The sequence below is a fragment of the Paenibacillus sp. TC-CSREp1 genome, assembly GCF_050171015.1.
GTDB classification, from domain to species: Bacteria; Bacillota; Bacilli; order Paenibacillales; family Paenibacillaceae; genus Paenibacillus; species Paenibacillus silvae.
This window is the reverse complement of the sequence record NZ_JBNOKM010000010.1, coordinates 230,686-288,356: the sequence shown is the minus strand read 5'-3', so window position 1 is coordinate 288,356 and position 57,671 is coordinate 230,686. Positions and strand designations below refer to the sequence as shown.

General features: G+C 46.9%; 57 protein-coding genes and 1 other annotated feature (2 of these 58 only partly in view). Of the genes, 10 read left to right on the top strand and 47 right to left on the bottom strand.

The window, feature by feature from the left end; genetic code table 11:
- On the top strand, window positions 1-102 hold the final stretch of the coding sequence (locus ACQSGY_RS17480; protein ID WP_427179411.1) for a hypothetical protein. 276 nt of this gene lie to the left of the window's left edge; the window shows 102 of its 378 coding nt (coding positions 277-378); its start codon lies beyond the left edge, outside the window; it ends in the stop codon at window positions 100-102.
- A 45-nt stretch (window positions 103-147) separates the two neighbouring features.
- Here the strand turns inward: ACQSGY_RS17480 and ACQSGY_RS17475 are convergent, their stop codons facing one another.
- From ACQSGY_RS17475 to ACQSGY_RS17455, 5 genes are all read right to left on the bottom strand, one after another.
- Window positions 148-687 (bottom strand): GNAT family N-acetyltransferase, encoded by a 540-nt coding sequence (locus tag ACQSGY_RS17475; protein WP_427179409.1) that lies wholly within the window; start codon window positions 685-687, stop codon window positions 148-150.
- Window positions 688-909: 222 nt separating this feature from the next.
- The gene (locus ACQSGY_RS17470; protein ID WP_427179407.1) at window positions 910-1,191 is read right to left on the bottom strand and encodes a hypothetical protein; all 282 of its coding nucleotides are present in this window, start codon (window positions 1,189-1,191) and stop codon (window positions 910-912) included.
- 258 nt (window positions 1,192-1,449) lie between these two features.
- Window positions 1,450-1,938, bottom strand: coding sequence for a DinB family protein (locus ACQSGY_RS17465; RefSeq protein ID WP_427179478.1), 489 nt, complete (start codon window positions 1,936-1,938; stop codon window positions 1,450-1,452).
- A gap of 30 nt (window positions 1,939-1,968) precedes the next feature.
- Window positions 1,969-2,919 (bottom strand): DUF6597 domain-containing transcriptional factor, encoded by a 951-nt coding sequence (locus tag ACQSGY_RS17460; RefSeq protein WP_427179405.1) that lies wholly within the window; start codon window positions 2,917-2,919, stop codon window positions 1,969-1,971.
- Between the two features lie 291 nt (window positions 2,920-3,210).
- The gene (locus ACQSGY_RS17455) at window positions 3,211-4,047 is read right to left on the bottom strand and encodes an AraC family ligand binding domain-containing protein (RefSeq protein ID WP_427179403.1); all 837 of its coding nucleotides are present in this window, start codon (window positions 4,045-4,047) and stop codon (window positions 3,211-3,213) included.
- Window positions 4,048-4,175: 128 nt separating this feature from the next.
- On the opposite strand from ACQSGY_RS17455, the gene ACQSGY_RS17450 reads away from it, so the two are divergent.
- Window positions 4,176-7,469, top strand: coding sequence for a glycoside hydrolase family 2 TIM barrel-domain containing protein (locus ACQSGY_RS17450; protein WP_427179401.1), 3,294 nt, complete (start codon window positions 4,176-4,178; stop codon window positions 7,467-7,469).
- Between the two features lie 371 nt (window positions 7,470-7,840).
- Here ACQSGY_RS17450 and ACQSGY_RS17445 read toward each other — a convergent pair whose 3' ends face one another.
- From ACQSGY_RS17445 to ACQSGY_RS17405, 9 genes are all read right to left on the bottom strand, one after another.
- Complete coding sequence (locus ACQSGY_RS17445) at window positions 7,841-8,077, bottom strand: hypothetical protein (RefSeq protein ID WP_145403424.1); 237 nt, start codon at window positions 8,075-8,077, stop codon at window positions 7,841-7,843.
- A 149-nt stretch (window positions 8,078-8,226) separates the two neighbouring features.
- Window positions 8,227-9,858, bottom strand: a complete 1,632-nt coding sequence (gene groL / locus ACQSGY_RS17440; protein ID WP_427179398.1) for a chaperonin GroEL — start codon at window positions 9,856-9,858, stop codon at window positions 8,227-8,229.
- A gap of 74 nt (window positions 9,859-9,932) precedes the next feature.
- Window positions 9,933-10,214: a co-chaperone GroES gene (groES, locus tag ACQSGY_RS17435; protein WP_145403430.1), complete on the bottom strand. Its 282-nt coding sequence runs from the start codon at window positions 10,212-10,214 to the stop codon at window positions 9,933-9,935.
- A gap of 242 nt (window positions 10,215-10,456) precedes the next feature.
- Window positions 10,457-10,660 carry a hypothetical protein gene (locus tag ACQSGY_RS17430; RefSeq protein WP_427179396.1) on the bottom strand — a complete coding sequence of 68 codons (204 nt, stop codon included), beginning with the start codon at window positions 10,658-10,660 and terminating at the stop codon, window positions 10,457-10,459.
- Window positions 10,650-11,432: a twin-arginine translocase subunit TatC gene (gene tatC, locus ACQSGY_RS17425; protein WP_145403432.1), complete on the bottom strand. Its 783-nt coding sequence runs from the start codon at window positions 11,430-11,432 to the stop codon at window positions 10,650-10,652. Before tatC ends, ACQSGY_RS17430 begins: the two co-directional genes overlap by 11 nt.
- Window positions 11,433-11,511: 79 nt before the next feature.
- Complete coding sequence (gene tatA, locus ACQSGY_RS17420; RefSeq protein WP_111270441.1) at window positions 11,512-11,760, bottom strand: twin-arginine translocase TatA/TatE family subunit; 249 nt, start codon at window positions 11,758-11,760, stop codon at window positions 11,512-11,514.
- A 178-nt stretch (window positions 11,761-11,938) separates the two neighbouring features.
- Window positions 11,939-12,424, bottom strand: coding sequence for a MogA/MoaB family molybdenum cofactor biosynthesis protein (locus ACQSGY_RS17415; RefSeq protein ID WP_111270440.1), 486 nt, complete (start codon window positions 12,422-12,424; stop codon window positions 11,939-11,941).
- A 37-nt stretch (window positions 12,425-12,461) separates the two neighbouring features.
- Window positions 12,462-12,953, bottom strand: a complete 492-nt coding sequence (moaC, locus tag ACQSGY_RS17410) for a cyclic pyranopterin monophosphate synthase MoaC (RefSeq protein WP_427179394.1) — start codon at window positions 12,951-12,953, stop codon at window positions 12,462-12,464.
- A gap of 27 nt (window positions 12,954-12,980) precedes the next feature.
- Window positions 12,981-13,619 carry a 5-formyltetrahydrofolate cyclo-ligase gene (locus tag ACQSGY_RS17405; protein WP_427179392.1) on the bottom strand — a complete coding sequence of 213 codons (639 nt, stop codon included), beginning with the start codon at window positions 13,617-13,619 and terminating at the stop codon, window positions 12,981-12,983.
- Between the two features lie 303 nt (window positions 13,620-13,922).
- Here ACQSGY_RS17405 and ACQSGY_RS17400 point away from each other — a divergent pair, with 303 nt between their 5' ends.
- Entirely contained in the window at window positions 13,923-15,884 is a 1,962-nt protein-coding gene (locus ACQSGY_RS17400) for an ABC-F family ATP-binding cassette domain-containing protein (RefSeq protein ID WP_427179390.1), read from the top strand.
- A gap of 746 nt (window positions 15,885-16,630) precedes the next feature.
- Here the strand turns inward: ACQSGY_RS17400 and ACQSGY_RS17395 are convergent.
- From ACQSGY_RS17395 to ACQSGY_RS17365, 7 genes are all read right to left on the bottom strand, one after another.
- Entirely contained in the window at window positions 16,631-18,187 is a 1,557-nt protein-coding gene (locus ACQSGY_RS17395; protein ID WP_216516236.1) for a 2-isopropylmalate synthase, read from the bottom strand.
- 295 nt (window positions 18,188-18,482) lie between these two features.
- Window positions 18,483-18,848, bottom strand: a binding site (T-box leader).
- Window positions 18,849-19,398: 550 nt separating this feature from the next.
- Window positions 19,399-20,451, bottom strand: coding sequence for a tRNA (adenosine(37)-N6)-threonylcarbamoyltransferase complex transferase subunit TsaD (tsaD, locus tag ACQSGY_RS17390; RefSeq protein ID WP_427179388.1), 1,053 nt, complete (start codon window positions 20,449-20,451; stop codon window positions 19,399-19,401).
- Window positions 20,448-20,969: a ribosomal protein S18-alanine N-acetyltransferase gene (rimI, locus tag ACQSGY_RS17385; RefSeq protein WP_229729840.1), complete on the bottom strand. Its 522-nt coding sequence runs from the start codon at window positions 20,967-20,969 to the stop codon at window positions 20,448-20,450. The genes tsaD and rimI overlap by 4 nt, the downstream gene beginning before the upstream one ends.
- Before the next feature lie 17 nt (window positions 20,970-20,986).
- Window positions 20,987-21,841 carry a tRNA (adenosine(37)-N6)-threonylcarbamoyltransferase complex dimerization subunit type 1 TsaB gene (tsaB, locus tag ACQSGY_RS17380; protein ID WP_427179475.1) on the bottom strand — a complete coding sequence of 285 codons (855 nt, stop codon included), beginning with the start codon at window positions 21,839-21,841 and terminating at the stop codon, window positions 20,987-20,989.
- A gap of 131 nt (window positions 21,842-21,972) precedes the next feature.
- Window positions 21,973-22,458 (bottom strand): tRNA (adenosine(37)-N6)-threonylcarbamoyltransferase complex ATPase subunit type 1 TsaE, encoded by a 486-nt coding sequence (gene tsaE, locus ACQSGY_RS17375; RefSeq protein ID WP_427179386.1) that lies wholly within the window; start codon window positions 22,456-22,458, stop codon window positions 21,973-21,975.
- Between the two features lie 300 nt (window positions 22,459-22,758).
- Entirely contained in the window at window positions 22,759-22,935 is a 177-nt protein-coding gene (locus tag ACQSGY_RS17370; RefSeq protein WP_111270532.1) for an H-type small acid-soluble spore protein, read from the bottom strand.
- A gap of 4 nt (window positions 22,936-22,939) precedes the next feature.
- Window positions 22,940-23,242 (bottom strand): hypothetical protein, encoded by a 303-nt coding sequence (locus ACQSGY_RS17365; protein ID WP_427179384.1) that lies wholly within the window; start codon window positions 23,240-23,242, stop codon window positions 22,940-22,942.
- Between the two features lie 210 nt (window positions 23,243-23,452).
- Between ACQSGY_RS17365 and ACQSGY_RS17360 the strand changes: the two genes are divergently transcribed.
- From ACQSGY_RS17360 to ligD, 5 genes are all read left to right on the top strand, one after another.
- Window positions 23,453-24,364, top strand: a complete 912-nt coding sequence (locus ACQSGY_RS17360) for a Ku protein (RefSeq protein WP_289374995.1) — start codon at window positions 23,453-23,455, stop codon at window positions 24,362-24,364.
- Window positions 24,365-25,938: 1,574 nt separating this feature from the next.
- Window positions 25,939-26,808 (top strand): VOC family protein, encoded by an 870-nt coding sequence (locus tag ACQSGY_RS17355; RefSeq protein WP_289374996.1) that lies wholly within the window; start codon window positions 25,939-25,941, stop codon window positions 26,806-26,808.
- Window positions 26,809-27,110: 302 nt separating this feature from the next.
- Window positions 27,111-28,208 (top strand): GerAB/ArcD/ProY family transporter, encoded by a 1,098-nt coding sequence (locus ACQSGY_RS17350; protein ID WP_427179382.1) that lies wholly within the window; start codon window positions 27,111-27,113, stop codon window positions 28,206-28,208.
- Window positions 28,209-28,276: 68 nt separating this feature from the next.
- Window positions 28,277-29,227, top strand: coding sequence for a DNA ligase (locus ACQSGY_RS17345; RefSeq protein WP_427179380.1), 951 nt, complete (start codon window positions 28,277-28,279; stop codon window positions 29,225-29,227).
- A 90-nt stretch (window positions 29,228-29,317) separates the two neighbouring features.
- A complete protein-coding gene (ligD, locus tag ACQSGY_RS17340; protein WP_427179378.1) occupies window positions 29,318-30,208 on the top strand; it encodes a non-homologous end-joining DNA ligase in 891 nt (296 codons plus the stop codon).
- Window positions 30,209-30,246: 38 nt separating this feature from the next.
- On the opposite strand, the gene ACQSGY_RS17335 is transcribed toward ligD, so the two are convergent.
- Window positions 30,247-31,158, bottom strand: coding sequence for a YitT family protein (locus tag ACQSGY_RS17335; RefSeq protein WP_111270429.1), 912 nt, complete (start codon window positions 31,156-31,158; stop codon window positions 30,247-30,249).
- A 358-nt stretch (window positions 31,159-31,516) separates the two neighbouring features.
- Window positions 31,517-32,956 carry a cardiolipin synthase gene (cls, locus tag ACQSGY_RS17330; protein WP_427179376.1) on the bottom strand — a complete coding sequence of 480 codons (1,440 nt, stop codon included), beginning with the start codon at window positions 32,954-32,956 and terminating at the stop codon, window positions 31,517-31,519.
- A 372-nt stretch (window positions 32,957-33,328) separates the two neighbouring features.
- Here cls and ACQSGY_RS17325 point away from each other — a divergent pair, with 372 nt between their 5' ends.
- The gene (locus ACQSGY_RS17325; protein ID WP_216516218.1) at window positions 33,329-34,681 is read left to right on the top strand and encodes a hemolysin family protein; all 1,353 of its coding nucleotides are present in this window, start codon (window positions 33,329-33,331) and stop codon (window positions 34,679-34,681) included.
- A gap of 116 nt (window positions 34,682-34,797) precedes the next feature.
- On the opposite strand, the gene ACQSGY_RS17320 is transcribed toward ACQSGY_RS17325, so the two are convergent.
- The 23 genes from ACQSGY_RS17320 to ACQSGY_RS17210 all read right to left on the bottom strand — a co-directional run bounded on the left by ACQSGY_RS17320 (window position 34,798) and on the right by ACQSGY_RS17210 (window position 56,854).
- Window positions 34,798-35,874 (bottom strand): AI-2E family transporter, encoded by a 1,077-nt coding sequence (locus ACQSGY_RS17320; RefSeq protein ID WP_427179374.1) that lies wholly within the window; start codon window positions 35,872-35,874, stop codon window positions 34,798-34,800.
- Between the two features lie 136 nt (window positions 35,875-36,010).
- Entirely contained in the window at window positions 36,011-36,766 is a 756-nt protein-coding gene (locus ACQSGY_RS17315; RefSeq protein WP_373288474.1) for an ABC transporter permease, read from the bottom strand.
- Window positions 36,767-36,797: 31 nt separating this feature from the next.
- Entirely contained in the window at window positions 36,798-37,709 is a 912-nt protein-coding gene (locus ACQSGY_RS17310) for an ABC transporter ATP-binding protein (protein WP_427179372.1), read from the bottom strand.
- Window positions 37,710-37,739: 30 nt separating this feature from the next.
- Entirely contained in the window at window positions 37,740-37,949 is a 210-nt protein-coding gene (locus ACQSGY_RS17305) for a hypothetical protein (RefSeq protein WP_427179370.1), read from the bottom strand.
- Between the two features lie 331 nt (window positions 37,950-38,280).
- Complete coding sequence (locus ACQSGY_RS17300) at window positions 38,281-38,796, bottom strand: hypothetical protein (protein ID WP_216516210.1); 516 nt, start codon at window positions 38,794-38,796, stop codon at window positions 38,281-38,283.
- 106 nt (window positions 38,797-38,902) lie between these two features.
- Window positions 38,903-39,451: a VanZ family protein gene (locus ACQSGY_RS17295; protein WP_427179368.1), complete on the bottom strand. Its 549-nt coding sequence runs from the start codon at window positions 39,449-39,451 to the stop codon at window positions 38,903-38,905.
- Window positions 39,452-39,485: 34 nt separating this feature from the next.
- Window positions 39,486-40,403, bottom strand: coding sequence for an LCP family protein (locus ACQSGY_RS17290; RefSeq protein ID WP_427179367.1), 918 nt, complete (start codon window positions 40,401-40,403; stop codon window positions 39,486-39,488).
- Between the two features lie 40 nt (window positions 40,404-40,443).
- Entirely contained in the window at window positions 40,444-41,775 is a 1,332-nt protein-coding gene (locus ACQSGY_RS17285) for a UDP-glucose dehydrogenase family protein (RefSeq protein ID WP_427179365.1), read from the bottom strand.
- Window positions 41,772-43,160, bottom strand: coding sequence for a sugar phosphate nucleotidyltransferase (locus ACQSGY_RS17280; RefSeq protein ID WP_111272483.1), 1,389 nt, complete (start codon window positions 43,158-43,160; stop codon window positions 41,772-41,774). Before ACQSGY_RS17280 ends, ACQSGY_RS17285 begins: the two co-directional genes overlap by 4 nt.
- 29 nt (window positions 43,161-43,189) lie before the next feature.
- Window positions 43,190-44,191 carry a polysaccharide pyruvyl transferase family protein gene (locus ACQSGY_RS17275; RefSeq protein WP_427179363.1) on the bottom strand — a complete coding sequence of 334 codons (1,002 nt, stop codon included), beginning with the start codon at window positions 44,189-44,191 and terminating at the stop codon, window positions 43,190-43,192.
- Window positions 44,157-45,542: an oligosaccharide flippase family protein gene (locus ACQSGY_RS17270; RefSeq protein WP_427179361.1), complete on the bottom strand. Its 1,386-nt coding sequence runs from the start codon at window positions 45,540-45,542 to the stop codon at window positions 44,157-44,159. Before ACQSGY_RS17270 ends, ACQSGY_RS17275 begins: the two co-directional genes overlap by 35 nt.
- Window positions 45,542-46,438, bottom strand: a complete 897-nt coding sequence (locus ACQSGY_RS17265; RefSeq protein ID WP_427179360.1) for a glycosyltransferase — start codon at window positions 46,436-46,438, stop codon at window positions 45,542-45,544. Before ACQSGY_RS17265 ends, ACQSGY_RS17270 begins: the two co-directional genes overlap by 1 nt.
- A 44-nt stretch (window positions 46,439-46,482) precedes the next feature.
- Window positions 46,483-47,565, bottom strand: a complete 1,083-nt coding sequence (locus tag ACQSGY_RS17260; protein WP_427179359.1) for a glycosyltransferase family 4 protein — start codon at window positions 47,563-47,565, stop codon at window positions 46,483-46,485.
- 20 nt (window positions 47,566-47,585) lie between these two features.
- Window positions 47,586-48,737, bottom strand: coding sequence for a glycosyltransferase (locus tag ACQSGY_RS17255; protein WP_427179357.1), 1,152 nt, complete (start codon window positions 48,735-48,737; stop codon window positions 47,586-47,588).
- A gap of 8 nt (window positions 48,738-48,745) precedes the next feature.
- Window positions 48,746-49,915, bottom strand: a complete 1,170-nt coding sequence (locus tag ACQSGY_RS17250) for a hypothetical protein (protein ID WP_427179356.1) — start codon at window positions 49,913-49,915, stop codon at window positions 48,746-48,748.
- Window positions 49,916-50,051: 136 nt separating this feature from the next.
- Window positions 50,052-51,245, bottom strand: a complete 1,194-nt coding sequence (locus ACQSGY_RS17245; RefSeq protein WP_427179354.1) for a glycosyltransferase family 4 protein — start codon at window positions 51,243-51,245, stop codon at window positions 50,052-50,054.
- A gap of 4 nt (window positions 51,246-51,249) precedes the next feature.
- Window positions 51,250-52,212 (bottom strand): NAD-dependent epimerase/dehydratase family protein, encoded by a 963-nt coding sequence (locus ACQSGY_RS17240; RefSeq protein WP_427179352.1) that lies wholly within the window; start codon window positions 52,210-52,212, stop codon window positions 51,250-51,252.
- 25 nt (window positions 52,213-52,237) lie between these two features.
- Complete coding sequence (locus ACQSGY_RS17235; protein WP_427179351.1) at window positions 52,238-52,906, bottom strand: sugar transferase; 669 nt, start codon at window positions 52,904-52,906, stop codon at window positions 52,238-52,240.
- The gene (gene galU, locus ACQSGY_RS17230; protein ID WP_427179349.1) at window positions 52,903-53,814 is read right to left on the bottom strand and encodes a UTP--glucose-1-phosphate uridylyltransferase GalU; all 912 of its coding nucleotides are present in this window, start codon (window positions 53,812-53,814) and stop codon (window positions 52,903-52,905) included. Before galU ends, ACQSGY_RS17235 begins: the two co-directional genes overlap by 4 nt.
- Window positions 53,815-54,047: 233 nt before the next feature.
- Window positions 54,048-54,722, bottom strand: a complete 675-nt coding sequence (locus ACQSGY_RS17225; RefSeq protein ID WP_427179348.1) for a CpsD/CapB family tyrosine-protein kinase — start codon at window positions 54,720-54,722, stop codon at window positions 54,048-54,050.
- Window positions 54,703-55,542 carry a YveK family protein gene (locus ACQSGY_RS17220; RefSeq protein WP_427052769.1) on the bottom strand — a complete coding sequence of 280 codons (840 nt, stop codon included), beginning with the start codon at window positions 55,540-55,542 and terminating at the stop codon, window positions 54,703-54,705. Before ACQSGY_RS17220 ends, ACQSGY_RS17225 begins: the two co-directional genes overlap by 20 nt.
- Window positions 55,503-56,264 carry a tyrosine-protein phosphatase gene (locus ACQSGY_RS17215; RefSeq protein WP_427052768.1) on the bottom strand — a complete coding sequence of 254 codons (762 nt, stop codon included), beginning with the start codon at window positions 56,262-56,264 and terminating at the stop codon, window positions 55,503-55,505. Before ACQSGY_RS17215 ends, ACQSGY_RS17220 begins: the two co-directional genes overlap by 40 nt.
- 152 nt (window positions 56,265-56,416) lie before the next feature.
- Window positions 56,417-56,854: a hypothetical protein gene (locus ACQSGY_RS17210; RefSeq protein WP_216516164.1), complete on the bottom strand. Its 438-nt coding sequence runs from the start codon at window positions 56,852-56,854 to the stop codon at window positions 56,417-56,419.
- A 337-nt stretch (window positions 56,855-57,191) separates the two neighbouring features.
- On the opposite strand from ACQSGY_RS17210, the gene ACQSGY_RS17205 reads away from it, so the two are divergent.
- Window positions 57,192-57,560 carry a helix-turn-helix domain-containing protein gene (locus tag ACQSGY_RS17205; protein WP_110897135.1) on the top strand — a complete coding sequence of 123 codons (369 nt, stop codon included), beginning with the start codon at window positions 57,192-57,194 and terminating at the stop codon, window positions 57,558-57,560.
- Between the two features lie 108 nt (window positions 57,561-57,668).
- On the opposite strand, the gene ACQSGY_RS17200 is transcribed toward ACQSGY_RS17205, so the two are convergent.
- A protein-coding gene (locus ACQSGY_RS17200; RefSeq protein ID WP_248170913.1) for a hypothetical protein crosses the window boundary here: on the bottom strand, window positions 57,669-57,671 show its end. Its footprint extends 144 nt past the window's final position; 3 of the gene's 147 nt are visible here — the last part of the coding sequence; its start codon lies off the right edge, out of view; its stop codon occupies window positions 57,669-57,671.

Below are 57,671 nucleotides of genomic sequence, written 5' to 3'. Positions count from 1 at the left end.
TCTGTATGGGGCAAAAGCAGCACAGGACAACTGGTCACTGCTCATCGCATCGTTCTACACGAACTCACAACAACGGAACATGAAGAAACATCTAATGACTAAACTGTGTGCAAATGATGTCTCGCCCAGTCTAACCAAGCCTGTTCCTCAGCGGACAGGCTTGGTTTTGTTCAGGATATAGAAAGGTCGCTTCTTGCCCGTGGCTTCATCCCGACGATTTTCTGCATGCTCAAAACCGAGTTTATTCAAAATATGACGCGCAGCTTCATCGTCAGGGTGGCGTCCAGCCACCAGCTGAACCGCCCCTAACTTGTCAAAGGCATAACGAACCACCGCCTGTGCCGCTTCCTGCGCATATCCTTGACCCCAATGGTCACGGGTCAGCAGAAAACCGAGCTCATAGATATGTTCCTTCGGGGCATAAGGACCAAGACCGCAGCAGCCAACAAAGATGTCTGAATCTTTCTGGAAAAGGGGCCAATACTGTACACCCTCCTGTTTCTCACGCTGAATCTCACGGGTTAGCCTGGCTTCCACCTCTTCTTCACTCAACACGTCACTGCTGCTAGTCCACCTGGTCACCTCATGATCGCCCCACAAGGCAAAAGCAAGAGCGCAGTCTGCCTCATCCCATGTGGTAAATACAAGTCGTTCCGTCTCAAACAATGCTGTTCGTTTCAGGTTCACCTTCGATCACCCTCCATGGTCTCATAAGTATCTCAATATCTCTTCCATACTATTGAATTAATCGCAGCCTGAGCAGAATAAACATAACATACATATTTCCGTACCTGCTTCTTCCGAACAATCCAGATCACATCAGGGTGTAATTAAAATAAAAAATAACCTCTGCCGGCACTGCCGGACAGAGGTTCATAGCTTACAACCTATCATCACAATCCTTCATGATTATGGCAAAGCAACCTCAATAGTCCCTGTTGCATCGCCTCCCTGGTTTGCTAACAGAGCAAAAACCAGAACCGCGCCTGCCGAAATGCTAAGACTGTTGTTCGCAGGAATGACATAAGTGAGCACTGGTGCATCGACACGCGTGATAACAAGTGATACAGCAGCAGGTCCCGTATTATTCACCGTCACGCTGGCATTCACACCGCCAGTCAGGTTTTCATAGAAGGACTTGCCTACTCCTGCTGCAAGGTTGTAAAACTGTAATGGTAAAAGGATGGCCATCAGAATCACCTCCTTTTTGCTTTGATACGGTATTCTATGTTTGAAATCTAGCAAAGCCACGGTGAAATGACCGTGGTAGAACGTACATTTATAGCTGACATGGAAGTTTGATAGATTGTCGCTACACCATAAAAAAACAAACAAGCCCCGCCTGGAATTGGCGGAGCTGCTTACCTATATTTTTAAACATAATCTTTAATCTAAATGTTTGTCCAGGCTTCTTAAAGAGTTTCTCCAGCAGGGCTGTCTGAGAACAAATCAAGCATACAGCATAAAAAAGTTCAATTCGTGGCCCAGCTGCTTGAGATAGTTATAGAGCTGTGAGCGATGGTGAAACACATGGGTCAGCGTTTCGATCTGCCATTGCACTTGTAAATGTCCGTGCTCCGCGTAGAATGCTTTGGTCGAGCGGTTCAGAAAGTCCTGTTCACTCAGGCTTGTGATATAAGCTTTGTACGCCTCCAGATTACTCCACAACCGTTTCTCCAGCTGCTCAACGTCCTGATTGCCAGCCAAGCTATTCTCCACCTGTCCTACCTCAGCTTCACCTTGCTCCTGCATAATGGCGAGATCAGAAGCGGTAATCTGGATAAAATGATGCACCAGCTCCACGAGTGAGCGCATATTGTCCTGCGGACGATACGCCCAGTCCTCTGCACGAATCAGCCGAATTAATGAAGCTCCTGTGCGTACGCCTGTTTCCAGCTCGGTTAACAGGTGCTCCCGAATTTGCAATGTTCCATTCATCATATATTGCTCCTTTGTCATGTTATTGATCTATACTTCGAGTATAACGGAAGAGACTGCCGAAAGATTGTATTTTTCGGACAACATCTGTTGTTGCTCCCGAATGGCCGTCAGCGGGGTATCTCCATAAAACTTGCGGAACTGCCGAATGAGATGCGCCTGATCATAGAAGCCATACTGCTGAGCAATCGTCACACCATCGGTAAATCGTGCCTCACGAATGCCATGCATCACCTCATGAAAACGAACGATCTCACTCAACAGCTTGGGGCTGACACCCACCTGCTCTGTTACCTTGCGGTGCAGTTGCCGTTCACTAACAATTTCTCCCTTTGCGATGTCTTGTACACTTGTACGTCCTTTATTTTTGAAGATACGATGTAGAACATTTTGCAGAAGATCTTGATCAGCTTGTGTGCAGCTATAACGCAGCGTTATCTGGCTGAGATACTGATCCATCACCTGTACACGTGCTGCAAAGTTCATTGTTTCCTCCATCTTCATCTGCAGTTCATCCCACTTTAACGGCCAGCAGTCCTCCAGCGGGATTCGTCTGTCCGTGAACAGATCGAGTGACTGACCATGCAGAAATGGCGCTCCCCCGGGAAAAAATCGAACACCAAACGTATACGCTCCCGCAGGCGGTGCCGCAGACGATAACGGAAAAGCAAAAGGCTGCGTGTAATTTCCGCAATAACTGTACGAAAAGCAGGCCTGCTCGGCATCGTAATGAATGAGTATGTCTGTACAGCCATCCGGCAGTACCCGGGCAGAAGCTGTAGCTTTCGGTTGTTGGTCAAACGAAATGCCTGCTCCTTCAAAACATTGGTCATTCTCTAGAGGATGACGGGTGCCCGACTCCCAATAACAGGCCACATAGGCCGCAAGTGAAGTCGAGGGCGCATGTTCGATGTAATATGTACGAGGATCAAGTCCATTGATTTGTACCGGGCGATACAACGAGTGCAGACGCGCATGCAATGCAAATCCCTGCCTTTCTCTCTTTTAAAAATAAAGCTCGTATGTTCTCATGTATGCTCTAACATTTTATGTATTATTATGTTCTTCTTCTCTCTCATCATAGCATGAGCGCTCAGGCCCATGTAAAAAAAAGTGCCCTGTTCGGAGGACAATCCGAGCAGGGCCAGTCACACATCTATTTAACACGAGAAGGGGTTTACAAGTGTTATCTTATCCCTTCTACCTTAACAGAAGCTGAAATTCAGATGAAGAACAGATCAAAAAAAATAGATTTGCCCATTCCCGCTCCGATCAGGTTAAACCATGCAGCTTGCGAAACCGCTCGGGACTCATGCCTGTATGTCGTTTAAACATGGCACAGAAATAGCTGGCATTTTCATATCCCACCCGGTCGGCAACTTCATAGATTCGCAGCGCACGTTCACTGAACATGAGCTGTTTGCTGCGATTAATCCGCTCTTGATTGACATAGAACACCGGCCGGACATGCAATGCTTTCTGAAATAGTCGGCACAGATACTGCGGGGATACCACAGCCACATCTGCCAGCTCCTTCAGTGACAAAGGCTGATCCAGATGCTCTGTAATGTAACGCAGCACCGGCTTCAGACGTTCCATCTCGTCATTATCGCTGCCTGCCGCGATGAGCAAGGGCTTCAAATCCAGCAGCAGTGCATACAGATGTTTGGAGCTGTCCCGGTCTCCATCTGCATCTAAGGTAACCTCCACCCCTTCGCCCCTCATCAGCATCTGCTGCAATCCATGCAGCAACTCCGCGTTTCTGAGCTTATATACACCTGAACCGGTGATGCCAGCATACGCCAGCAATTGACTCGCTTCACGTCCTTGAAAGGATACCCAGGCCAGCTCCCAGCGATCCGTAATCGGCTCATATCTATGAGGAATGTCAGGATAGGTAATAAACACCTCGCCCGGGCCCACGATATATTCTTCCTCATCCTGTATAATCAGCCTTCCCTGCCCCTGAATAATCTGATGAATCTGGTAATCCGGGAACCCTTCGGGACGTTCGGTTTCATATTGATGCTCCCAATAACCTACCGTAGTCATATAGATCGGGAGACGAGCCGCTTCATCTGTTTTGCCAAAAAAAATCCGTGTATTCATCCCGCACACCACACTCTCTATACTTGGTTTCATATTGTGATATATATGGGCAATATCCTTTATTCTCTAAGCGCCTGATCAATTCTATACTGTGAATATATTATAACATGATCAAAGGAGCTGCTGTTATGCGAAAGAAACTCGTGCACACCCCTCCGGCTAACGGATATCCGGAATGGAACAACAATCCCGAGACGTTTCAGGTGAATCGTCTGCCCGCGCATGCCAATATGGTAGCGTTCCCATCCATAGAAGAAGCATTATCCAGCGAATTTACCGCTTCTCCCTGGTATCAATCTCTGAATGGCTTGTGGAGGTTCAGCTTTGCGGAAACGCCAGAGCAGCGTATTGCATCCTTTTATGAAAATGACTATGATGCCAGCAGCTGGGACGAGATCAGTGTTCCCTCGAACTGGCAGCTGCAGGGTTATGATTACCCTCACTATACGAACATGACGTATCCATGGGTGGAGCGTGAGCCTGAGTTAAAACCGCCTTTCGCACCAGCAACCTATAACCCGGTTGGTTCATATATTCGTACGTTTACTGTCCCTGCGGACTGGAAAGATCGCCCTGTGCTGCTGCACTTTGAAGGTGTTGAATCGGCCTTCTATGTATGGGTGAACGGAGAGCTTGTCGGTTACAGTGAGGATACCTTCACTCCCGCAGAATTTGATATCACAGCGTACCTGACGGAAGGCGAGAACAAGCTGGCAGTCGAAGTCTATCGCTGGTGTGATGCCAGCTGGCTGGAGAATCAGGATTTCTGGCGGCTTAGCGGTATTTTCCGCGGGGTTTACCTGCATTCGCCATCCCCGGTTCAAATCGCTGATTTCTTTGTTCGTACGGAACTGGATGAGGCCTATCAGGATGCAGAGCTTCAGCTTGATGTGAAGCTGTACCATCATCATGCCGGACAACATGTGCACGGCTTGAAGGTTCAAGCACAGCTCTATAATGCAGAGCAGCAGGTGGTTTGGGATGAGCCGCTGGCAGCCGAGGTTTCTTTTGCCAATGAAGAAGAATTGACGTTCTCTCTCTCTGCGACTGTGATCAGCCCGCTCTTGTGGAGCGCCGAAACGCCTAATTTGTACACTTTGGTGCTGTCCATTCAGAATGCGTCAGGGGAAACAGTAGAAGCTGTTCGCAGCCGCGTCGGATTCCGCAAGTTCGAGATCAAGGATGGCTTGATGAAAATCAACGGCAAACGCATTGTGTTCAAAGGGGTAAACCGGCATGAATTCTCCCCGGACGCTGGACGCGCCATTGGTCGTGAGGATATGATTCGTGACATCGAGCTGATGAAAGCCTACAATGTTAACGCTGTGCGTACTTCGCACTATCCGAATCAGACGCTCTGGTACGAGCTGTGTGATGAATACGGGCTGTATGTCATTGACGAGACGAATCTGGAGACACATGGTACCTGGTACTACGGGCAAAAGGAAATGAACGACGACAACATCCCGGCAAGCAAGCCGGAATGGCGCGACAATGTCATTGATCGCTGTAATTCGATGTTCCAGCGGGATAAAAACCATCCGTCCATCATCATCTGGTCGCTCGGTAATGAATCGTTTGGTGGAGACAACTTCATCGCCATGTACGACTATTTGAAACAGGCCGATCCGACAAGGCTCGTGCATTATGAAGGTACTTACCACTATCGTCCATCTGATTCAGCCAGCGATATTGAATCCACAATGTACATCAGCCCGAATGATATCGAGCAGTATGCACGCATGAAAGGTGACAAAAAACCTTATATCATCTGTGAATACAGCCATGCGATGGGCAACTCCTGTGGTGGTCTGCACCTGTACTGGGAGATGTTTGATAAATATGAAATCTTGCAGGGAGCATTTATCTGGGATTGGGTGGATCAATCCATTCGCACCAAGACAGCAGACGGCGTAGAATATCTTGCTTATGGTGGGGATTTCGGCGAGTCGCCGCATGATGGCAACTTCTGCGGTAACGGTCTTATTTTGGCGGATAAAACGGTCACACCTAAGCTGGAAGAAGTCAAAAAATGCTATCAGAACGTTCGCATGTCAGCGCTCGATCTGCAAACCGGGCTGATTCGCATCACAAATCATTTCCTGTTTACCGATCTGAACAAATATGCGCTCGCCTGGACGTTATCCCATAACGGCGTACCTGTTGAAAAAGGACATCTGGACATTGCAGCGCAGCCTGGCGAATCCATTGAGGTTCACATTCCTTATACATCATCGTCTGACCTGTTTACGGAAGCCGTACTCACTGTCTCTCTGATAACGAAGAAGGCCGAGAAGTGGGCGGAAGCAGGTCATGAGATTGGCTGGGAGCAATTTGTAGTATCTCCACGTCTGCGTGCAATCCAGCAAGTAGTTGCGGGGCAAGGTGATATGCTTCAGGTGCAGGAGCTTGCAAGCAACGAGCTACAGGAAGGTCAGGCTCAAGATGAGCTCAGCGTGGTTGCAGGACATGTATCAGTACGCTTCAACAAAGGCACCGGTGCGCTGACCTCGTATCAGATCAACCAGCAGGAGCTGCTGCTGTCCCCGGCTCGTGCAAACTTCTGGCGTGCAATGACGGACAACGATCTGGGTAACAAACTAAATGAACGTGCTGCCTTCTGGCGCGATGCTCATGCGACGAGCAAGTTGATTCGTTTCGAACATCATACAGATGAGCAGGGCTGTCGTGTGACAACGGATTATACATGGGATGCCAGCCCCGGAACTACGCTGTCTATCACGTATCACATCAAACCGAATAGCGAGCTGGAAATCAGCCAAACCCTCGTTCCGGGTGCAGGTCTGCCGGAGCTGCCTGAGTTCGGCATGCTGTTTGAATTGAAGGATCATCTGGATACAATCTCCTGGTACGGTCGTGGCCCGCATGACAACTATATCGACCGCCTGACCAGCGCACGCCTCGGCTATTATACCGGAGCCGTTCGCGATCAGTTCGTGCCATATCTGAAACCGCAGGAATGCGGCAACAAAACGGATGTTCGTTTTGCAGCCATTACTTCTGCTGTAGGGGGTACTGGTGGCAATGATGGAGCTGCCGGGAATGCAGTAATTGGTGGGAATGTTGCAAATGCTTCACTTGACGGGAATACTGAGAAAGCTGTAAATGCTGGTAGTATTGCAAACGACGGGAATGCTGGTAATGCTGCACATGGCAGCAGCGGTCTGTATTTTGAAGCCACTGCACCGTTTGAAATCAATGCGCTGCCGTGGTCGCCTGAGGAACTGGAAGCGAATGACCACGTCTACAAATTGCCAGTAAGCTCGCAGACCATCGCCCGTATCAACTACATGCAGATGGGTGTTGGCGGCGACGACAGCTGGAGTGCGCGTACACATCCAGAGTATACGCTGCAAGCCAACCGTCCGTATCACTTCACGTTTACGGTGAAGCCTGTTTAGAGCATTGAGATGTAATACTATGGGGTGGTTAAGGGGGCAGTTTGCCCTCCCATAGCCACCGTAAAAATCCCTGCTGGCATCATGCTGGCAGGGATTTTTTTCAGCCCGCGTGACGGGCCAAACGCTAACGATTCTGAGAAGCCTTATTTGGGGCAAAAACATGCTTTTCAAATTCTAACGATCTCCAGTAACCTTATTTCTTGAAAAATCAGCCTTCCAGCCCAACAATTAGCCAACTCGAGGCAAATAGCGTTTCTGGAGATCGTTACATTTCTAAACAGCTCAAAAAGCAGCAAATAACGTCTCTGGGAATCGTTAGCGCTGAGCAAGAACTCGAAGATTCTCTTGTTCGCAGTGCAGCTTCCCTCATCTCATCTAGTATAACGATCTATATCATCCATCGCTGAATCATGCATTCGTTTGTGGTGATCTTCATGCTGGCGAACGTCATTTTTCAGCTTGGCCAGAAATCCCCAGCCTGTAAAGAACATGAGCAGAACAGTAATTAGTCCATAAGCAATATTAAAGGCCTTCATATAGAAGTTAACAAAGATTGCAGCCAGCATCAAACCCAGAATCCACAAAACCCACTTTGTACTTTTTCTCAATTGATCCTCTCCTATCTATAGTAACCTATTTAATCTATGTATCTTCAAACATACGCACAAGAAAACACGATGGTTTCGCAAAAAAAAAGAAAAAGGCTCCCTATCGGGAGCCTTTCCTCTGTCGGCATAACCGAGGCTTTACACCTCAATTACATCATGCCGCCCATTCCGCCCATGCCGCTCATGTCAGGTGCGCCAGCAGCGCCTGCAGGTTCTGGCTTGTCAGCGATAACCGCTTCAGTAGTCAGGAACATTGCTGCTACGGAAGCAGCGTTTTGCAATGCAGAACGAGTTACTTTCGCAGGGTCAACGATACCCGCTTCGATCATGTTAACCCATTCGCCAGTTGCAGCGTTGTAACCTACGCCTACTTGCTCTTTTTTCAGACGTTCCACGATAACGGAACCTTCTTCACCAGCGTTAGCCGCGATTGTGCGGATTGGCGCTTCCAGAGCTTTCAGAACGATGTTCACGCCTGTTTGCTCGTCACCGGACAATGCTACACCAGCAACAGCTTGATATACGTTCAGAAGCGCAGTACCACCACCGGATACGATACCTTCTTCAACCGCAGCGCGAGTTGCGTTCAGGGCATCTTCGATACGCAGTTTGCGTTCTTTCAATTCAGTTTCAGTTGCCGCACCGACTTTGATTACGGCTACGCCGCCGGACAATTTAGCCAGACGCTCTTGCAGCTTCTCTTTGTCGAACTCGGAAGTTGTTTCTTCCAATTGCGTACGGATTTGGCTAACACGTGCATCGATATCGGATTTGTTACCAGCTCCGTCAACGATGATTGTGTTTTCTTTTGTTACACGGATTTGACGAGCTGTACCCAGTTGTTCTACAACTGCGGATTTCAGATCCAGACCCAGTTCTTCTGTGATCACTTGACCACCAGTCAGGGCAGCGATATCTTGCAGCATTGCTTTACGACGGTCACCGAATCCTGGAGCTTTAACCGCTACAGCATTGAATGTACCACGCAGTTTGTTCACAACCAGCATCGCCAGTGCTTCGCCTTCGATATCTTCAGCGATCAATACAAGCGGTTTGCCTTGTTGAACGATTTTCTCAAGCAATGGCAGGATGTCCTGTGTGCTGGAGATTTTTTTGTCTGTGATCAGGATGTATGGATTGTCCAGAACAGCTTCCATTTTATCCGTATCTGTGATCATGTATGGAGAGATGTATCCGCGGTCGAACTGCATACCTTCAACCACTTCAAGCTCAGTAGCGAATCCACGGGATTCTTCAACGGTAATTACGCCGTCTTTACCTACTTTTTCCATAGCTTCAGCGATCAGTTCGCCTACTTCTTCGTCAGCTGCGGAGATTGCCGCAACTTGTGCGATGGATTGCTTGCCTTCAACCGGTTTGGAGATGGCTTGCAATTCAGCAACCGCAGCTTTAACCGCTTTGTCGATCCCTTTACGGATACCGATTGGGCTTGCGCCTGCAGTTACGTTTTTCAAACCTTCAGTGATGAGGGCTTGAGCAAGTACTGTTGCAGTTGTTGTACCGTCACCGGCAACATCGTTCGTTTTGGTAGCAACTTCTTTAACCAGCTGTGCACCCATGTTTTCGAATGCATCTTCCAGTTCGATTTCTTTTGCAATCGTTACACCGTCATTTGTGATGAGCGGGCTTCCGAATTTTTTCTCCAGAACCACGTTGCGGCCTTTTGGTCCGAGCGTTACTTTCACTGCGTTAGCCAATGCATCCACACCACGAAGCATGGAGCGACGAGCGTCTTCACTGAATTTAATGTCTTTAGCCATTTAAGAAAACCTCCCTGGTATATTGTATAAAATGGTACTGCTATATCGTTCGGTTAACCGATTTAAATTTGAGATTAGTCGAGAATCGCGTGAATGTCGCTCTCTTTCATAATCAAATATTCTTTACCTTCGTATTTGATTTCTGTACCGGCATATTTGGAGAAAATAACGCGGTCTCCTTCTTTCACTTCCAGAGCTACACGTACGCCGTCTTTCAATGCACCCGCACCAACTGCAATGATTTTACCCTCTTGCGGTTTTTCTTTGGCGGAGTCCGGAAGTACGATCCCGAAAGAAGTCGTTTGCTCTTGCTCCAGTGGTTCTACCAATACGCGTTCACCTAAAGGTCTGATCATGAAAAATAGCCTCCTTTTGAAATTATATAGCCTTGCATTTGTAGGTTGCAGCCATATGTATTAGCACTCGACAGTGTTTAGTGCTAACAACCAACTTTATGATACTCAACTTGAAGCATGATTTCAAGTCTTTTTGATGAATTTTTGCGAGTTTTACGTGCAGCCTGGCACAACTGGAGGAATGTTATATGCTCACGCTCTCTATTTTACGAGATTCACAAGCCCACATGCAAACTTGTCCCTTAACCCCCTTCTCCATTGTATCCACTCACCGCCATAATATGCCTGCATGTCCAGTTCAGCTTTCCGTTATGTAACCGAAACAAAAGACCCGAAGCAAGCACAACCTTTTGCTCCGGGCCTCTTAACGAGCGAATCAAACGTTCACTCGCATCTATATATTTTTGATCGGCGCAGACGGAGTCGCTTCCCTCACTACCCCACATGCTGCTTATCATCTGCACGCACATACCGGGATTCAATCTCCTGATCGGCAGCAAGCTGCTTACGATACACAACAGCCGATAGAAATACACTGATTTCATAAAGCAGCAACAGCGGAATCATCACCAGCAGGTCGGATATGAAATCCGGCGGTGTAACGACCACTGCGATAAAGATCAGTACAAAATAGGCAACTCTGCGCATTTTGCGAAGGCGAATCGGATTCAGAATCCGCAGTCCTGTCAGGAACATGATAAGCAGCGGCAGCTCAAACAGCAGAGACACCGGCAGTACAATGCCAAACAGAAAGCTGAAATACTGCTTCATGCCATAGGTTTCGACAAGTCCCATTTTTTCCGTAATGGTGGAGGTGAACGCCAGCGCCATCGGAAAAACAACATAATATGAGAAAGCAACACCGACCAGAAACAACAGGAATACATAAGGCACATACTTCAGAGAAGCCTTGCGCTCCTGCGGCCGCAGACCGGGGCTAACAAACCGCCAAATCTGATAAACCGTAAACGGCAGCGTGATGACAAGGGAAAATAACCCGGCAATTTTCATATAGATGCCAATCCCGTCCCAGAAGGAAAAGGCATGTAATACAAAGCCCTGAGCCGTCTCCGCCTTGGTGAGATAACGATACACCGGGTCCGCGACGAAAAAGCCTGCGATCAGGCCTAGAATAAAAATGCTCAGGACATAGATCAGCCGCTTGCGCAGCTCACTCAGATGGTCCGAAAGCGTCATTTCTTCATTTTGCTGCGTCATGCCTGCCTCCCCTGGAATTCAGCTTTAAAATACAAAACCCTTCCGGCAGGAAGGGATCTCTCTTTCATTGCCCAAGACATTATTCCGGCAGACGTTTATCCACAGGTTTCTCAGCAGTTGTAGTCTCCGCAGCGAGTGGTTTCGCTTTTTCCTGCTCTTTGCGGCTGGAAGCATCATCATCCGAAATAATATCACGTGCGCCTTCCTTGAACTCGCGGAATGTACGTCCGACAGCCCGTCCCAGCTCCGGCAGCTTGTTAGGCCCAAACAACAGCAATGCAATCACGGCCAGCAAAATAAAACCTGTTGGTCCAATGGAACTTAACATTGATTTTCCTCCTCGTTTCAAGCTTTCAAAATGCTCATACTTCGAAGTCACGTCCATCAGATGTCTGAACTGCATTTGAATTTATGCCCATCATACCACAGATGTAACCACTTACATAACCCGTAAAATGATCAACCCGCACAACTTTTCTTTCAAAAGAGATACCTTCAGGCACAGTTTACTGTTTAAATTGGCCCGTCACCATCAGCAGCGCTTCAGGAAGCTGATCCATAATGGCCGCCAGATGCTCATGCACACCTTTTGGCGTCCCTGGCAGATTCACAATTAATGTACGACCGCGAATTCCGCATACACCGCGGAACAGCATAGCTGATCGATTTTTGCCCATCACACTGGCTCTCATCGCCTCAGCCATTCCGGGAACCTCGCGCTCAATGACACGTCTGGTCGCTTCCGGTGTAATATCACGAATAGCCAGCTCCGTGCCACCCGTTGTCAGTACGAGATCGGCGTGAAAATAATCTGTCATCTCGATTAAAGCCGCGATAATCTCATCCGGTTCGTCAGGAACAATCCGATATTCCACGATCTGACCGCCGAGTTCCTCTTCCACAAGCTCCCGAATGACTTGCGCACTTGTATCCTCACGTTCTCCGCGGGCCCCTTTGTCACTGGCTGTCAGGATAGCTGTTCTCCACACCATAAAGATCACCCTTCTCCTCTACGAAAATAAATACTCTTTATCGGTTGTAATCACCGTTTTTACCGCCACTTTTGGATTGCAGCATCGTTGGACCAATAATCATATCCTTTTGCATCGCCTTACACATATCATAGACAGTAAGTGCTGCCGCCGATGCTGCTGTCAGTGCCTCCATCTCTACACCCGTCTTGCCTTCGGTTTTGACCGTTACTTCAATATGAAGCTCGTCTACTCCGTTATCGTGAAAGCGGATATCCACACCATTCAGTGCAAGCGGATGACACATCGGAATCCAGTCAGACGTTTTCTTCGCCCCCTGAATGCCCGCAATCTGAGCTACCGCCAGAACATCCCCTTTGCCGATGCGTCCTTGGCGAATGGCCTCAAGTGTCTCCGGGTTCATCGTGACTTTCGTAACCGCAACAGCGGTACGCACCGTCACATCCTTGCCGGATATGTCTACCATTCTGGCCCGTCCCTGCTCATTAAAATGAGTCAGCTTCCCGCTTGAGGACTGACTATTATTCATTTCTGAGTTCAATCACATCACAACCCTTTATTCGATATGTACTATACCTTCGGGCGTTATCAACAGATCCAGCCGCAGATCAAGCGGGTCCATCGGGATGTTAGGCTCCAGCTGGCCCGGCAGGACCAAAGCTGCCATGAGCGGCCTTTTCCCCTGTTTGGCACAGTACTGATCGAGACTCTCTGCAAAGCGGTCATAATAACCGCCACCATATCCGATGCGACCTCCGTCAAGGTCGTAGCCCAGCCCGGGTACCAGCACCAGATCGATATCCGGCCAGTGTTCGGGCGGCAATACTTCGCAGGATGCTTTAGGTTCAGGTATACCCCAAATGCCCGGTTCGATATCCTGAGGCCCCCTCACTCGCCGCAGCTCCATGCGAGGCGGATCAGCAAGCACCTTGGGCGCAAGCATGACATCCCCCTTTTTCCATCCCTCTTCAAAAAGAAAAACGGTAGATGCCTCACTTCCATACGACAGATAGCTGAAAATCATCAGAGACCCGGACACCTGTCTGTCCGGGTTCAGCCGCAGACGGTCCAGCTCTCGCTTCAACCCGTCATTGATCCGGGTGACCACTTGCTGACGCATCTGCTCGTTCATTCGTTCACGCAGCTGTCTCAGCCGGGCCCTGAGCTGCTTCTTCTGTTCCGCATGATCCTGCATAATGCTGACTAACCTCCTGTTGATCTGGAAGGTAAATAAAATCATTCAGTTCATTGCACTTATATGTTATGACAAGATGTCATCTGGATGATCAGCTTGAAATGATTCATTTTCTGCAAAATGCTCATGTAATAACATGTCTTCTTTCAGTTTATCATTGATTGACCAAAAAGACTACAAGCCCGCTTCGTTCCCAATCGGTGCATTTGCTCTGTATTTCATGTAAACTGGGAGGTAAGTGTCCAGGGTGTGTCTTGAGACACGCCCTAATCAAGAACTCGACCTATGGAGGAACTTAATTCTATGTTGCTGCAAGTATCCGGAATTATTAAACGTTTTGGTGTCGATCCCATTCTGGACGGCGTAAACTTACAAATATTAGAACGCGAGCGTATCGGCCTCGTTGGTGTGAATGGTGCAGGTAAATCTACATTGCTCAAAATTATCGCTGGTGAGATGTCCTATGATGGGGGACAGATTTTCAAATCCAAAGAAACCACGCTGGGTTACCTCGCGCAAAACAGCGGTTTGCAGTCAGAACGCAGCATCTGGGATGAAATGATGCATGTCTTTGCACATCTGACCCAGGCCGAAGCAGAGCTCAGACAGATGGAGCATGATATTGCCGATCCTGCCATGATGCAGGATGAGAAGCAATATGCCGACCTGCTGGAGCGTTACGCAAGACGCTCGGACTGGTTCAAGGATCACGGCGGGTACGAGATGGAAACTCGCATTCGCAGCGTGCTGCACGGGATGGGCTTTGGTGAATTCTCTCCGGATACCCCGATTGGTACGCTCAGCGGTGGTCAGAAGACCCGCCTCGCTCTTGCTCGCATTCTGCTGCAGGCTCCCGATCTGCTCATGCTGGACGAGCCGACGAACTATCTGGACATTGCTACACTTACGTGGCTTGAGGACTATCTCAGAGGATATTCTGGCGCACTGTTAGTTGTATCCCATGACCGATACTTCCTGGACAGACTCGTGACAACCATAGTTGAAATTGAACGTCATCGCTCCAAGCGATACACAGGCAATTATAGCCGTTACATGGAGCTGAAGGCCGCTGAATACGAAAGTCAAATGAAGCAGTATGAGAAGCAGCAGGACGAAATCGCAAAGATGGAAGACTTTGTGCAAAAAAACATCGTACGCGCTTCAACCACGAAGCGTGCCCAGAGTCGCCGCAAAGCGCTGGAGAAAATGGATCGGCTCGACAAGCCGCTTGGCGATCTCAAGAAAGCCCACTTTTCGTTCCAGACTGCCGTTATGTCAGGCAAAGAAGTGCTGCGTGTAGATCAGCTGTCCGTTGCATATGACGAGGGATCACCGCTGTTCCGCAATGTGTCCTTTGATCTGCGCCGCGGGGAAACGGTAGCGTTAATCGGACCAAACGGAATCGGAAAATCAACCATGCTGAAGTGTCTGACAGGAAGTCTTCGTCCCGTAAAGGGTGAGATTCAATGGGGTACCAAAGTGCAGATCGGTTATTATGACCAGGAGCAGACGGGACTTAATCCTTCCAATAGCGTTTTGGAAGAACTGTGGAGTGCTTATCCGGGTATGGAAGAAGCCCGTATTAGGACGGTACTCGGCAACTTTTTGTTCAGCGGTGACGATGTACTCAAAAAAATATCCTCGCTCAGCGGCGGGGAGAAGGCACGTGTCTCTCTCTCCAAGCTCATGCTAAAGGAAGCCAATGTGCTTATTCTCGATGAGCCGACGAACCATCTGGACCTCTTCGCCAAGGAAGTGCTTGAGGCTGCGTTGATGGATTACGAAGGCACACTGCTGTTTATCTCTCATGACCGGTACTTCCTGAACAAAATGGCGGAACGAATCGTTGAACTTCATCCGGGCGGCACAGAGCATTATCTGGGCAACTATGATGATTATGTCGAGAAAAAACAGGAGCTGGAGGAGATTGCACGCGAAGCAGCGGAGGCTCGTCAAGCAGCTTCAAAGTCGCCTTCTCCAGCAGCAAATGCCAATTCAGCAGCATCCGAGAAATCTGGCGCAGCCTCCTTCGAAGCGGACAAGCAAGCAAAACGCGAGGAGCGAAACAGACAACGCAGACAGGAAGCACTGGAGCAGCAGATTGCAGAGCTCGAATCGAAAATTACTGCCCTGGAGGAACAGATGGCCCTGCCGGAAGTTTATCAGGATTATATGAAGCTTCAGGAGCTTCAGCAGTCCACCGAGGAGCACAAAACCCAGCTTGCACAGGCATATGAAGAGTGGGAAACGCTCGCTATGGGTTAGTTAGGAGTTCAGGTCGTAATCAGAGCTATGACAGGATTGATGTGAATTCAACAAAAGACAAACGAATGAGGCTCAGCGTTACATTAGTAACGTTGAGCCTTTTTTGATAAACAGTTCTCCTCATGTTTTCACATTTGTCAAATCCTCTCGATTTTCGTAAAATAAATTTCTGGGGCCACGCTCCTCTTTTATCCACATGCTAACGAGAAACTGATGCCTTGTTTTCATGTAATTAAACATCGGTAGAATAAGCTTTTCATGAAAAAACCATATTTATCCACTATTTTATCCACATTATCCACAGTCTTGTGGGTAAAAAAGCTGCATTCTATCCCCTACATAAGACCTGTTTCGAAAACATTGAGTGCAGGCCTTCACCTCAGTTATCAACAAATTATACTGGATATGTGGATAACTATAATCACACCTTGACAGATTCAATTATCACATGAACCGGCTTTCAGTTTGAGAATTATGGCGAGTTTGTATTTATGGCATACATCAGAGATACGATGCGTGGAGACTTCTCACGTGTGTTCACCTACCTGGAGCTGGAATAATTCATCTATCTTATCTGTCCTGGTAAGCTCTGATAAAAATATAAATTACACAAGCAAATTGCAGATTGCTTGATGCAAAAGGGCTCCTGTCGTCAAGCCATGACAACAGGAGCCCTTCGTATAGCTATAGCGTTTTCCCCTTAATTAACGGACACTACACTTCTAACAACTGAAACTTTTTTACTATTAATGAACAGACACTTCTTCGCTTTCTGCCGACTCGGCCTTTAGCCCGGCTGCATTACATGCCGCAACATACGCCAGTCCTGCCGCCATCACGATATCATGATGTGTAGCAGTACCGCGGAATTCACGCCCCGCACGTTCGACCGTAATCACAGCTTCGGCACTGGCTCCCTCTCCACCGCTGAGCGCATGCATCTCCATGTCTACAAACGTAATGTCATCTGAAATACACTGACCAATCGCCTGAATTGTCGCATCAACCGGACCGCTGCCAACTGCCGAATACGAATGTTCACCTGCACTTGTGCGAATGCGTACCGCCGCCATACGGTCTGTCATGCTGCCCGCCGTAACCTGCAATTCAACCAGTTCATAGTCCTGTGCCGGGATGTTCATCGTTTGGCTGACCATTTGCAGCAGTTGGTCATCACTTACCACCTTCTGTTGATCCGCAGTTTCTTTAAACACCTCGTACAGCTGCTCCATCTGCTGCTCATCCGGTTCGAAGCCGTATTTTCGTACCCGATCCTTCAAAGCATGACGGCCGGAATGTTTGCCCAAAATAATCATGCTGCGCGGAATACCCAGCGCTTCGGGGTCCATAATTTCATACGTGTTGCGGTTCTTCAGCAGGCCGTCCTGATGGATGCCGGATTCATGCTGGAAGGCATTACGTCCAACAACCGGCTTGTTATAGGCAATCGGAAAATGCATGGCACGGCTGATCTGACGGGAAGTTTCGTACAGCTGGTTGAGCTTGATATTGGTCGCTGCGCCGATCACATCACCACGGGTCTCCAGTGCCATAATCAGCTCTTCCAAAGCACAGTTGCCTGTTCGCTCCCCGATTCCGTTAATTGTCACTTCAATCTGTGATGCCCCGTTAGCAATAGCCGCCAGACTGTTCGCTACAGCAAGGCCCAGATCGTTATGACAGTGAGCGCTATATCGAACCTGATCGCCGCCTCTCGCCCCCTCGCGCACTCGACGGAACATCTCGCCGTACTCATGAGGAAGTGCATAACCAACGGTATCCGGCAGATTGATAATGCTCGCCCCCGCCTCAATGGCTACTTCAACCATCTCGATCAGATCATCCATTTTGGTACGCGCAGCATCCATCGCTGTGAACTCGACGATATCGGTAAACTGGCGTGCATACGAAACCATTTCCCTTGCGGTGGCAACCACCTCGCTGCGCGGACGGCGCAGCTGATGCTCAATATGAATGTCGGACGAGGAAATAAACAGGTGAATCCGGCGCCGGGCAGCATCTGCCGTAGCTTTCACTGCAGCATCGATGTCTCCTTTGACTGCGCGTGCAAACCCGCAAATTTCCACCTGCTGCAATTGTCTCGATATCGCCTGAACCGCCGCGAACTCCCCTGGACTGGAGATCGGGAATCCAGGCTCAATGACGTCAATGCCAAGCGAAGCCAGCTGGTGTGCCAGTTCAATTTTTTGCTCAGGCTGAAGACTCGCCCCTGGTGCCTGTTCTCCGTCACGCAGCGTTGTATCAAAAATTTCAATCATACGTTTGTTCGGATTGGTTGTCATATTTATCATCCTCCATTAAATTGTTTGTCTGTGCAAGACCAGTAATGGACCTGCATCAAGTGAAATTCACGAAGCACTCCTTCGTTGTGATCAAGACGTCCTGCTGTTGTTATATGTTTGCTGTCAAAGCTTATGTCCTAAATGTGGTTTCAAAGTGTACGTCGACTTACACTCTGATTTGCTTCAGATGTTCTGATCAGTCTTGCATGCTCCTGCTCCAACTTGCACCATATGGTTGTTACCTTTGCCCACCCTGCTGCCGGCAGCAAAAAATACAAATAACCCGCCATCTCATCAAAGAGACGGCGGGTTATTCTCCCCTCCGCGGTACCACTCTCGCTTGATGGCCCAGCTTATGCTGACACCATCCACCTCGCGTTCTCCCAAACTCATTGTACCTTCGGACTACGCAGTTGTCTGCGAATCCAGTCCAGTCCATTTAATTCAAGAGAAACACCCTGTAACGGGGGTTAGCCGTTGCTTTGTACTCATGGACTACTGTCTACAACCGCTCCCTTGTAAGGCAGGGCGTTCAGCATATTCCAGATTTCCAAAGCTCTGTTCCCGGGCGAGATTCAAACGATTCCAGCCACTGCGTCGCACCAACCCGCAGCTCTCTGAGCGCCTTGACCGTTCTACTGCTCCCGTTCATTACCTTTGCTGATATTGTTTTATGTAATTAAAATCAAAAAAGCCTGCCATCTCCTGCATAATGCAAGAGACGACAGGCTGTTCACCTTCGCGGTACCACTCTTGTTGACTTCCCCCTGTTCAATCCCGCTATCTCTGGCACATCATGTGCTGTATGATATACAGTTCATTGAAAGGCTGAAAATCCCCTCGTATTGTGTATTGATTTCTTCAACTGAACGCAGACAACGGAGCAACTCCAGCCCGGTTTGTAGTAAAAGAAAATCAATCCCAATGGCCCATTCACGGGGGCAAACCGTAACGATATACTGCAATTGCCGCTTCAGCCTTAGGCTTCTTCCTGCACAGCTGCGTTCCATCGTTCCGCTTCCAGGTGAGTTTCAGGTGTCCTTCGTCTGCGTTGCACCAACCCGCAGCTCTCTAATGACCGGGAATAACCTTACTGTTCCTGTTCATTGCGTTTATCTGTTTAGTTCATTCATCGGTTCAGGAGAACATCTCCTTAAATTTGTAACTAATATACATTCTTCTCAAACCGCTGTCAACTATTTATTTTGTGCTCAGGATTGTACCGACCACGCTTCCAGCGAAAGACCAGGGTCTGCCTTTGCATCAAAATCAGTACCCTCCCCGCGAATCCATTTCAGATGAGCAGCCGCTCCAATCATGGCTGCATTATCCGTACAATACTCCATGGGCGGAATGACCAGCTCGAGCCCTTCCTTCGCACAGCGTTCCTGCAGCGCTGTGCGCAAGCCTCGATTGGCTGCGACCCCACCGCAGAGGAGCAGCTGACGCGAGCCGTATTCACGCACGGCACGCAGCGCTTTTTCCACCAGAACCTCAACTACCGCTTCCTGAAACCCGCGTGCTACTGCAGAGGGCTCCAACGTTTCACCGCGCATTTTGGCCTGATTCAGTGCATTGAGCACCGCCGATTTCAATCCGCTGAGACTGAAGTCATATGACCCTGCTTCAAGCCACACCCTTGGCAAAGGTACAGCGTGCTCCGCTTCGGACGCCATACGGTCCACGTGCGGTCCACCCGGATAAGGGCAACCGAGGGCACGAGCCACTTTGTCATACGCTTCACCCACAGCATCGTCACGTGTACGGCCAATCAGCTTGAACTTGCCTTCAGACTCCAGATGCACAAGCTCCGTATGCCCGCCCGACACCACAAGAGCCATTGCCGGATATTGCAGTTCCCGTACAAGGCGATTGGCATAAATATGACCGGCTATATGATGTGTGCCGATGAGCGGTTTGCCCAAGGCCATAGCGAGCGTTTTCGCTGCTACAATTCCCACAAGCAGTGCGCCGACCAAGCCAGGGCCTTGTGTAACTGCAATCGCACTCAGGTCACGAGCACGAATGCCGGACTGTTCAATTGCCTGCTCCAGCATCAGTGTGATGACTTCAACGTGCTTACGCGAAGCCACCTCGGGAACAACTCCGCCAAACGCTTTATGTGTTTCCACCTGACTGGAGATCAGGTTGGACAGCACTTCATGTCCATCCTTGACCACCGCTACCGATGTTTCATCACAGCTGGTCTCCACCGCCAAAATATAGGATGGGGCGGAGCTTTGGTTATCTATAAGATCGTTCATGAATCCAGTACGCTTCCTTCCTCTTCGCCGCTCCGGCTGACAGGCGGCAGTGCCGCCCACATGATCATTGCATCCTCTCCATTATCGGAGTAGTATCCTTTGCGCAGACCTGCCGATTCAAACCCTTTTTTCTGATACAAGTTCTGGGCCACAATATTGGATACTCTAACCTCCAGCGTCATTCGTTCCATGCCGAGGTATGCGGCTGTTTTCATCAACTCGTCCAGCAATTTCTCGCCCAGCTTGCGACCCTGATATGCTTTTCTCACCGCGATATTGGTAATGTGGGCCTCGTCCATAATCGTCCACATGCCTGCATAACCGATCGCTGTGCCGCCGTGCTCCATGACCATATATTTAGCAAAATGATTATGCTTCAGTTCATTGTGAAAAGCCTCTTCCGTCCAAGGGAGGGTAAATGCCTCATGTTCAATCTCCATCACATCGGGTATGTCTTCCACCGTCATGAGTCTGAACTGAAACAGATCGTCCTGTCCTTCCATCGCTGTGTTGCCCATCCGTTTTCCCTCTCCCTTCAGCCTTTGCGCAGCAGGTTCGCTTCCGCTTCGGACAGCTGGGTGTAGTTCGGCACCAAGGCATGTACGTCGTCACGCTGACCTGCAAGCAGCGCTTCGGCGCCAAGGCGCCCAATCCAGCGGCCCTCCAGCTCATACGGGACGAGCTGGAGCGCCGTTCCTGCGGGGCAGCGAAGCTCTGCCGCTGCTGCCGCATGCGGGCCCGTCTCGCCGACGATCCAGACGGCAGCGGGCCGCTCTTCCGGCGTCGCCTCCGTCAGGCGGGCGGCGAGTTCCTCCAGCCATCCGTCCATTCGGCGGATGGCATCCGGCGCCAGCCGGCGGGGTGCATCGCCGCCGGCGGAGGCGAATAGCGCGGTATAGGCTTGACCGCGCCGCGCATCCACGAGCGGAACGATCCAGTGGACAGGGGCGGCACTGGTGCCGCCCTGGTCCGCGGATGGCGTTCCGCCAGCCCCGGCTGCTGCGGCATGATCTGCCGCAGCTTGCGCCTTGGCGGCGAGGCCGCTGTGCCAGCCGCCCCAGGCGAGGGCCTGCAGGCTGGACACCCCGGCAACGGGGATGTCCCATGCCCAGGCCAGCGTCTTCGCCGCGGTCACCGCAATGCGGATGCCCGTGTACGAGCCCGGGCCAATGCCGACGGCGATGCCGCTCAGCTGGCCTGGTTCCGTGCTGCTCGCAGCAAGCAGCTGCTCCATCACGGGTACAACGTGTACCGAGTGATTGCGCTCGGCACGTTCATTGCGCTCCTCCAGCAGCGAGCGTTCCTCCATCACTGCTGCGGCCATCACCGCGGTGGATGTATCCAGCACCAAAAACCGCTGCCGCGGCTTATTTTGCAAATCTTCAGTCACATTTTTTTTCTCAACATCTTCATTCACAATCTTCTTTTCTACATCCTCATTCAAGCTCTTCTTTCCTAAACCCTCATTCAAGCTCTTCTTTCCTAAACCCTCATTCACGCTCTTCTTTCCCACACCCTCGTTCATCCTATAACTCCATTCTGTCTGAACTGTCGACACAGCGCGGCATATACCTCGCCATACCCATCCAGTGTAATCGTTCGATCCTCCAGCCCCGCTGTCTCGATCTGCACATGAAGGTGCTCCTGTGGCAGCAATTCGGGAATAATGCTGGACCACTCTACCAGACTAACGCCTGCCCCATAAAAATATTCTTCAAGCCCAAGCTCGTCCGCTTCTTCAAGGGAGATGCGATACACATCCATGTGATAAAGGGGGAATCGCCCCTCGTATTCCTTAATTAGCGTGAACGTTGGACTGCTTACGACATCCCTTACGCCCAAATGCCAGGCAAACTTCTGTGAAAATGCTGTTTTACCCGCGCCCAAATCCCCGTCCAGTGCAATCACCATTCCAGGGTGTGCCTGCGATGCAAGTGCGGACGCAAGCGCTTCTGTATCTGCAAGGTTATGCGAGTGGTATACCCACTGCTCATGCGTCTGATTCAATATATATGCCCCACCTTTGACGGCTTCCCGCCTGAGTTCACTTTGACCCTTATTATATCGGTCCCTTTCCTTGCCCGCAACATCAAAGGGAACTGCTGGAAACCCTAGACATCATAACCATCTCTTTGGCCTTATCATGCAAAAAATCAAAACAAATAAACCGGCACCACGTCGGTACCGGTTGTTAGATTAAGACTGAAGTTGGATCAACCAAATGTACGGTCATGGTGATATCCTTCTACTAGACCTCTCCAGGAAGCATCTACAGCTGTTATCAAGCAACTTCGCCCCAAGGGTCACCTATTCCTCCAGACGATCCACCCGTACCGTTTGCGTATTCCCCGGTCTGCTGCCTACCTGCACGGTGGCCATACCGTTGGCTTCATCTACATTTTCGATCCAGACAGGCTCTCCCTCAAGGGTTACCGCAATCGTGTCCTTTGAATCATAAATTGCTTTAGCTCGCTTGGCATCCATCATATTATTCATAGTCTCCTTCCGGGTCTTCATCATGAGTTTCCTGAACCATCGTATCTGTCGTACTATCGCCAATATAGCCGTTATCCTCCGTGACCTGACCTCCGCCTAATCCCTCATTGACCATTCGATCAATATCGAGCATAAACGATTCCCGGTCCAGCGGCAGCTTCTCCGATGTGACTGCTTCCCAGTTCACAGCCGTTGCAGGGGTATAAAATTCCTCCGCACTTTCGGCATCCTCCAGAGGATAAGGTGTAAAAGCATGCTTGTGCGCCTCTTCCTCATCTCGCTTGTCCTTCATCATGGCACCTCCCCAGATTGGTTACTGTTATCATCCCCGACTCTTGCAGAACCATACAGGCGTAACGAGAAGTCCCCACATCACACATCATTGTCATTCTGAACTGAACCTTCTTCTCTAATGAATAACTCGGTACAATCCGCAAACACAGGACTATCCCTTATCTCAACTGACCATACTATGATTAAAAAGAAATTCGAAAGGAGCGTCTTTATGCACACGGTCTGGAAAGGTGCAATCAGTTTCGGTCTCGTTCATGTTCCGGTCAAAATGTTCTCAGCCACCGAGGACAAAGATATCTCCATGCGATATATTCACAAGGTCTGCGGCAGTCCGCTTGCTTATGTTCGCCAGTGCCCCTCCTGCGAGGTTGATGTCCAGTGGGAAGAGATTACGAAAGGTTACGAATATGAAAAGGGGAAATTTGTTCTGTTCGAAAAAGAAGAACTGGAAGCATTAAACGAGTCCAGCAGCAAAACCATAACCATTCTGGATTTTGTAGATTTAACGGATATTGATCCCATCTATTTTCAGAAAACCTATTATCTCTCTCCCGATCAGGCTGGCGGAAACGCTTATCAGCTGCTAATGAACGCCATGCGTGATACAGGAAAAATCGGCATTGCCAAAGTCTCGATTCGTTCCAAAAGCAGTCTTGCCGCCATTCGTGTACTGGAGAACTGTTTGTCGATGGAAACCATTTTCTATCCGGATGAGATTCGCCCGGTATCCCAGGTTCCCAACCTTCCTGAAGTTCAGAATGTTAACGAAAAAGAGCTAACCATGGCCAAGCTGTTAATTGATCAGTTATCCACGCCTTTCGAGCCCGGCAAATACACCGATGATTACCGGGCGAAGCTGTTTGAACTCATTCAGCATAAGGTCGCTGGAGAAGAGATCAAGATTGCACCTGCAAAACCTGAAGCAAATGTCATGGATCTGATGGCTGCCCTTCAAGCCAGTATCGAAGCGGTTAAGCCAATTCCTGCCGACCCTGGTACAGCGACGGCCAAACCCAAAAAACGTGCTCCGCGCAAAACAGCCACTCAAGCGGCTGCCGGAGGAGAAAACGATGCACCAGCTGCACCCAAACGCAAGAAAGCACCCGCCAAGCCAAAAGCATAACCTCTCTTGGAGAGCCAGCTTAGTATGCGGATTTCGGTACTGATTTCGGCAATTACTTTGGGTTTAGTATGTAACTTTGGCATGCAGCTATAGTATTTGTTTCAATACGGACCTCGGTACTCGCTTCGGTTCTTGCTTTGGGTTTTGCTGTGACTTTGGTATGTAGCTATAGCACTTGCTCGATACGGACCTCGGTACTCACTTCGATTTTTGCTTTGAGGTTTACTGTGACTTTGGTACGTAGCTTTGAAACTTAATTTAGTGCTTGCTTTGGTACCAGCTTTGGGTTTTGCTACTTCGGTAATTTAGCTTCGATATGTAGCCTTGGTAAGTACCTTTAGTACGTAGCTTTGGAACGTTAATTTGGTGCTTTTTTCTTGCTTAAAGTTCTATTATTAGGTACTTGCTTTGGAATTTACTTTGCAGTTTACTTTGGTACGTTTAATACACTGGCTGCATCAAGTTGCAGTAAAAGTTAAGTCTTGGTACAACTTCTACATTTAACTTTCAAAAGAAATTAGAAAACAGCTCTAGTCAAACAGTAGCTCTCTATATCACTGCTAACCTCTACTCTGCAACGTAATTGTGTACTGAACATTATGCTTAACTGACCCAACCTTAACGAACAGTGTATTCAAGATACATCACACTTCTGCAACATCTCACGAACTTACATTAACACCTTGAACACTTGCGAAGCATCTTGCTTATGCTACAACACTCTGCAGTAACATCTTATTAATGTCAGTGCACGCTCATCTACACGCTAACGAATCCTATAAGCCCTATTTCGACCTTTTTAGAAGATATAGAAATGTAACGATTCCTATAGACGCTATTCGCAGCTATAACAAGAAAAATCAAGCAAAATGAGCACAAAAAGCAAAAATAGCGTTCCTCAGAATCGTTACGTTTGTAATTGGATTAAATCGGGCCATATAGCGCCTTCTCGATTCGTTAGCGTTTGCACCAACTTGTACCGGCTTGAAATACTTATATTCGCTTGCAGGTTTCGCAACTTCGATGAGTTCCCAGCACTTGGTGCCCTGTCTCATGACAAGGTGGTCAGCCACATGTGGCGTGTCTTGTAACGTACTGAAATGCATCTTTTGCCGCCTTTTCGCCGCCTTTTCGCCGCCTTCTGCGTCACATTCCTTTGACGTGCCCCGGGACGCCTGCGGGAAGCTTTCTGGCTAAGAACACTATTTTGCAAAATCTGCATCCTAGCGTTTTCACCCCCCAAAAGTTTATCGGCCTTTTAGCTGATGAGCTTTTTTATGTGTATGATTTGCATCAGGTAACCATCACGAGTCGTTAATTCCAAGTTACCGCGAAAATTACGTTGACGAACACGAGTTTATATTTTATATTAACTTATGAAAAGTAACTTATTTATATTTTGATAGCTGAGTTCCAGCTATTTCTTATCTGCTTTTTACACTCACTCTCTATAGTTCCATAACTTTATATTCGAATCAGTGTTTTTTCACCATCATTGGTGGTTCGACCTTTTTCCTTTGCAGCTCAACTCGTATTGTATCAGTTCAACTCACACTTATAAGGAGGAAATTATCATGAGCACCACTTATCAAATTCCAGCAACTACCCATTTGGGTGAAGTCAGTCTGAAAATTAGCAATCTGGATCGTTCCATCCAGTTTTATACGGAGGTTGTCGGCTTAAAACTGCTGACAAGGCAAGATCAGGTCGCTACGCTGACCGCAGACGGACTACATTCTCTTTTACGCCTTGAAGAAGTAAGCAACAGCATCACTTTGCCTGAACGCACTCATGCCGGCCTGTACCATTTTGCTATTCTCCTGCCTGACCGCAAATCGCTTGGACTTGCCGTTCGTAATCTCGTAGCATCCGGAATAGACATTGGTCAAGGCGATCATCTGGTGAGTGAAGCCTTTTATATTTCCGACCCTGATCTGAACGGAATTGAAATCTACGCCGACCGACCACGTGACACGTGGAGACGCGATGCCGATAATAATTACATCATGGCCTCCGACCCGGTTGATGTGCAGAGTCTGTTTGACCTTTCTGCAGATGCAGCCTGGAACGGTCTGCCTGCTGGCACGGTGATTGGTCATGTTCACTTTCACGTTCGCAGTCTGGAAGAAGCACGCAGCTTTTACTCTGGTATTCTGGGATTTGATGTTGTAGGCAACTTCGCCAATATGTCTGCATTATTCGTATCCGCAGGCGGTTACCATCACCACCTCGGGCTGAACATCTGGGCTGGTGTCAATGCTCCCGTTAATCCGGCGAACGCTACCGGCATCGACTATTTTACAATAGTGTACGCCCATGCCCATGAAGCTGAACAAGCCGCGCAGCGTTTAAGTCAATCCGGCGTTGAGGTTACTCATGATGGTGGAATATGGTACGCAGCAGACCCGCAAAACATCGGCATCCGCCTGATTGCTGAAGCATAAGCTTTAACCTGCCACTTCACAACTTATGCAGTGCCGAGAACACATTTTTTCGCCATAACAAGCATAGTCAACGACAGCAATATACGCATTCACCTGCTCGTTACGTACACCTGCTTTCCTCTTCATCTTAGGATTTTTCTTGTCCATACAGGTTACAGCCAAAAAAGCCTGACCCTCATCTCTCACACGCTATAGCGCCGAGAATGAGCGGTTCAGGCTTATTTCTATATGGTTGATAAAAACAGAAATATTGGCACATCCTAACCTAATCCAGACTATGACTGATGAAGGAGATTTAACAAATGATTGAAAAGGGACGTTTGACCGTAAGGCAGCTTGCTTCGCTCATGTTCCTTTGCACGATCGGGGAGCAAATTCTTGTCTTCCCCTCCATGATTACGTCTTATGCCCAGCAGGATGCCTGGATATCTTCCTTGCTTGGCGTGGGGGGCGGATTAGGTGTGCTTCTGATCATGTTCGCTGTATATAACATGAACCCGCGGCTGAATCTGATTGAGCATGTGGCTCGTATTCTGGGACCATGGATCGGAGCTTTTGTCAGCGTGTTCTACGTTTTTTATTTTCTAATCAGCACATCGACCTTTATTCGTGAAATCGGCGACTTTATGGCAACCGAAATTCTGACCCAATCTCCACTATGGGTGCTGCACTTGGCATTTATCTGTGCGCTGGCATGGGGGTTGAAATCCGGACTCCCCAATATAGGCAGAACTGCCGAAGCTTTCTTCCCTCTAGTTGTCCTGTTTCTGATTATTCTAACCCTATGTCTGCTCCCCAAAGCAGAACTGAATAACGTAAAACCGGTGCTTTCCCAAGGCTTTCTTATTCCTTTCAAAGGTTTTATTGCTGTACTTACATACCCGTACTGTGAACTATGTATTTTTATGATGCTTTTACCCTACACCGAGCCGGGTCCTCATCTGAAGAGAGATTTTTTGCTTATGGGTATGATTGGCGGATTATTGCTAACGCTAACACTAGGCATCTGTCTGCTGGTTATGGGGCCGTTCATGACCCAGCATCACTGGTTTGCATCGTTTCATCTGTCCCGAATGATTAACATCGGCAACTTTCTGCAACGGATTGAAGCCTTTATGGCCTCTGTCTGGGTTATCGCTGTATTTTTCAAAAGTGTACTTTTCTTCTACAGCTTTTTACTCGGGATGGCGCATTTGTTCCGGTTGTCCGGTTATCGGATTCTGATCTTGCCAGGCTCACTTCTTATTTTAGCCTTATCTATCCTGGTGGCACCGAATGAAACCTTTTACCTGAAAGTTATCATTCCGTATTGGATTGACTGGGACTTGACCTGCGGCATTTTCCTTCCGCTGCTGCTCATCCTGATTTATCACCTGAAACATCGTCTGCAAAAACATTAATATCTTCCGCTCATTCATGCTTGACTCCAAAGATAGCGGTTGAAAGAAAGAAAGGAAGGAAGCCACCCATGTTGAAGCCACTCATTCCGTTTGAACCTGTATCCCGAGACACACTGCCTTCAGGTTCACAGTGGGTTGCCCAGATCAAATGGGATGGTGTGCGCATGCTGGCCTACGAGGATGGACAGGAGCTACGTCTGGTGAATCGCAGGTTACACGACCGCACCGTTCAATATCCCGAACTGGTGCGACCGCGTAATCTGTGCTCTGCCTCCTCTTATATTCTCGACGGCGAGATCATTGCCCTGGATCCGAATACAGGAAGGCCTTCTTTTTATCACGTGCTTCGCCGGGATCGCATGAGCAGGCCGGATGGCATTGCACAAGCCGTACAGCAGATACCGATTACTTATATGGTATTTGACATTCTCTTTTATGATGGGAAATGGGTTACAGATCAAACACTGGCTGCACGTCAGAAGTTACTGCATGAAGTGCTCTGCACAGGCCAACATGTGCAGGAAGTGACGAACTCACCAGATGCAGCCGCCCTGCTCACGGTCATGAGACAGCACCAGATGGAAGGCATCGTATGTAAGGACCTCACCAGCACCTATGGAATTCATGGAAAAGATACACGCTGGCAGAAGGTCAAAATTATGCATGATCTCTATGCCATGATTGGAGGCGTCACTTATCGCAGCGGAATTGTCAATGCCGTGGCTGTTGGTGTATATGACGGCCCTCATTTTATCTATATTGGTCATGTTGGAACAGGCAAGCTGAACTCCACCAGTTGGCGCGAGCTTACAGCGCAGATTCAGCCGCTCATTACGAACGACAGACCGTTCTATAACATTCCTGAGCGCAGTGCCGAGACGACCTGGATCAAACCTCGGCTTGGCCTCAAGGTGCAGTATATGGAACTGACTCGTCATCGTACATTGCGTCATCCCAGCATCCAGACCTTCGCTGAGGTGACGCCCGAAGATTGTCCGATAAGCCAGCTCGAACATTGAGCTATCCGGTGAAGTTTCGCCCATCATATCTGCCCATAGCACGTTCACTATGTACATTTACCAATCGTTCGATAAACTGGAGGTGCTTTTATGCCACAGAAAGTTACAGGCTCCATCGTTATTGAGGGAGTAGAACTCACCGTCACCAATCCGGACAAGCTGTTATGGCCGGAAGCAGGTGTCACCAAAGCCATCTATCTGCAAAAGCTGGCCGCACTGGCTCCGTATCTGCTGACATATACACGCAACCGCTTGCTAACAACCATTCGGTATCCTCATGGCGCGGGAGGAACGTTCTTTTATCAGAAGAACGCACCGGAGCCCATTCCCGATTTTGTACACACACATGAGCATGAAGGCATCCGCTACATCGTCATGAATGAACTCCCTTCGTTGCTCTGGCTAGGAAATCTGGCGGCCCTTGAATTCCATCCTTCACTGCATGCCATCAACAGCATACTTCCGTGTGAATGGATGATTGATCTGGACCCTTCCATGGAGCATGAGCCTCGAATCATGCAGGCCGCGTTAATTGTAGGCGAAACATTATCCTCGCTCGGACTGCAATCTGTTCCGAAAACGTCCGGTGCCACGGGCGTTCAGATCATTGTGCCTATAACCCCAGGTGTGACATTTGATGAATTGCGGGATATCGGTTACTTTGTCGGCCAATATGTTACGCAAAAGCATCCGGAATTATTTACACTGGAACGGCTGAAAAAGGACCGGGGGGATCGCATCTATTTTGATTATCTCCAGCATTATGGTGGCAAAACGCTCGCAGCCCCCTATACCCCTCGTGCCAAGCCAGGAGGAACCGTCTCCACACCCCTGACCTGGGATGAGGTACGCCGTGATGTATCCATTCAGGATTATCATCTGATGAACATCATCGAACGTCTGAACCAAGTTGGCGATCTGATTGCAGCCGTTCCTCCGCAGCGGGTTGAGCTGATCCTGAAACATCTGAAGAAAAAATAGCCGATACCCTGTCACTCAGGATATCGGCTATTTGTATGCTAGTGAATACCTTTTTTCTTGAAACGTCCGCCCTTCACATCGTGAATGTTACCGATCGCTACGAAGGCATGCGGGTCCCAATCCTCAACAATGGACTTCAGCTTCGCCTCTTCCAGACGAGTAATGACAACAAAAATAATTTTTTTCTCATCTCCGCTGAAACCACCCTCTCCGTCCAGGTACGTTACCCCCCGTCCGAGACGATCCGTCAATGCCGAACCGATATCACGATACTTCTCACTGATGATCCAGACGGACTTGGACTGATCCAGCCCCTCATTCACGATATCAATCATCTTCATCGCGATGTAATACGCAATCATGGAATACAATGCGTTTGGCCAGCCAAATACAAATCCGGCCCCGGCAAAGATAAATACGTTAATGATCAGCACGATCTGTCCGACAGACAGCGGTGACTTCTCACTGAACAGAATCGCTACGATCTCCGTACCGTCAAGTGAACCTCCGGAACGAATCACAAGACCTACCCCTACACCCAGAATCAATCCGCCAAATACAGCGCCGAGAAGCGGTTCGCCGGGTGTAAGCGCCGGAACTTTGTGAAGTAAAGATGTGCCGATGGACATTACAACAATCCCGAGTAATGTGGATAAGGCAAAGGTCTTGCCAATCTGCTTGTAACCCAGAATCAGGAACGGCAGATTGAGTAAAGTCAGAAATATCCCCAGCGGCAGATGGGTAAGCTCCGACACCATAATCGAGATGCCCGTGATGCCGCCATCGATAACGCCGTTTGGCACGAGGAACACTTCAAGCGATACAGCCATGAGCACAGCACCAATCAGGATCATGACAATACGCTGCAGAAACTTCAGCGTGAACACCGAGCTTTTGACGCCGCGGTCAGCTTGCTTGGCCGTTAATTCTTTCACCGTTACATTGGACATGGTATCCCCCCCGTAAAATCAGAATGTGAATCCATTTTATATATCCATTAAATGACTCCACGGGGAAGCTCCATGTAGAAAAACGAGCAGGACTTGATTCTGCATGTACTCTAACCCAACAGCCAAACAAGGGCATCTAAAGGCGATATAAAATAGATTCAAGATGTACTTCTTGCCGGATCACACTTCCAAAAGAGAGCAAAAGGGAGCCTGTTTTCCCGCAGACTCCCCTCCTTCGCCAAGACATGATTTATATAACTATTATATCATAAAAGATCAAACTAGAGCAAAATAGTTAGCAAAAAGAAGATAAATTCGCAAAAAGTGAATTTATCTTCAGAAATTTGCCCTAAATCGGCTAAAGAAGCGGAGAAAGCATGCGAGAAAGCATTTCAGCCCCTTTTTGCCAGCGTGAGCGACGTTGAAATTGCTGTGCATCGATCTGACTGCACACCTCGAGATCACGTTCGAAATCCGCAAGCAGACGATGGATGGAAGAACTTTCGAACAATACCGCCGTTAATTCAAAGTTATAGAAAAAGCTGCGCATATCCATGTTCGCTGTGCCTACCGTTGCCAGCAGCTCGTCCACAATCATCACTTTGGCATGAACAAAGCCTTTCCTGTACTGATAGAACTTCACTCCGGCTCGAAGCAGCTCTTCAAGATAGGAAAGTGATGCCAGATGCACCAGCTTCGAATCCGATTGGTATGGAATGATAATCCGCACATCAACTCCGCTGACCGCAGCGGTTTTGAGAGCCTCATACAGAGCGGGGTCAGGGATGAAGTACGGCGAAGTAATATAGATTCGTTCACAAGCGACCGAAATCGCTCCAAAACACATCTCCTGAATTGCATCCCAATCCTGATCAGGCCCGCTTCCCAGAATCTGAATACGTTCATTTCCGCTGCAAATATGCGGCGGGAACAATTCCCCGAGCTGCGGCTCCATCATTCGTTTGCCCGAGGCCAGCTTCCAGTCATTCAGAAACGTACTCTGCAGGAAATAAACCGCATCCCCTTCGATCTGTACATGGGTATCCCGCCAGAAGCCCACCTCCGGGTATTGCCCCAGATAGTCATCCCCCACGTTAATCCCGCCAACAAAACCCACCTTGCCATCCACTACGACAATTTTACGGTGGTTGCGGTAATTGACCCGGCGATCAATCGTTGCAATGAGCGGCGGCAGGAAAAAATGAAACTCCACGCCTGCGTCATAGAGCTTGTGGATAAAACTCCAGCTCATCTTGTGACTGCCGAGCCCATCGCAGATGAACCGCACCTTTACTCCCTCCTGTGCTTTGCGGATCATCAGCTCTTGAAACCGGGTACCAATGACATCATCGCGAAAAATGTAAAACTCGACATGCAGATGATGCTCAGCCTTCTCCATCTCCCTTAACATGGCTGCAAATGCCTCTTCGCCATTGGTAAGTACTTTACTCCGATTGCAGCCTGTAATGGGACTCTCGGACAGATGGGAGAGCAAATTAAACAGCCGATGCTGGTGATTGTAACGATCTCCGGGCATCTGGGCAATATCATCGACAATGTGCGCCTGCTTCCAGATGGTTTCACGCATCTCCCGAAAGATCCGGGAGCCGCCCTTGCGAAGCTTTTTTCGTTTGCTGTAGTCCTGGGCTACAAAATAATACACGACGAACCCAATCAGAGGTACGCAAAACAATATAAACAACCAGGCCACGGCTTTAGCCGGGTTGCGAAATTCCAGCAAAAGAATGGTGGCAGCCTGAAAAATAAACACAAGTAAAATAATGACCAGCCAGAACATACGGCTCCCCCTCTATGTCATACTCACTGAAGCTTTTTACCTTTTCACCATAAAAAGTAATATTTCAACCCGCATAGTTATGCACTTCTTTATCATCATGCCGTGCTCTCACTTAACCAGCTTTGACGATATTGCACACAGCTAATCATAGATACCCAATGAAGGTCATATTCGTAACGGATGATTAGATAAAATTTTACATACACACCCCTGCTCATCCCCTGAATCAGCAATAAAACCTTGTGGATGTGCTGTTTTGCCCGCTTCACCTTTCCAGACTCTTCCTCTTTTCTTCGGGAAAGGTGGTCTTCTTACGTAAAATTAGATATAATACTCGTTAAAACTTATTACTTAAAAGGAGAAGAGTAGTGAATGGACAGTGAGAGGTATGCGTTAAATTTGGTTTTGGTTGCATTTTTGATAGGTTTATCGGCATTTTTTGTGGCAGTGGAGTTCGCTCTGGTACGGGTTCGTCCGAGCCGGATCGATCAAATGATTGCTGAAGGGAACAAACGTGCACTTGCGGTAAAGCAGGCCGTTGCTAATCTGGATGGATATCTGTCTGCTTGTCAGCTCGGGATTACCATTACATCCCTGGGACTGGGCTGGCTGGGTGAGCCAACGGTTGAGAAGCTGCTTCATCCCTTGTTTGAAAGCTTGAGTATCCCGGATGCCCTTGCTTCCTTCTTGTCATTTGTTATTGCCTTTGTAGCGATCACTTATTTGCATGTGGTTGTAGGTGAACTGGCACCAAAAACGATTGCGATCCGCAAAGCCGAGACTGTTGCACTGCTGACGTCCGGACCTATCATCTTGTTTAACCGAGTGATGTATCCTTTTATCTGGCTGTTAAACGGCTCTGCGAACCAACTGGTCAAACTGTTTGGCATCAAGCCTGCTTCCGAGCATGAAGATGCTCACTCCGAAGAAGAGCTTCAGATCATTATCAATGAAAGCTTCGAAAGCGGCAAAATCAATCAGGCAGAATTTGGTTATGTAAGCCGAATCTTTGCTTTTGACGAGATGCTGGCCAAAGAGATTATGGTTCCCCGGACCGATATGGTCTGCCTTTATCTGAATAAAACGAATGAGGAAAACCTTGAAATCATTCGAGAGGAACAGTATACCCGCTTCCCGGTAGTTAACGAGAGCAAGGACGACATTATCGGTATTATCAATACGAAGCAATTTTTCCTGGAGCTGTATGGCAATACAGAACCCGTGGACCTCTCTTCCCTGATTCAGCCCGTGTCGGCTGTTCATGAGACCACCCCGGTCAAGGACCTGCTCAAGAAAATGCAGAAGGACGGCGTTCACATCGCTGTGCTTGTGGATGAATACGGAGGCACCTCCGGTATTGTTACCATCGAGGACGTACTGGAACAGATTGTTGGCGAGATTCGGGACGAATTCGACGCCGATGAAGAGGAAGAAATCCAGATCGTGAATGAGCACTATGTCATTCTGGATGGCAAGGTCTCGCTGTCGAAGGTCAATGATATGTTTATGTCTTCTCTTGATGCGGACGAGTGGGATACGATTGGTGGATGGCTTTACAGCCACCGTCCGGAGATGAATGAACAGGAAGAGTACGAGTATGAGAACCTGACCTTTGTCCTGCTGGAAAAAGATAAAAATCGTTTCTACAAGGTTGCAATCGTGCCTAAAGAACCGCTGAACATGTCAGACTACACGGACGAGGACGAGAAAGAAGCTCACGCATAATTCATATTGGAAAAGGTCTGTCCCATCGTCATCCATGACAAGAGGACAGACCTTTTTATTTTGATGCATGAAGCAGCCGCACTATCCATTCCTCTCAGACACACCCGGCTTGCAGCTCATTTGTCCACGGCTTTATCCTCGACGATGCGGTTCTGTATTTTACGGAATATAATCTTCAGAATCATATACAGCGGAATAATGATAATCATGCCGAGAATGTTACCCAGATCAGCTCCCACAAGCAGCAGGATAACTGTAGTCAACGGGTGAATATCGAGCTGTTTGCCATATACATAGGGTGAGATCAGATTATCCTGAATCTGCTGTGCGATGACGATAATAATCAGGGACCATAACGCCATCGAAGGGGAATCGATAAAAGCCACGATCACAACAGGAATTGCTGCCAGCAACGCTCCCACATAAGGGATAAAGTTCAGAATAATTGAAACTACCGTTAATAACAGCGCATAGGGCAGGCCTATAATGATAAAGCCGATAAACATCAGAATACCAAGCGCCACATTAACAATCACCCGGCCCACAATATAATTGCTTAACGCCTCATCAATCTCATGAACCGTTTCTTCCCCGTCTTTTCGGTAATGTCTTGGCAGCAGCAGTGTCAGATTCGTACCGAATTTACTGCCTTCCTTCAGCATGTAATAGAGCATGATCGGGAACGTCGCCAAAATAACGACCAGATTGGACACCACCGAAAATAAGCCCGAGACATAATCGGTGACCTGCGTAATGCCCTGGCTTAGATACTGGGAGAATCTCGTAAATATATCCGAATTCTCAGGCAGATACCGGGCCAGGAAGCGGTTGTTCTCCAGCGCCTTGATCTGCTCTACCAGAGACGAGATCAGTGCGGGTGTATTTTCAATAAAATTCCACAGCTGCTCCCGCAGGGATGGCCACACCAGAACACTGAAACCTGCAATCAAAAGTCCTATAGCTACATAAATAATCAGTACCGACAGAGCACGCTTGATCTTGTGGCGTTCCATGAAATCCACGAGCGGGCGCAGCAGGTAATAGAAAAATCCTGCAATCAGCAATGGAATAATAATGATATGAATCAGTGAAGTCAGTGGGCGGAAAATAAAATTCACTTTATCTCCCAAATAAACGATCAGCAGAATCAAAATAATGGCTGTGCATACGCGGTAAAATTTGTTGTTTATCAAGCGGTGTGATCCCTCCGTGCGCTGCCATATGAATTGGACTGCGGCGATAATATATATCTGGCTTTACAATACCAGTATGTACCCGGAATGAACAGCTATGCCTCAGGCAAACAAAAAAAAAAAAAAGAGGCAGGTGTTAACCTGCCACGTCTCTCTTGCTGAATACCACCCAGGAAATAACCATAAAGATGACATAATATACGGCGAGCACTGCCAAGGAGAACCCTAGTGTCATACCGTCACTTGGACCGTTTAGTAAACCTATATCTGATGAAGAATTCATATATTTGCTCAGATCCATATTGTTGAACAGAACATATTTGGCCCATGCATAACGGTCGGGATTAAAGATCAATGAGAATATGTTTTGCGTAAACATAATAAACAGCGACAGACCGATGGCAAGAGCGCCCGAACGAAATACCGAAGATACCATAAAGGCAATCGCAAGTGTAATGAACAGATCAATATACAGATATCCCCACATCGTTAGCGCATTAGCTGCTGTTACACCACTTCCTGCCGGTGCATCATGAGAGAACAGAATATACGAGGTGAGCATGGCCATACCAATAACCAGCAGTGTACTCAATATACTGAAGCCCACTACAGTCAGATATTTGGAAGCCAGAATTTTGCTGCGTGACCACGGACGGATCAGCAACAGCTTGATCGTTCCCCAAGTGAATTCCCCTGCAACCGACTCCGCTGCGATCACGACACAGAAGATCGTGTTGAGGAAAAATGTAACCTGAACCGCTGTAACCGCTGCTTGCCAGTATATGACCTCACTCGACCCAAAGCCTTCCCGCATTAACACAGGCATCAATATCGAGATCAGTGCCAGAATAGCCAGCATGACCCAGGTACGTACCCGCCGAAATACCTTCATGTTTTCATTCAGCAACAGCTTGCTAAAATGATTACCCAATGCTGCCACCTCCGGTTACCTGCAAAAATTGATCTTCAAGCGTACGCGTCACACTGCGAATGCTGTATACCTGTACCCCCGCCTGAACCAGCTTGGCATTCATTGCAGGAATCTGTTCACGCGATAGCGGCATAACGATAACATGGCTCTGGATCGTTGCCTCACCACCGAGAAGCTGAGCGGCACGTTCCGCATCATCAACTTCAAAGGCTACATCGATTAGAGCATCTGAAGCTTTTTCATCCCGCAGATTACGGACATCAATCAGTTTACCGTTCTGAATGATAGCAACGGTGTCACACATCAATTCCATCTCGGACAACAGATGGCTTGAGACAAAAACGGTAATTCCCTCCTCACGGGTGAGAAGCCGCAGATAGTCCCTGAGTTCCCTGATCCCTTGAGGGTCCAGACCGTTCGTAGGCTCGTCCAGAACAAGCAGCTTGGGTCTATGTAATATAGCCTGCGCAACACCAAGACGCTGACGCATACCCAAGGAGTAGGTTTTCACCTTATCATGAATGCGAGCACTCAGCCCTACACGCTCAATCGTCTCGGCAATACGTTCCTTGGTTACCCCTGGTGACATGCGGGCAAAGTGTACCAGATTCTGATAACCTGTCAGAAACTTGTACATCTCGGGATTTTCTACAATTGCCCCTACTTGAGATATCGCTTGTTCAAACTCGTTCTTCACACTGTGTCCAGAGATGAAAATATCTCCTTTACTAATGGACATCAAGCCTACCATCATGCGAATTGTTGTTGTTTTTCCCGCACCATTAGGCCCTAAAAAACCAAAAACCTGCCCCGGAGAAATATCCAGGGTCAGGTCGCTGACCAATGATCGGGAGGAAATGATCTTGCTGACGCCTTGAAGTCGGACAACCGGCTCCTGCTGCATTCCATCCTCTCCTTCATGGACGGACATGATTTATGCCCGTTTCTCATATGAACATAGTGTATCATAATCTTTAGTATATTGTCCTGCAAACTGGGTTTTCCCTTCACGTTTCGACTCAACTACACACGCTTCACAGCATCCAAGCGGCATTTCACTCCGGTAAAATCCGGTCCGAAACACGTGATTGCCTCCATAGCCCTCTTCCTTTCCGGTAAAGTCACTGGCGATCGGCACAATCATCCCACAACTGACACAGTAAAAGCGGCCCGTTTCATTCAATGGAATACCTTCCCCTCACAGAGAGCCTTTGGTCCCTGTTATTTGTCGTTAGGCGCTGAAAATTGATACATTTTGTATCCTAATTCGTAATTTACTTGACACCGGGACTATTGTCAAGCTTTTCAAGCACAAAAACAGGATGAAATTCAAAAAAAACGCTATAAATGCGACAAAAGTCTCGCATTTATAGCGTCTAATTCGGGACTCACGATACGAATTGGTGCGATCAACCTTCAAACACATAACACATAATGTTATATTATTTACAAACTCAAATATGTACGATGCTCTCTCATGCAGACGAAGCTTTGTCTTGCTTCCCCTGCTGTTCAGGATAGTACCACAGAAGTGTCCACTGCTTTCCGTCTAGTACAAGATAACAAGTCTGAACCAGATCGAATTGACCAAATGTCCCCGAATACGTTTGGGTCACTTTAATTCGATAGGCTTCAGGAAACGGCTTCACGCCCTGAATGATCTCGACATCAAATTCCCGCTCCGGCGGCTCCATCTCTAATTCGAACGTCTGCACTCCAAAATGCTGCATAAAGATATGTGCTCTGTTCTGCACATAAGCACTTTTCGGGAATCTTTCCTTCATCAAAGGATGAAACAACTCCCATGAGCTTCCGAAATCACCCGTTTGCTCGTATTTGTAAAACTGCTCTGCTGCGGCTGCAGCCTCGGCTGGTGCGTCCGCACGGAACAATGCCGGCAAGCTTCTGGCAATCAACCATAACAAAAGCACCACAAACAGAAAAAAGCCTATTTTTTGAAGCAGCGCATTTCGATTTCTTCTTCGCAGCATGTTCCAGCCCCCTTGTCCTGCTTCCTGCTACCCCATATGTATGATGGTTTACAAGCAAGTAGAAGCATTACGGAGCTGGAAACTGCATTTCCTGGGAAATCCTTTTTTATTTTTTCTTAAACAAAGCCCTGATTGCTGCATAAACCGCGATACCGAAGCAGCCACCGATCAGGTCTACACCGACATCCCTGATCGAGCTTGTCCGCTCGGGACTGAATTGCTGAATATACTCATCCATGGAGGCGATAAGCGCAACCACAATTAATGCCATCAGGATACCTGTTCTGATATTTACACGTTTGTATCGCAGCCCACCGTATACAAGCGCAGCAAGCACAGCATAAACAAATACATGTGCCGTTTTGCGAAAGAAAAACTCCACAAAAGCATAAGGATTCTGCTTTAACGAATACTCATGCCCGCTATACGTAAATTGCACATCGGGCAGTATCAACCCGATGTGCATCTTCTGTGACAGTTTCTGGAGCCAAGGCTGTATATCCTGCTGCTGATAGGATTGTGCAGACATAGACCAAATTATCGCAATCCAGATGAAAACCAGCAGCAGTCGCAAAGCACTTTTATATGAGCCTCGTTTTCGTTGATGCTTTTGTTTCCTCGTTTCCCACTCCTTCACCTTCAGCATTACTTTCATCACTTCCCCTGCTGGATGACACCACGTCAGACTCTTACTGTTCCATATGCTGCTTCAATATCCCGTGGATGCGCTCCTTTTCCTGCTGATCTACGATAAAATAATAAATACCGTTGATCTTCTTGCCCGTGCCTTTAATCTCTACTGTATCAATCTCTTCCAGATCACTCCGGTAATCCAGAATCAGCTCTTTCATCTCGTCGAATGTCAGGTCAGTTCTTACATGTGTTCCTAATTCATCCAGCATATTTTGAAGCTGCATCACACTGGAGAACTGCATTGTATTTTTCATAACCTGCTTTAATACCTCACGTTGACGATCATTTCTTCCCAGGTCACCCTTGGGATCATCGTAACGCATCCTGGAGAATCCGAGCGCGGCTGCACCGTCGAGGTGAATATTCCCCTGCTCATATCGTTTACCTTCGTAGTCAAAAGCAAATGGGTTATTCACATTTACACCGCCGACCAGATCGATGATTTTGGAGAAACCCTCCATATCCACCTTCATATAATAATGAATAGGTATGCCCAGAAATTGCTCCACGGTTGCCAGCGACATATCTACGCCGCCAAACGCGTAAGCGTGATTGATTTTGTCCTCGGTGCTGCGCCCGACAATTTCTGTCCGGGTATCTCGCGGAATATTAAACATAAGCACTTTCTTTTTCGCCGGATTCACACTTAATACAATCATCGTATCCGAACGTCCCCGGTCATGTGCACGCTCATCTACGCCAAGAATCAGTGCGTTGAAGGGCTCTTTGCGATTAAAATCAACCTGCTGACCGCCTGTGACATTCGTTACCGACACTGGTTTCACCGGATTACGCGGCTCATAGATCTGATCTGCTGTTGATTTGACCGATTGGTAAAGATACATCGCATAACCAAATACCACGATTATAAACAGGGATACGATCCACACTGTCCATTTCATCCACTTTTTCATCAGATTTTCCTCGCTCGTATTTGTTATATTTACTGTCAGCTCAGATGATCGCTTGTGCTTTCCCCTCCAGCTTGGTCAGCCCCGGACGTCCCACCGAATAATATTGGAAGGCAGACGTTTGAATCTGTTCTGCACTGTACACATTACGACCGTCAATCATCACAGGCTCCTTCATCATTTGGGCTAACACATGGAGATCCACCTGAGCAAACTCCTTCCATTCTGTAAGCACACAGAGTGCATCTGCGTCCTGAGCAGCATGAAGCGGGGTATCCTGCCACGAAATGGAGGACATATCAATCTCCTTACGGAAATTATCCGTTGCAATCGGATCATATGCCTTAACATACGCACCCGCATCAATCAGGTGCTGCACAATATCGATAGCCGGTGCGTCACGAACATCATCCGTATCCGGTTTGAATGCCAGTCCCCAGACCGCAATTGTTTTGCCTGTCAACGATCCGACGGCCTCCTCCAACTTGTGGATCACTTGCATGCGCTGGTCCTGATTTACCTCTACAACGGATTTCAACAGTCTGAAATCATAGTCCACCATGCCTGCTATCTGGATTAATGCCTGCGTATCTTTGGGAAAACAGGAACCCCCATAACCGATGCCTGCCTTCAGGAAGGCAGAACCGATACGCTTGTCATACCCCATGCCTTCGGCTACACGGGTAACATCTGCACCAACCTTTTCACAAATATTCGAAATTTCATTAATAAACGATATTTTGGTCGCCAGAAATGCGTTGGATGCGTACTTGATCATTTCGGCTGAGCGAATGTCTGTGATAACCAGATTGTTGGTTAACGGCCGATGCAGCTTCTTCAACGTTTGGATGGCCCGTTCACTGCTCGTGCCGATAACAATCCGGTCGGGATTCAGAGTATCCTTGATCGCTGACCCTTCACGCAAAAATTCGGGAACCGAGGCTACATCAAAGGGCTGAGAGGAAATGCTGCGAATCAGATCGCGAATACGGTCATTGGTGCCCACAGGAACCGTGCTTTTGGTTACGATAATTTTGTAGCTTTCGAGGTGGGTTCCGATCTCGACCGCCACCTGCTCTACATAACTCAGATTGGCTTCGCCGCTTGGCAGAGAAGGGGTACCTACGGCAATAAAGATAATGTCCGACTGGTGTATTGCCTCGCCGATGTTGGATGTGAACGATAATTTACCTGCCTGCATATTGGAAGTCATCAGCTCTTTAAGACCAGGCTCATAGATGGGAACGATGCCCTCATTCAGCATCTCGACTTTGGACTCGTTATTATCCACACAGATGACCTGATTACCGATCTCCGAGAAGCATACTCCTGAGACAAGACCAACGTACCCTGTTCCAATCACCGTAATATTCATCTTGTTTTCCCCCAATTCACGCAATTTTGTAAAATATCTTCCCACGCCATCTCAATGCGCACGATATCCTCTTCGACCAGCTCACTACCCATCTGCACCTCGATAATTTCGAGCTCTGTCAATGCTTTTACGCTGTGCTTTCCACCTGCAGGGATGGAGATAACATCCCCTTGATGCAGTGATCTCAGCTCACCGTTGATAATGAGTTCACCTTGACCAGAAACAACGGTCCATACTTCGTTCCGCTTCAGGTGATACTGGTACGAAAAGTTTTTGTTCGGCTCAATGATGATGCGTTTGGTCAACACCTCTTCGCCTTTATCATTGCGTGTATAATCAAGCACCCTGTAGCAGCCCCAGCGGCGTTCCTCATACATCGGTCGCTCTGTGCTGTCCTTCAGCACCTCTTTGATCTGCGGGCTTGCCTCTTTCTCGCTGACCAGGATGCCGTCGGGGCTTGTCGCTACAATCAGATTGGATACGCCCAGCACACATACCGGGATGTTCAATTCATTGATCAGATGTGTGTTTACCGTACTGTTTGTCATGACACCTTTACCAACAATCGTTGTGCTCATCTCATCCGTCAGCGTATTCCATGTCCCGAGGTCTTTCCAATATCCTTCATAAGGCGTAACCACGATATGTCTCGCCTTCTCTACCACCTGATAATCAAAGCTGATCTTCTGCAATCGTCCATACTGCTTCAGCATTTCCTCATACTGAATGGGCAGCTCCAGTGAAATCAGCAGGTTGATCAGATAATTCAGCTTGAAGGCAAAAACCCCGCAATTCCAAAGGGCAGATTGTTCAATCATCTCTGCCGCTTCAGCTTCACGGGGTTTCTCTTGAAAACGGGATACTTTGGCGTAACGTATATTCGGTTCCGGTTCAGACTGCTCTGGAATGATGTATCCATACTTCTCAGAAGGATAGGTTGGCTTCACACCAATCAAGGCTAGCTCAGCACCGGACTCATGCAGCACGTCCTCCAGCTCTGTAACTTTATGAAAAAAGGATTCCTCCACGTAAGGGTCTACAGGCAGCACCGCCACGGTTTCATTCAGGCTGACCTCCTGGACCGAGTAAAGATAGACTGCTGCAAGAGCGATCGCCGGGAACGTATCTCTGCGTTCAGGCTCAACAACCAGATCAACTTCATAACCGAGCTGACTTCGCAGAATCTCCACCTGCGGTTTACTCGTTGCAATCGTTGCTTGTTCACTCAGCCCGGTATGCTTCAGCTGTCTCCATACGCGCTGTACCATCGATTCAGTCTGTCCTTGCTCACCATCCAGCACTTTCAAAAATTGTTTGGACCTCGTGTCATTGGACAACGGCCATAACCTTTTGCCTGATCCGCCGGAGAGAAGTACGATTCTCAACGCAACCACTCCAATTCCTGTATTTGTCTTTAAACCGTTACAATATGTGTTTCTCTGTAATTTTGCTCTCCAGATGTTCTGCCTGATACAGTTCCAGCCATATTGGCCATGTTGACTTTATATGTCCAGAGCAGGTAGTACCCAGAATTTTTGCCATAAGAGTTGTCGATAAGCACATTCGGTTTGTCCATTAAACAGGAAAGAATATGTCCATGCAATCTGGAGGTATAAATAGTTTCGTACTTGGCAAACCGGCGTATAGCCTTATTGACCAGATAATCGCTGTATAATTTCCACCCCAGTTGCAGCACCTTGCTTCCTTTTATTCTGCGTAACCCGCCGCCGGCCCACTGCACCAGTTTTCTCTCGTACCTGTTATAAAGTGTATGCCAATCCAGCGTATCATCCTGCATTTGGGAAGCGGCTGCAAATTGTTCCTCATCTGCTTCAATATCCATACGTAAAAAGTTTAACCGTTTATTATTCGGTACGCCCTTGAATTGAATAGGCCAAAGTTGATGCGCCATATCAGGCATTAATCTCACTTTACAATTCAGGAAATGTTCCGATACAAGCTGAAACGATTTTTCATCTCTAAGGTACAGATGAAGATCGGAATGTTTATTAAAAATGGAAACCGTTCGCTGCAAAGCTTCTTCGCTTTGGTAATAGACAGTTTGCGGCAACAACACGATCCGGTGATTCGGATACGTTTCCACGATTTTCTCCCTCAATTTCTGATGCATCTCATACAAATCGCCGAAGTTCCCTCCTCCATGCAACACAAGGATATGGTCGTCGGGAATGTCCATTCGCTCGTTAAAATCATAGACACTGAAACGTTTGATAACTTGGATCTGATGATCCTTGAAAAAAGCCTCCGTGCCTTTCATTATCAAAAGGTCTCCGCAGTTGCTATGAACGGGATAATCGATATAAAAAATTTTAGAATGCTGAGGAATGACCTCTAATATTCGCTTCAGACACTGTTTCAACTCATCCATGGGATGAATCTGTTGCACGTTCGGCATCTTTCCGGGCTCCTTTGAATGGATTTTTCTCTCTGAATATTTTTTTCAGAAACAAAATATCTTCTTTGTTGTAGAGCATTTGGCGCATAGGGAGTTTGAATAGAAGGGATATCGAGATCAAGGACATAAAAATACGAACCAAAGAACCGGCCAACAATGCCATGCCGATCCCGTTCAGACCAAATACAGGTGTAAGTGTAAAAAACAAAGTAACTGTCACGGCCAGCGCACATATCTGCCTTAACAGAATGACACCTGGGCGCCCAAGCGCATTAAAAGCCGAAGCCAGAATCCATGAACCTCCACCAATGATGCATTCAAATGATAGTAAATAAAATACCGTGCTTGCTTGCAAAAATTCTTCCCCATACAAAAGACCGATAAAATATCGTCCTATAAACATGCTTGGCAAAACAATCAATGTCATTAGAAAAATGCTGATCCTAAAGGCTCTGCCCACCAGCAATAAAACTTGGTTTTTATCCTTTCCTGCGACTTTGGGGAAAATGACGTTTGCTATGGCATTCTGAACAACATCAAACATTCTGGACAGTGCAAAAACCACTGAATACAAACCGAAATCTCGCGGGGTAAGCAGGGCAATGATAATAATTTTGTCAAATTGCGTATAGAGCGTTCCAAGAAGTTCTACGCCATATACGCGAATACCATAACTCAACAGCTGTACGCCTGCTTTGAATCGACGAAACAACATAGTAAATGATTCGAAAATATATTCTCGCATCATGTACAGATATATGCTTAATACGAGCAGTGTGGAGATCAGACTGGTCATAATGGCTCGTTCAACCGTCAGTGTACCCGAAGCCCATAATGAAAGCAGGCCAACCAAGTTGAAACAAGGGACGAGCAAACGAGAAAGATTATAGACGATAAATCGTTCTGTGCCTTGTGCAGATGCAGCAAGGATGCCCATGAACAGCAATAAAGGAACCATAAGTACCGTATACCAGCGAGCCAGGACCATGATATTTTCCGAATACCCTTCGAGCCAGGACGATATCCCATACCAACTAATGAGTCCTACGAGCACACTGATCGGTATCTGGATTGCAAAACTCATACCGACATAGATCGATAATTGCTTCTGGTTTCTTTTGACGTTAAAAATTAACGAAGTTGGCAAACCTAGAGCTGCGAGCCCAGAAAGAAAAGAAGGCCAAAACAGAACTGCTGCAAGTTCCCCTCTTCCCACTGCCCCAAATAGGCGAGCTGTCAAGATGGAAGTTAGCGTCGTTACGGCCATGATCAGAATATTTGCAAAACTGGTCATAAGAATTGTTTGGACCAAACCATGCTGTCTGGTGGAGGACGATGCGACGCTGGTCATTAGACATTCATTCCTTTGCTCTTGCGAAATGAACCAACGATGCTTCCGTTACGGTAATATATTTTCGCTAATCCTTTGGTCACCTTTTTGACGTTCGTCATTGAAACGATAATGTAGATGCATGCCAGAATGATAATCAAGAGATGTTTGAAAAGGCCACCTGTATTTTTTTGATGTTGGACCGCATCGCTGATTCCTTGCCAATATACTCTGCGCAGCAACCAACGTCGATTAAGCCTGCTTTTTGAAATCTTGTGTTCAACTGCTGCGTATGGATTGTAATAAATCTTATATTTTGCCCGTACACGGCCAATGAGATCACTTTCTTCACCCGACAATAGATTTTTTCCTATTCGTCCCAGATCAGTTCTAAATGGCTGAATCTCCTTAAAAATACTCTTCCTGAAAGAAACGTTCGCTCCAAACGGAATATGAGGCTCTTTCATCTCTACTGTTTCACTTGAGAAATCCAGAATCGAATACATACTTAGGAAATCATCTGGAATCCAGTCAGGCTTTCCTCCTTCCCAGATGGGGAGGATTCTGCCCCCAACACAGCCAATTTCAGGGTCCCTATCAAATATTTTCACGACTTCTCTAATCCAGGAGGTGGAAGCCAGGGCATCATCATCCAGGAACATGATAAATTCACCTCGAGCTTCTTGGATTGCCCTGTTTCGTGCATAGGACAAGCCCAATTGAGACTCGAAGATGTAACGCACATGTGTGGGAAAATTCATAGACTCAAACAACGCCTTTGTATGATCCGTGGAGCAGTTATCGACTACAAGAACTTCATAGGTGCTGAGCTCCATATCTCCTCTTAACAAACTTTCGATAGCCTGCATCGTATCTTTGCCTCGGTTATGCGTGCAAATGGCTACTGAAGCTCTCATTTTCTCACCTCAAACTCGCCTTTTTTTCCTTGCCATTCCTCGAGTTATACTGCATTCATAATAATGTTAATCGTATCTTTGGCACATTTGTTCCAAGAAAAGAAGGAAGAGTGCTCCTTGCCCTTTGTGGACAATTGTTGAACTAAATCAGGATTTGATGCAATTTCTACTAATCGCGAAGCTGCTTCTTGAGGATGATGGGGATCGAAATATAAACCGGCCTCTCCACAAACTTCAGGAATGGATCCCCTCGAGGAAACGATTACTGGACACCCCAATGCCATCGCTTCGAGCGGAGGTAATCCAAAGCCTTCATACAACGACGGGAAAATGAAACCTGCTGCATTTTCGTAAAGTGCCTTGAGTTCCTCATCCGACACATAACCCACCCATTGAACAGCTTCCGATTCATTTTGAATATGACTACTGAACACTTTGCTGTTTTGGGAGCCAACAATCACCACATTCAGGTTCTGTGCCTGCACTTCAGGTAAAATCTCAAATATCAGCTTGAAATTTTTATAAGGGTTCATCGTACTGACAGCCAAGACATATGGTGATTCGATTCCATACTTTTCAAGCGTGCCATGAGCGGCCTGTCTTTCATGAATGTGATCAATGCCCAAATGCGTAACAGATACTTTTTGTGCAGCAATTTTACAATGTTGAATCAGTTCTCCCTTAGAGAAGTTGGATACAGTGATGACCCGTTTAGAGATTTTCCCCAAACGAACAGTCAAAAACTGGTACCATGAGCGAAAAGCAAATGAAAATGCATTAGGGTAACTGAATACAGATGCATCATGGATCGTGACCACCTGATTTCGTTTAAACGCCGGACCTGTGTTGCACAGGTTAATTAACAGGCCTCCTTTCGAATAGAACGGAAGTTCAAGCTGTTCCCATGCGTGGCCCTTGAGTTTCCCGACGCTCCGATGACGAATATGCTTTAATTCCAGTTGAGTGACTACATTGGCTGGAGAAAGAAGACAAAATGAGTAATTTGTTCCATCAACTTCCCCGCAATCAATAAGCTTGTCAATTTCTTTTATAAGTTCTATAGCATATCGCTGCACTCCCGTAACAGTCTGAGTCAGAAAGCGGGCATTAATGTATATCGTATTCATGGTAATGTGGCTCTCCATTCCTATTCAAAATTTTCAGAACGTGAGGTTAGGTTGGCATGTTGGAGCGTTACACTCATATTGCGTGCTTCATAATACAAGCTAACAAATTCTTCATTCATTCGATCAGCACTAAACTTTTCTACAAATATACTGCGACCTATTTCTCCCATGTCAGTCAACGTTCGTTTATCCAGTCTCCTTAAAATACGTACCAATTCTTCAGGCTGATCCAGATCAAAAATATATCCATTAACTTCATGTGATACCAGTTCAGGCAAGGAGGCGCGATTACTGGATATGACCGCTTTTCGATTCTTCATTGCTTCGAGCGCAACCAAAGGAAGCCCTTCCCATCTGGACGGCATGATGACGGCATCGCATTGCTCGTAATAACGGTCAATTGAATTATTGTCTACCCACCCTAGGCGTACAACATTATCTGGAAATGTCCACTCATTTCTTTCCAGTACGCTATCTCCGATCACATACAGTTGGATCAGATCCTGAAGATCCGGATATTTCGCGAATACATCCAGAAGTACATCCAATCCCTTTTGCCGATCATATCGGCCAACAAATAACAGCTGGATTACATTGTCGCCTTTTATGTGATCGAAAAGAACCGGAACGTTGGGTGTTGATGGAGAACTTCGATTCCTTTCTCGTAAACCGCTGTATACGAATCTGGATTTGGCAGATGACATCCCTAAACGCACAGATCGTTCCAATTCGTATTTTGAAATATTAATAATGAAGTCCGTCTTGAACTCCAACATTTTTTCAATCATATAATATGACTTTTGGAGCACAGGTTTGGTATCCATTAAAAAAGACCACCCGTGCGAACAGTAAAAAACACTGGCTTTTTTGGGAAAAACAAAAAACAAGCTCCTTGCAAGCATTCCCGCAAAAGAGCTGTGAATATGAATAATATCCGGTTGGATCCGCTGAATTGCCTTACGAATATTATTCATGGCTGGCAAAAAATATTTGGGATGACGTCTATACTTGTAACGCAGAATGTGATCCGGTTCCACGTCAAAATCAGAGGCTGAATTGTAGTCGCTCATCATCAGATACACATCGAAAAACTGACTTTGATACGCCGCTAGTTCATTCAGATAGGTCGCTACACCCCCAACAACGTATTCTCCTATATGCAAAACCTTCATAAATCCCCTCACCTGCCTTGTATTGGAATTTCGTCTATTCCCCTCTCTTGATACAGTGCCATGCCAACAACCAGCCATATTGAGACATTGCCAGGAAACAACTCAAGTACATTTGTAGTAAAACTTGCTGCAGCTACACCCATTAGCAGTCCAATCGCCGTTTGAGGCAATTTCATAGCATCGGTTGCGGGAAGACTTGTCATCCGTTTGTTAAGGCATGCCACCATCCACACGAACAAGACAAGGAGATAAAGAATACCGATCCAGCCAGTCTGCTCATAGAATGAAAAGTACTGGTTGTCTACCGGGTAATCACGGGATTCTAAACCAAGCATATGCGTTCGGCGGCTGGCTGCGCCTACCGCACCAATCCCGTTTCCGATCATGCCATTCATTGAGAATGGGGATGTCAAATAAGATCCCCAGCTCTGGAATCTCACCAACATAGAATTTACTGAAAGCAGATTATAGGTTTCCATTAAACGAAATCCAAACACGACGATCCCCGGCAGCAACAGGAACACACCTGACAGCAGTAGCATATTATTATGGTTGTATTTGCGAACACGGAGAATAAATGTCACAATCTGATAGACGATCCAGAATACCAAAGCAGATCGTATCGTGGATAATAACAAGAAGCTAAAGACCAGCAATTGGATAAATATTTGATATAAACGATATTTCTCTGCCATTCGAACTTTTTCAGCAATCAGTCCCGTTATCAACAGAGCATAAGCATAACTATCTGGAGAAACGGTGATAGAATTCAGACGTGGTACGCCTTCCAGATAATGCTTGATGTTTACGCCATAAACGAAACCTAACGATATAAGTTTATCAATCCCTAGATAATATTGAATCAGCCAGCCTGCAATCAACAGGAACAAAATAATTAGATTTGTTCTGGCAAATGCATAGATTGCCTTCTTTCTAGCGATATACATTCCAGTGAATAACATTAGCATAGGCAAAAAAGTAACCTTCACTCCATAAACCCACGAAACTATGCTTCCACCAAGGAACAGATTCATGGAACCAATGAATAATACCGAGCCAAACAGAAAAAGAAAAAGAACGATGAAGCTATGTTGACTGTGATACAGTTTGCTTATACCCACAACAGCTAAAAGAAGCATTCCAACATCCTTTAGTGAGCGAAACACAATATTATCCACGTAGACAGATACCAACCCATAAAATGACAAATACACTAGCAACACGTAAAACATGACTTGGTATGCCGAACGCTTCGATTCGATATACGAAGTGATATATACAGGTGTGCCTGCATTCATAGAGATCGTCTGCATCTTAACCTCCACATCCGATGAGCCTATCGTATACATCCACATGTTTTCGGAGTTGATAATCTTCATTAAAAGTTTGGCTGTATTGATGGCAGCGCTCCTTTAACTCCACTTTTTCCCGTTCACTCATATTGAAGTAGTGTAAAATCGATCGAGTTATATCCTCTGAGCTATGGGGCTGGAACGAGTATTCATCCGAATTTAGCAATATCTCCGCCATACCTCCAACCCGTGAGGCATACACCGGCGTACCCACTTGATAGGCTTCTATTACGACTAATCCAAAGGGTTCATTCCACGTAGAAGGAACAATAACAAGATCCATCGCTGCCATTTGTTTCATTACGTCTGCTTTGGTTAGTTTCCCTTTGAATTCAATACGATGATCCGGTGACGCACACTCTTTTAATGATTTCAACAACGGACCGTCGCCAAAGATATAAAGTTTTTCGACAATGTCAGGGCCAAGCGCCTTAACTGCATTAATCAGATAGTGTACACCCTTCACGTCAGTGAGTTGCCCAAAATATCCCACAAGCATTGGACCGCTTGTATTAACCTTTTTCTGTCTATACAGTTCCATGGCACGTTGATTGTTATCTACGATGTTGTATATGACATGTTTCGTGGAGTTCTCAAATAGTCCTAGTGAAGTATGCGTGCCAAGTATGTGAGAGGAAACACCGATTACCGATGCGGCCATGCGGCTGAATCTTCTGGAGATTAATCTGTACATTTTTGAATATGTGGCTATCTTTATGGGATCGATAAGGGCAAAATCATGAAGTGTGTGCACTACAGGAATGTTCAATTCGTGAGCAGCTCTCCACATAGCCAGACTTAGTCCAGCAAGGTTATGCGTATGCACCAGATCGGGCTTATGCTCGACAAGATGCTTCTTGATGTGCTGATACTGTCTTATATTGAAAATATCCCGAATCCGCCACACGATTTTACTTGGAACAGATGAATTTTTACCGGTATCCCCAATCCAATACCGATTGTTATAAGGCAAACGAAGCACGTTGATTCCATTTACGATGTCGGTCCGGACCTGACTGTCATTATGTCCACCAACCGTCATAACCTGCACTTCATATTGACGGTTTAACGTTTGAGCCAGAATTTGAGTAGAAACCTCCGCCCCTCCAATGATGTCGGGTGGGTACAAGCTATGGGCAATCATTATTTTGGCCATGGGATCAGATTGCCCCGAGCAGCATGGAACGATAATGTTGAACCATACGTCCAAGCCCCTCTTCCAGACCGATTTTCGGTTCCCAATCCAGCAATTCCTTAGCTTTGTCAATTACCGGTCTTCTGACTTTCGGATCATCTTGGGGCAACGGCATATATACGATCTGGCTTTCTGACTGTGTAAGCCGTTTGATCAAGTGAGCCACTTCAAGCACGCTGTACTCGGATGGATTGCCTATGTTAATGATTTCCCCCTCTGCCCGATCAGACGCCATCAATTTTTGCAGTCCTTCAATATTGTCGTCTACGTAGCAGAAGGAACGGGTCTGAGAACCATCACCATATATGGTAATATCCTGGCCAGTGAGCGCCTGGGTCACAAAATTCGAGATCACCCTGCCATCATCATTGCGCAGGCCTGCAGAATACGTATTAAAAATGCGGGCAACCCTCACAGCTACCTGAAATTTCGTATAGTATTCGTAACACAGCACTTCTCCCAAACGCTTGGATTCATCGTAGCAAGCTCTCGGTCCCCATGTATTCACGTAACCGCAATAACTCTCGGGCTGTGGGTGAACCTCTGGATCACCATACGCTTCGCTTGTGCTGGAGTAGAGGAATCTCGCTCCTTTAACTCGAGCAAGCTCCAGCATATGATAGGTTCCCTGCGTATTGACCCAGATCGTCTCCATAGAACTGGCTTGGTAGAATTTTGGCGAGGCGGGTGAAGCAAGATGATAGATCTCCTCCACAGGCTCTTGATTCAAAGAATTCAATGAATCAGGGACCGTAACATCGACTTCAAAAAAAGAAAAGAGGGGGCTTTCCGCCACCTCTTGCAAATTGGAAATCATGCCGGTGGAGAGATTATCCAATCCGGTTACCCGATGACCTTGCCTGATTAGAGATTTGACAAGATGTGAGCCCAGAAATCCCGCTGCCCCCGTAACAACAATATGTTTCAATCCAATCACCCTCCAATTTAACAACTCAAACTGTATTGCTTTTAATCATGACACGTACTGTTTGAATTATAACTTTAATATCCATGCGTAAGGACATATTTGAAATATAGTAAAAATCATATTGCAAGTTGTGGTGGATCGGCTCTTTACGTGCTTCGCTGACTTGCCACAAGCCAGTGATTCCCGGTTTTACAACAAAACGTCTGCGTTCCAATTCGGTATAGTGCTGCTCAACGATCGTTTTCAGCTCTGGTCTCGGGCCGATAAAGCTCATTTCTCCTTTGAGAATATTCAACAGTTGCGGTAATTCATCCAAACTAGTTTTTCGAAGAAATCGGCCAACTCTTGTAATCCTTGGGTCCAGACTGCTCGTAGGAGAAACACTATATTTCGATACATCCATATACATCGTTCTGAATTTATAAATTCTGAACTTGACTCCATTTTTCCCATAGCGATCCTGTCGGAAAACAACAGAACCCTTCGAATCAAGCTTAATCAATATAGATAAAAGAATCATCACGGGTGAAACCACAAGTAACAACAGCCCAGCTACCATAACATCGATCAAAGGTTTCCAGAAACCAGCATATCCTCCGAACCGCCGTGAATAAGTCTGGCCCAGAACAGTTGCCTTCCCCTCTTGGGCCGCAGTTTCACGATTTACAACATATTCCGTTCCTGATAAATTCACAGATTATCACCTCCCGCGACCAAAAGCTGATCGTTTGCCTGTTCTCTCATTAAAATCTCTTCAATAGAGGTCAGCACGGAAGCCCGAAGCTCGGCATTATTCAACGCGAAGTCGAGGGTTGTTAGAATGTAACCCAGCTTTTCTCCCACATCATAACGTGTTCCTTCAAAATCATAGGCATATAATCCTTCGTCATTGTTCAATTTCTGCAATGCATCCGTCAGTTGAATTTCTCCACCGGCCCCAACATGTTGTGCCTCCAGATACTTAAATACGTCTGGAGTCAAAATATACCGCCCCATAATCGCCAAATTGGACGGCGCGGAACCCAACAGCGGTTTTTCTACCATACTATTGACCGAAGACAATCGTCCTTCCGTGCACAGAGGATCAATGATCCCGTACCTGTAAGTCTCGCTCGGGCTTACCGTTTTCACACCCAGGACCGAATGTTGAACCTTCTCATACTGTTGAATCAACTGCCGGGTGCAAGGGACCTCTGAAACAACGATGTCATCACCAAGCAGCACGGCAAAAGGCTCGTTGCCTATAAAGTTCCGCGCGCACCAAACGGCATGCCCCAGACCCAACGGTTCCTTTTGTCTTATGTAATGAATGTCCACGTTGGATGATTTTTTGACTTCTTCCAGCAAGGAGAGTTTTCCTTTTTCAAGCAGATTCTGCTCCAACTCAAATGCACTGTCAAAATGATCCTCAATTGCACGTTTTCCTTTTCCCGTCACAATGATAATATCCTCAATACCTGAAGCGATGGCCTCCTCTACAATGTATTGAATCGTCGGCTTATCTACGATAGGGAGCATTTCTTTGGGCATCGCCTTTGTGGCAGGCAAAAATCGGGTTCCCAAACCCGCCGCAGGAATGATTGCTTTCCTAACTCTACTCATAAATACCACCCTATCTTCTATTATTTTTTATAAAATTCGATTTCAAAACAACATAAGATAAAAAAACATTGTTTCATGGGCATTTAACCCTGCCTCACATCACACCCTTGACGATCAACGTCTAAGGTACACTACCCACAGTGTGACCGAGTGCCTACCTTGATAGAGGTATAGTAGACATGACCTTTGAAAATGGATTGCAGCGCCGCATTGTATTCACAGTGAACTAGCTTTTAAGCATCCTCACCATAACGTCTCTTGGAGTGTTGGACATTGTTCAATGCCGCTCCCAAGATGCGTGCGTTCACATGTTCCAAATAGCCCTTTGCTTTTTTTACGAGATCCTTTTTGACCTTGCCTGCGCTGACAACGAGAATGACGCCATCGCATAGCGAACTGATAATTAACGCATCTGTTACGGCCAATACAGGTGGAGTGTCAAATAGAATGACATCGTATTCTTCCTTCAGATCCTCGAGCAGTGCAAGCATTTTACGTGAGCCGATCATCTCTGAAGGATTTGGCGGAATCGGACCGGAGGTCAGCACATGCAAACCTTCAACAACAGTCTCCCTCAGCACTTCGGTTACCTGATATTGACTTGATAACACGCTCGTTAATCCGATATGATTCGGCACGTTAAACATTCGATGCAACGCTGGTTTGCGCAAATCGGTATCCATGAGCAATACCTTCTTGCCTTCTTGCGCGTACGCTACTGCCAAATTTCCGATCGTTGTCGTTTTACCTTCACCCGACACAGCAGAAGCGATCATTATCGTTCTAATTTGACTATCAATGGAAGAGAATTGTATATTTGTTCTTAATTTTCTATACGCCTCCGATGAGATAGACTGAGGATTAGCCACAGTAACGAGGGTTCCTTTATCATTGGTTTGCCGCGACATACTGCCCGTCACCTACTTTCTTTTGAGGTGTCGAGGTTTGTTTAGAAATACGAGCCTCTTCTTTTCTAATTTTCGAAATAACTGCAAGAGCCGGAATGCCTAGTTCCTTTTCCAGTTCATCTTCGGTTTTCAAAGTATCATCCAGGTATTCCAATAAAAATACAAATCCTATGGCAAGCAGTAATCCAACGAAGAAGCTGATTAGGATGTTCAGCATTGGTTTAACATTGATCGGTGTGGAAAGTTCAGTGGGTTTAGCTTCACTAAGAATCGTCACATTATCGACTTTCATGATGACGGGGATTTGGGATTGGAATATCTTTGCCACGGCATTTACTGTTTTCGCCGCTTTCTCGGACGATATTCCTGTAGCGGTCAAACTCATCACTTGGGACTCATTCGCAGTGGATACCCGAATGTTCTGTCCCAATTGATTGGCGGTCAAACCAAGATCGGGGTATGTAGCAACCACTTTATCGAGGATAGCCGAAGATTTGATGATCTCCATATAGGAGCTGATCACCTTTATATTTGTTTGAATTGAAGAAATATCAAGGTTTGGCACACCATTTGTACTGTATACCTGATTCACGATTAATTTGGCATTAGCTTCATATACGGGTATTGTAAAAAAATAACTTTTCACTCCTGCACCGATACATGCAACTAGAACAAAAGCGACGATAATCCAAACTCTTTTGCGTAAAATTCTCATGTACTCCTTCAGTTCCACATTATTTCCTCCATTCGACTCTACTTTTAATCCGTTTTGAATGCCGGCTAGACTCTCAAAAACCAAATTCGTTTTCGATTTGGCCACTTGTGACATTCAATGGTTAGATTGCACCATAAAGATTCTGCATTATTCTGTAGGATTTGAACGACATTGCAATCAAACTTTTTTTCAATAAGACTATAGGCTTCACTTAAAGCAAATGATCTTAGCTGAATATCATGAGCGTCTGATGAAATGAAATGAAATCCGTTTTCTTTGCAAAAATGAGAACACCACTTCTGAACTTTTCGCCCGAAAAGCCCAGTGAATGATTGGGAGGTAAGCTGGCATAATACACCTTGCCTCAAAAAATCTGATAACAACTTCGGTTTGCGGAGGAATACACGATTTCTTTCTGGATGAGCAAAAATCGGAACTATTCCAGAGATAGTGAGTTCATCCAGAATATTAGACAAGTTTGGAGGAATATGACCAAAGGGCAGTTCCAGCAACATGTAACGGCTACCGGCAAGTGTGCAGCATTTCCCTGCATACAAGTCTTCAATCAGCCTGTCGTGCACCCTGATCTCCTGACCCGGAGCAATCTGCAAACGGATATTTCGTTTGCTCAGTTCGGCACGTAACCGTTGAACAGCCTGATTCACTACCATTGGTTCATTGTGGTAATATCCGTTCAGGTGATGCGGAGTTGCAATAATGGAGGTAATTCCTGAGGCTGCCGCCTTCTCAGCCATCGCAACGGACTGCCCCATTTGAACAGGACCATCATCCAGACCGGATAAAATGTGGCAGTGCATTTCAACCATATCCAAACTTCCTCAATGTATGCTCCTCCCCGCCCTGTTATTCATTGCGCAAATTCTTTTGGTGTTAAAGAACTAATGCATAACGCTATGAAATATAGTAAAATGGCGTTAAGTACATGCTTGTTCAGAATTTGTTCAGATTGAACTTTATCCTATATGGTAAAATCAATGTAGTGATATGGTTTAAACGGAGGAGAAGGGTTTGCAGCTTTCTCATAAGCAATCCGTGAAACCGCCTCAAATTCTACTTCAGCAAGCATTCGGTTTAACTGTCCAGTTATATATAGTGTCTGTTCTTTCTGAATATGCAGGTTCGAATGATACATGTTGAGCTCTCCGAAGGGCTGTTTCCATTGAAGCTTTGCAGGAAGTCTGACGCATACATGGCTGTCTTCTACATCCAAACCTATGACCATTTCTGATACTACGGGCAAGTTCAGGTCACTAAGAAAGGTAATCGCGTGTATGTCCATACCCAGTAACAGGACAGGACGTCTTTTGCGGTCTACTCTTCTCCCATGGAACTCCTGAATGTACATATGGACATTGGGTTCTAAATCGGCCCATTCCTGGACAATTTTTGAGTGCATGGTTTCATTCCTTTAGAATCAATTCATGTTCATGTTTGCCCTATTCCTTCTCACAGGTATAGTAGACGGGCAATATGGAAATACTTGAAATATTCAAATGATACATTTTGTAACTCTATACGTTCAATTTACGATACAATACGTATCATGTCAAGCAGTATTTGGACATGGTTCTTTTGATTTACGACAATATGAGATGTCCTTAGACAGACCTATTTACAAATGAAGTATATGAGACGAATGAGGCGTAGTACATTTGCAGGAAAGCTTGCCCTGATCAAAAACTTGGCTCAGGATGGTTTCTATATATATGATGGCGTTCAGGGGGAAATAGCTTATGAGCTACGGAAATCGCATTGCTGAATTAAGAGAACAGCGGGGACTTACTCAAGAAGAACTTGCGAGCTCCATTCATATTACCAGAGCGGCCCTCTCCCACTATGAGAAAAACCGGCGCAAACCGGATTTCGAGGTGTTAACAAGGCTTGCTGACATTTTTGACGTGTCCATTGATTATTTGATTGGACGTACCAAGCAAAGTGACATGGTCATGGATGAGGATGTGCGGGATTTCGTGGATGCACTTGAATTGTCAGATAAGGAAGTGCTTGAACGCTTTGATCTGATGATTGATGGCAAACCTTTAACCGAGGAAGAAGCGCGCCGTTTTATCGCTTTTGTTCGAATGGAACGCAGTATGGATTAATTCATCCTCACACCCGAAAAGAAAACCCAGCTTCCGAGCGCTTCAAACTCCGGTACCTGGGTCTTTTTGTGTATCTTGAATTCCCTCCATTCACAAATGTGTACTGGGTCA

Bases quoted from the DNA above. Each gene is read 5' to 3' on its own strand.
- ACQSGY_RS17470 (WP_427179407.1), bottom strand. From the start codon at position 1,191: ATGGCCATCCTTTTACCATTACAGTTTTACAACCTTGCAGCAGGAGTA.
- ACQSGY_RS17465 (WP_427179478.1), bottom strand. From the start codon at position 1,938: ATGAATGGAACATTGCAAATTCGGGAGCACCTGTTAACCGAGCTGGAA.
- ACQSGY_RS17455 (WP_427179403.1), bottom strand. From the start codon at position 4,047: ATGAATACACGGATTTTTTTTGGCAAAACAGATGAAGCGGCTCGTCTC.
- ACQSGY_RS17450 (WP_427179401.1), top strand. From the start codon at position 4,176: ATGCGAAAGAAACTCGTGCACACCCCTCCGGCTAACGGATATCCGGAA.
- groL (WP_427179398.1), bottom strand. From the start codon at position 9,858: ATGGCTAAAGACATTAAATTCAGTGAAGACGCTCGTCGCTCCATGCTT.
- groES (WP_145403430.1), bottom strand. From the start codon at position 10,214: ATGATCAGACCTTTAGGTGAACGCGTATTGGTAGAACCACTGGAGCAA.
- ACQSGY_RS17430 (WP_427179396.1), bottom strand. From the start codon at position 10,660: ATGTGGGGTAGTGAGGGAAGCGACTCCGTCTGCGCCGATCAAAAATAT.
- tatC (WP_145403432.1), bottom strand. From the start codon at position 11,432: ATGACGCAGCAAAATGAAGAAATGACGCTTTCGGACCATCTGAGTGAG.
- tatA (WP_111270441.1), bottom strand. From the start codon at position 11,760: ATGTTAAGTTCCATTGGACCAACAGGTTTTATTTTGCTGGCCGTGATT.
- ACQSGY_RS17415 (WP_111270440.1), bottom strand. From the start codon at position 12,424: ATGGTGTGGAGAACAGCTATCCTGACAGCCAGTGACAAAGGGGCCCGC.
- moaC (WP_427179394.1), bottom strand. From the start codon at position 12,953: ATGAATAATAGTCAGTCCTCAAGCGGGAAGCTGACTCATTTTAATGAG.
- ACQSGY_RS17405 (WP_427179392.1), bottom strand. From the start codon at position 13,619: ATGCAGGATCATGCGGAACAGAAGAAGCAGCTCAGGGCCCGGCTGAGA.
- ACQSGY_RS17400 (WP_427179390.1), top strand. From the start codon at position 13,923: ATGTTGCTGCAAGTATCCGGAATTATTAAACGTTTTGGTGTCGATCCC.
- ACQSGY_RS17395 (WP_216516236.1), bottom strand. From the start codon at position 18,187: ATGACAACCAATCCGAACAAACGTATGATTGAAATTTTTGATACAACG.
- tsaD (WP_427179388.1), bottom strand. From the start codon at position 20,451: ATGAACGATCTTATAGATAACCAAAGCTCCGCCCCATCCTATATTTTG.
- rimI (WP_229729840.1), bottom strand. From the start codon at position 20,969: ATGGGCAACACAGCGATGGAAGGACAGGACGATCTGTTTCAGTTCAGA.
- ACQSGY_RS17370 (WP_111270532.1), bottom strand. From the start codon at position 22,935: ATGGATGCCAAGCGAGCTAAAGCAATTTATGATTCAAAGGACACGATT.
- ACQSGY_RS17365 (WP_427179384.1), bottom strand. From the start codon at position 23,242: ATGATGAAGGACAAGCGAGATGAGGAAGAGGCGCACAAGCATGCTTTT.
- ACQSGY_RS17360 (WP_289374995.1), top strand. From the start codon at position 23,453: ATGCACACGGTCTGGAAAGGTGCAATCAGTTTCGGTCTCGTTCATGTT.
- ACQSGY_RS17355 (WP_289374996.1), top strand. From the start codon at position 25,939: ATGAGCACCACTTATCAAATTCCAGCAACTACCCATTTGGGTGAAGTC.
- ACQSGY_RS17350 (WP_427179382.1), top strand. From the start codon at position 27,111: ATGATTGAAAAGGGACGTTTGACCGTAAGGCAGCTTGCTTCGCTCATG.
- ACQSGY_RS17345 (WP_427179380.1), top strand. From the start codon at position 28,277: ATGTTGAAGCCACTCATTCCGTTTGAACCTGTATCCCGAGACACACTG.
- ligD (WP_427179378.1), top strand. From the start codon at position 29,318: ATGCCACAGAAAGTTACAGGCTCCATCGTTATTGAGGGAGTAGAACTC.
- ACQSGY_RS17335 (WP_111270429.1), bottom strand. From the start codon at position 31,158: ATGTCCAATGTAACGGTGAAAGAATTAACGGCCAAGCAAGCTGACCGC.
- cls (WP_427179376.1), bottom strand. From the start codon at position 32,956: ATGTTCTGGCTGGTCATTATTTTACTTGTGTTTATTTTTCAGGCTGCC.
- ACQSGY_RS17325 (WP_216516218.1), top strand. From the start codon at position 33,329: ATGGACAGTGAGAGGTATGCGTTAAATTTGGTTTTGGTTGCATTTTTG.
- ACQSGY_RS17315 (WP_373288474.1), bottom strand. From the start codon at position 36,766: ATGAAGGTATTTCGGCGGGTACGTACCTGGGTCATGCTGGCTATTCTG.
- ACQSGY_RS17310 (WP_427179372.1), bottom strand. From the start codon at position 37,709: ATGCAGCAGGAGCCGGTTGTCCGACTTCAAGGCGTCAGCAAGATCATT.
- ACQSGY_RS17305 (WP_427179370.1), bottom strand. From the start codon at position 37,949: ATGATTGTGCCGATCGCCAGTGACTTTACCGGAAAGGAAGAGGGCTAT.
- ACQSGY_RS17300 (WP_216516210.1), bottom strand. From the start codon at position 38,796: ATGCTGCGAAGAAGAAATCGAAATGCGCTGCTTCAAAAAATAGGCTTT.
- ACQSGY_RS17295 (WP_427179368.1), bottom strand. From the start codon at position 39,451: ATGAAAGTAATGCTGAAGGTGAAGGAGTGGGAAACGAGGAAACAAAAG.
- ACQSGY_RS17290 (WP_427179367.1), bottom strand. From the start codon at position 40,403: ATGAAAAAGTGGATGAAATGGACAGTGTGGATCGTATCCCTGTTTATA.
- ACQSGY_RS17285 (WP_427179365.1), bottom strand. From the start codon at position 41,775: ATGAATATTACGGTGATTGGAACAGGGTACGTTGGTCTTGTCTCAGGA.
- ACQSGY_RS17275 (WP_427179363.1), bottom strand. From the start codon at position 44,191: ATGCCGAACGTGCAACAGATTCATCCCATGGATGAGTTGAAACAGTGT.
- ACQSGY_RS17270 (WP_427179361.1), bottom strand. From the start codon at position 45,542: ATGACCAGCGTCGCATCGTCCTCCACCAGACAGCATGGTTTGGTCCAA.
- ACQSGY_RS17265 (WP_427179360.1), bottom strand. From the start codon at position 46,438: ATGAGAGCTTCAGTAGCCATTTGCACGCATAACCGAGGCAAAGATACG.
- ACQSGY_RS17260 (WP_427179359.1), bottom strand. From the start codon at position 47,565: ATGAATACGATATACATTAATGCCCGCTTTCTGACTCAGACTGTTACG.
- ACQSGY_RS17255 (WP_427179357.1), bottom strand. From the start codon at position 48,737: ATGAAGGTTTTGCATATAGGAGAATACGTTGTTGGGGGTGTAGCGACC.
- ACQSGY_RS17245 (WP_427179354.1), bottom strand. From the start codon at position 51,245: ATGGCCAAAATAATGATTGCCCATAGCTTGTACCCACCCGACATCATT.
- galU (WP_427179349.1), bottom strand. From the start codon at position 53,814: ATGAGTAGAGTTAGGAAAGCAATCATTCCTGCGGCGGGTTTGGGAACC.
- ACQSGY_RS17225 (WP_427179348.1), bottom strand. From the start codon at position 54,722: ATGTCGCGGCAAACCAATGATAAAGGAACCCTCGTTACTGTGGCTAAT.
- ACQSGY_RS17215 (WP_427052768.1), bottom strand. From the start codon at position 56,264: ATGGTTGAAATGCACTGCCACATTTTATCCGGTCTGGATGATGGTCCT.
- ACQSGY_RS17210 (WP_216516164.1), bottom strand. From the start codon at position 56,854: ATGCACTCAAAAATTGTCCAGGAATGGGCCGATTTAGAACCCAATGTC.
- ACQSGY_RS17205 (WP_110897135.1), top strand. From the start codon at position 57,192: ATGAGCTACGGAAATCGCATTGCTGAATTAAGAGAACAGCGGGGACTT.